A 57,671-nucleotide genomic window follows, 5' to 3' on the forward strand; every position below is an offset into this window, starting at 1 on the left:
TGATTACCATAGCATGGCCGGTTGTATCATTATGAACCCAGGTCGTGATTTTAAGCTGATGGTAGATGTCAATGGCGACGGTAACCTGGTGGAGTCGGTTATTCCTAACAGCTATATGAAATTGCCAGAGTATGACCGTACTTACAATGCACTGGAATTCAGCGTCAGCCGTGATAAACAAGATGGCTGGTATCTGAACGCTTCTTATACCTTAGCGAAAAGTGAAGGTAACATTGAAGGTTACGTCAACTCGACGCTGGAACAAAATGATGCTGGTTTAACTCAGGACTTCGACCACGAGCGGTTCCAGACCAATACTGATGGTTATCTGCCAAACGATCGTCGCCATACCCTGAAAATTTACGGTGGTTATGATGTGACGGATGAAATTATGGTATCGGCCAACCTGAATATCGCTTCAGGCCGTCCGGTGAACTGTAACGGTTATGTACCATTAAGTGGTTTGGGGGTCGATGCGGCGGGCTTGAACAACTATGGTCCTTCCGCATTTTATTGCATGAATGCCCAAGGCGTCAGCCAACCGACCACCCGTGGTCAGGAAGGCCGTACACCATGGACCAAAGACGTTGGTATGTCGGTTAGCTACATCCCGGAATGGGCTGATAATAAGCTGACGTTACAAGCCACTGTCTACAACTTGTTTAATACGCAGGAAGTGGTGAAATACAATGAAACAGGTGATTACGATCGTGCCGTTACTCGTCAGAACCTGAACTTCAAAACACCAACCGACTTCCAAACACCACGCAGTGTGGATTTGACAGTTCGTTACAACTTCTAAGCAGCCTTGGTTAAAACCAACAATGATTAGAATCTAAGCCCTCTTCGGAGGGCTTTTTCATCTTAATGCAGCAGGAAGCAAGGGGTATTGCAGTCATGTGAGCGACAGCGGCTGTCGACTGCGATGGTAAAAATTACTTCACACCAATTCCGGTCTGATACTCTTCTGCGGTAAGGGTACAATGCCGGTTTCTGCCGGCCTGCTTTGCCGCATATAAAGCCTGATCTGCCATTTTTACCACCTGCACCGGTTCGATCTGATTGACTGGGATCATCGATGCAATACCAATCGATACTGTGACCACAGCGCCGCTGGTCGGTGTGACGTGTTGAATGGTTAAAGCTTCAACACCTAACCTGATTTTTTCGGCCAGAAAACAAGCGCCATCCAGTGCGGTGTTTGGCAACACCAGACAAAACTCTTCCCCGCCATACCGGGCGGCCAGATCGCCAGGCCTGGTACTACTGTGCTGAATGACTTTCGCCACTTTTTGCAGCGCCCAGTCACCTTCAACATGACCAAAAGTATCATTAAAGACTTTAAAAAAGTCGACATCGATCATCAGCAGCGACAGTGGCAACTGATCTCTGATGGCTTTTTTCCATTCAATTTCCAGATGTTCATCAAAATGGCGCCGGTTTGATAAACCTGTCAGGCTGTCGGAGCGCATCAATCGTTCCAGCGCCAGATTACTGGCCTGCAACTGTTGTTGACTGTTTCTGAGCGCCCGGTTGATTTCATCCCGTTGGCGCAGGGCGATATAAGCTTTGGAGTGATATTTGATCCGCGCGACCAATTCCAGTGCATCCGGTAATTTCACCAGATAGTCATTGGCGCCCATTTCAAACGCCATACTTTTGACTTTGGCGTCGTCTTTGGCCGACAACACAATAATCGGGATCTCGCGCAAGCTGTCATGTGCACGATACTGTTTTACCAAATCCAGACCATCCACGCCTGGCATAATCAGATCCTGCAAAATCACTGTTGGCTTGATGGTCAGTGCTGCGTCCAGTGCCTTGTCCGGATCGGAACAAAAGTGAAAATCGATGCCTTCTTCCGGCAGCAAGATCCGGCGAATAACTTCGCCGACCAACGCCTGATCATCAATTAACAGGACCATGGCATTCTGGCTATAGTCGAGAAAAGAGGGTGGGGATAAGTGATCCGTTGGCAAAATTGAATCCTTCTTAAGTTAATCAAATATCAGCACAATTTGATCAGTCGCTCAGCGATGCGATCAAGGGGTAATACTTCAGTCACCGCATTTAAATGCACGGCCGCTTTGGGCATCCCATAAACAGCGCTGCTGGCCTGGTCTTGCGCAATGGTAAACCAGCCTTTATCTTTCATTTTTTTTAAGCCGGTGGCGCCATCAAATCCCATGCCGGTTAACAAAATGCCGATGGCAGTGCCAGACCAGTTGCACACCAGACTCTCAAAGAACACGTCAATTGAAGGTTTAAACAGGCTAGGTGATGGCGTGTCGGAATAGTAAAACTCGCCTTGTGCTGATAAATGCAGATGTTGATCGGCAGCTGCCAGATAAACAGTGCCGGATTTCAGCAGTTCGCCGGCGGTTGCTAACTGTACCTTCATTGATGCCTCTTGCCCGAGCCAGCTGGCCATCCCTGAGCTGAACTTACCATCCAAGTGCTGAACTATCACTATAGCTGCTGGAAAATCCGCTGGCAGGGCTTTGATCAATTCATTGAGGGACGCCGGACCGCCGGTTGAAGCGCCAATCGCGACGACGGTGAGCTGCTTGTCAGCGGCTACCTGGCGGATTTTTGGGGTGGTTGCCGGTTTCAGCAGTAGCAGTTGCTGCTGAATTTTACGTAACAGCAGTTCGGCGGTGGTTTGTTCATTCAGGGCGATGTAATCATTGGCACCCAAGCCAAAAGCTTTAAATACCAGTTGGGTATGGTCGGTGCCATCGGTGGAAAACAGCACCAGTGGGCAATGAAAACTCTGGCGCAGCAGCACAATGGATTCGGTTAAAAACAGCGGTTGTATTTCAACCAGCAGCAAATCGACCGGCATTTTTTTTTGCTGTAACAAGGCTTGCGCCGGATCGGCAACCACCCAGCAGAGCTGATGTTTTGTTTGCAGCGCCTTGAGCAAGGCGGTCGATTCAACGGCGCCGATAATGCCAAGCTTCATAAACCGGATGCTCCTATTAGTCTGTGCACGGCTTCATATAATGATTCGTCATGAAAGCTTGATTTTGCCAGATAATAATCTGCCCCGGCATCCAAGCCCAATTGTTGATCCTCGGCCCGATCTTTGTAGGAGACAATAATCACCGGCAGGTTATACAGCCTGGCGTCGGCCCGCACCAATTTGACCAATTCAATGCCATTCATCCGTGGCATATCGATGTCAGTCACCAATAAATCAAAGGCGCCTGAGCGCAGCATTGACCAGCCTTCCAGGCCATCAACGGCAACGGTGACCTGATAACCTTTACCGGTCAGCAGCTTACGTTCAAGCTCCCGCACTGTTAACGAGTCATCCACCACCAGCACTTTTTTAACCGCAACGGCCGAGCTATGGTCTGTCAGGTGACCAATCTGGCCTTGTTTGAGTAAAGTATGAGCCGTGGTTAACAAGTCATCGGTATCCAGAATGAGCACCGGGGTGCCGTCAGACAAAATTGCGCCAGCAGCCACTGCTGATAAATGACCCAATCTGGAGTCCATCGGCAGCACCACCAGACTTTGCTCGCCGATGAACCGTTCAATCGACAATGCTATTTTTTGGTCTCGATCCTGAAACAGCATCACGCCCATCCCCAGTGGATCCGGTTGACCTTCTTTCAGGCCAAGCAACTGGGATAACAATAAAATACTGATGGCGTCACCATTCCACCAGAAATGCGGCCGACCTTCGACAATCACCAGCTGCTCTTTTGGCAGGCGCAGCATCTGTTCAATCCGGTGTAATGGCATGGCGTACATTTCGGTGCCGACTTCGAAAATGACACAACGCACGACCGAGACCGTGACCGGTAGTTTTAACTGAAAGGTACAACCTTGCCCAGGTCGGTTTTTTAGCGCAATCTGGCCGCCGAGTTGCGTGATCTCGTGCTGCACCACATCTAAACCAACTCCGCGGCCGGAAAGGGCACTGACTTGTCGCGCCAGACTAAAATCAGGTAAAAACAAAAAGGCCAGCAGCTCTTGTTCATCCATGGTGCGGACGGCTTCGGCGGTCGACAGCTGTTTCGCCAGAATGCGGTTTTTGATGTTTTCGAGATCAATGCCATTACCGTCATCACTCAGTTCAATCTGCAAAAAGCCGGCGGCATGGCGGGCCGTCAGTTGCAATGTAGCTGGTGCCGGTTTACCCGCCTGTAGGCGTTGCGCTGTGGACTCGATGCCATGGTCCACTGCATTGCGCAGCAAATGCACGAGCGGCGCTTCCAGTCGTTCCAGAATATTCCGATCCACTGCTGTGTGGTGACCTTCAACCAAAAATTGCACTTGTTTATCCAGTTGTGTGGCGAGTTCATAAACCAGCCTGGCTTTACCGGTCAGTAAGTCAGCAAAAGGCCGCATCCGGCAGGACAAGGCGGTGTCATACATTTGCTGGTTCAGTAACATGGCATCCCAGCTCATGTGTTCATATTGCTGAATACTATGCTGAATTTGGTTTTGGGTCGTTTGCAGTACTTTGGTGAGCTCGGTCAGATTGTGAAATACATGGTCAGGTAGCTGATATTCCATCAGCATTTCACGTAATGACTCCAGCAGTTTTCGACCATGGAGCTGGGTCTTTTTGACTCTGATCAGATCAGTCGAGAACTTCTGCGAATTTTTACTAACCACCAATGCACGGCTGGCTAAATCCAGCAATAAATCTAAGCGCTCGGCATTCACCCGCAAGGTGTGATTGCGATGTTCGGTGCTTTCCTTGTCGGAATGCGGCAAAGGCGGCGCTGCGACTGGTGTTGGCGGCAAAGCGGCGCTGGCTGGCTGCGGTTGTGGCGGTGAAGCCATTTCAGCTGCCGGTGCCTTTGATGCCGTTGACGCCGTTGCTGCTGTTGACAATAAAGGCTGCCCGACAGCGTATTGCCGGGCTATTGCCGCCACCAGTTCAGCAAGTTCCGGTACCGGCTGGCCATTGGCGATCGCTAATAACATGGCCGAAGCTTGCATCAACAATTGGATATGCAGTGGCAATAATTGACGCTGGCCGCGCATTGCTTCAACCAGCAGTTCTTCCATCACATGGGCAAGATCAACGGCCTGGTGGACGCCTACCAGCCGGGCAGCGCCTTTTAATGAGTGCGCGGCCCGCATGCAGGCTTCAAGTTGCTGCTTATCCTCCGGCTGTTGCAGTAGCTGAATTAACCCCAGATCCAGCGCCTGGGTTTGTGACTGCGCTTCCAGTAAAAATAATTCGAGCAGTGAGGCGTTCTGCAATTGGTCTTCGGTCATTTCAGTTCCTTTAACAGCGCCTGATGTAACAGATCCGCATCCAGCAACGTCAGATTGAACCCTTGCCACTGGACGACCGTCAAAGTTATTTTTCCTAAAGTAGAACCAGATTTAAGCTGTACCGGCTCAGTGGGTGGCTGGGGCAGCCGGACCAAGCCATGGATCTGATCAACCGGTAACACCAAAGCCGCCGATTTATGCTGCACGATCAACATGCGCGGCCAGCTGGTGTTTTGCGCAGCGGTGATGCCCAACAGCCGGTGCAACGAAATACAGGGCACCAGCAAACCACGTACATTGCAGACCCCCAACAAAGCTTTATTTAATCGATGTGGCACAGCGCGGACTTTTTGCGGCTGGGTAATTTCTTGTAACACGGCACTGGCAATGCCAAACCATTGTTGATTAAGCCGGAACAGCAACCATTGTTGAGTTGCCGTGGTCTCTGTTTGCGCCTCGTTTGTTGCGCTCAAGGCCGTGGTATCGCTCAACAAGGCGGTGCTGTCGGTAGGCGCAAATTGATCGCGCAGCTGTGATGCCGCATCGGCATAGACATCACAATTGCGGCAATGCACAACGGTCGCCAGTTTTTCGCAACTGCGATCGCCAAAAATACCAACCGACTTCCAGCAGGTGATCAAGGGTTCCTGGGGCAAATTTGTCGGGCTGTCAGGGGCCATGGTTAACCTCCACTCGTTGCCAGACGTTGTTCAATTAAGGCTGCCGCCGCCACGTCACCTTTGGCTTTGAGCAATCTGCTGAGCTGGGCGATGGTTCTGCTGTGCAACGGATCATAATACAGCGACTTGCGGTAATATTTTTCGGCGTTCGCGCTGTCGCGGTTGCTGTCATAGATCAATCCCCACCAATAAAACAACTCCGCAGAAGGCCCGGCTTGCTCGTAACCGGCGGCGCAACATTGCAATGCTTCGGCTAAAAATCCTTGATTGGCCAGTTGTTCTATTGTTGCCAGCATATTTGCAGCATTTGTAACCTTTGCTTGCTGGTTGTCGACTGTTTTGGTCGGGTCGTTGATTTTTACCGCTGGTCGTTGGCTTTTTCCTGCGATGGCTTGCCTTGGTAGTGTTGACCCCGCTGCCGTTTTTACCGATCCCGGCATATTTTTACTGGCTACATTTTTGCTGGCTAAATTATTGCTGCCCAAGGTGCTGCCCAAGGGTTTGTTGTTAAGCAAAGTACTTTTTTTAGCGATGCTGGCTGGCGCTGGCGGCAGCTGGGTATTGGCATAAGCAAAACACTCAGCTTTGGCCAAAGATTGCATGCCAGCCCGGCTAAATACGCCTGCTTCTGCCGGGCCGGAAAATAAATAGCCGGTCGATTTCAGCACCTGGCGTAATAAAGAGACAGCTTTAATTTGGGTGGCAGTATCAAAGTAAATCAACAGGTTGCGGCAAAAAATAAGGTCGTAGCTGGTGTTGCCTAATGCGCCGGCAGCAAACAAATTGCCATAGTTAAAGCGAACGAGGGCGCGAACCCCGGGTTTTAACTGATAACAACCTTTAGCGCTGCTGTCGAAATACCGGTCGCGCAAACCAGTGTCAGTCTCCCGGAATGAATTCTCCCGATACAGTCCAATTGCAGCTTGTTCCAGCACCTGCCGATTAATATCGATGGCATCAATCACAAATTGTTGGGGCGCAACACCGGCGTTCAGCAAGTAGATCGCAATTGAATACGCTTCTTCCCCCGATGAACAGGGCAGGCTGAGGATCCGGATTGGGGTTGCCGGATCTGCGGATTTCAGTTGCTCTTTTAGCAGTTCAGCGACCAGTTCAGCCATCAGCGCAAATGATTTCGGGTAGCGGTAAAACCAGGTTTCCGGCACCATCATCGCTTCAACCAGCGACAGCCACAGATCCGTCGACTGTTGTACGCCTTGCAGATACTGCTCGGCGCTACATTGAAATTTCTGCATCTGCTGCTGCACCACGCGGTCCAGCATACTGCTGCCAACCGACTGAATATCGAAGCCGATCCTCTGATACAACAGCTGACTGATCAATTCATTCATCCGGCTGCGCCTGCGTTTTTTGTAACAACAGCCGGACGTCGTCTGGTAATAACGCAGCCAGTTGGATCCGTTGGATCAATCCGGACGAATGTTGCTGAACTTCGGCCAGATAATGATGATCAGCGACCTGGACATTGGCTGAGGTCCAGGCCGCTGTCGGCAGCCGCACAAATCGGTTTACTTTCTCCAGCAGTAAACCAAGGATTTGCTGATGCTGATGCTGATGCTGAACCTTGACCAGCACCAGTCTGGTACTGGCTTTGTGGACTGCAGGCCTGCCTAACAAACGCTGGTACAGATCGATCACCGGCACCACCTGACCTTGGTAATACAATAACCCACAGAGCCAGTCCGGTGTGGCCGGTAACTGTTTTAACGGCTGGACACTCAGCACCGTATCCACCTGCACCGCCTGGATGGCATAAAAATCAGCAGCAATCTGAAACAGCAAATACAAATCACTGGTGGCGCTTTTGGCGTGAAGCTGGTTATGTTGTGGCATAAGTTACACTTGAAACCTGTTGACCCCAAGTCGCAGTCCGTTGGCAACTTCATTCATATTGTCGATAGCGCTCGAGGTTTGCACCAGCGATTGCACGGTTTGCGACGATGCATCACTGAGTTGACTCAGTGCCTGATCAATTTGTTCCGCATTGATCGCCTGAGTTTGCATTCCTTCATTCACCAACTGAATTCTTGGTGCTAAATCTTGAACATGTTCAATGATTTGCGATAACTGTTCACTAACCTGGATCATATCGGCCGAGCCACGGCGAACTTCTTCGGCAAACTTATCGATGCCCATCACACCGGCTGCAACCGCAGACTGAATTTCCCTGACCATCTGTTCAATGTCAAAAGTTGCGATGGCCGTTTGATCCGCCAACCGTCTGATTTCATTGGCGACCACGGCAAAACCTTTGCCATATTCGCCGGCTTTTTCTGCTTCAATCGCGGCATTGAGCGACAGCAGGTTGGTTTGATCCGCCACTTTCACAATGGTAATGGTCACCTGATTAATGCCACTGGCTCTTTCACTTAATAACGCCAGTTTGTTACTGACCAGCTCCGCTGCAGCGGACAGATGACGCATCACTTCGTCCATCCCTTTGACTGAGCTTTGGCTGGCTTCGGCCAGGCTGGCGGTATATTCAGCGGTATCGGTCACTTCACTGACGGTGCTGACCAATTCTTTTGACGTGCTGACGATTTGTTTGGTGGTGGCGCCAATTTCGGTGGTGGTGGCGGCAGTTTCAGTCACGGTGGCTTGTTGCTGTTTTGACGTCGCGGCAATTTCGGTAATCGCTGTGACCAATTGCACTGCGGAACTCTGTGTCTGATACACCAAATCGCGCAATGAGGTGGTCATTTGATTAAATCCTTGCAGGATCAAGCCAAATTCGTCGTTGTGCTGTTGTTTCAACTGGATGGATAAATTGCCTTCGCCAATTTTTTGCATCGCCGCCAGAATGGTGTTCACCGGCGTCAGGATGGATCGACGCAATAGCGCGCCACAAGCGGTTGCCAGCAACACTGACAGCAGAATACACACAATGACGGTCGTTTTGTTCTGACTGATATTTTTATGTAGTTGCAGCACCGCACGCTGAAAATTCCCGGTATTGAGTTGGACCATTTGGTCCAAAGTGGCGCGGCTTGTTATCCAGACTTTTTGTTGTCCATCGAGGATAGATTGCAGATCCGCGGGCTGGTTGCTGCTGATCCCCTTCAGAAAGGATTGACTGGCACTAAAATAGTCGTTGAGCTGTTGTTGCAAGATCCGGTATTGGTTCTGGTCTTCATCCAGTGTAATGGTCGCCTGATAGCCGGTATAAAGCTCTTTGATGTGCTGTTCCAGCCGGATGATTTCCTGCACCTTCGCTTGTTCCGCATTGGACTGAGCGGCGGCTGCCACTTGTCGTTCGTGCATCACATCGATGGTGTGAAGCCAGTGATCGGTGATGGATATTCTTAATTCTCTGGCCAAATTACTGCCAGCAATATCGTATTTTTCGATGTTGGTGATGTTCTCTTCATTGTCGTTGCCATTTTGAAAAAACAGCGCACCTGAAATCACAATAATCAACACAATCAGCGCAAAACTCAGATTTATACGCTGGCTTATCGTTAATCCTTTCATCCTCACCTCGGTATTGTCCGGTTTCTTTTTCGAAGATAAATGTGCTGCAATGGCACGGGCAAAAGCATCGTGAATTTACCGAATGTATGATTGCCGTTGTCAAACAGAGCACAGCAACCTTGCCATTCAACCATAGCCGATTTCGGAACTTATGGCAGGGCAGATTGAGTGAAAGCTGCTGGGCGATCAAAAATGCAGGGTTGTGTCAAAGGTGCTTGTGAGGACGATTCGAGAAGCGTTGACAAGCAACCAACAATTCAGGGGGTTGCAGTAACACAAGCTGCCACTGGCGGTAACTGCAGACGATTCAGCGTGATGAGCTGCTTGTCGGAAAACACCAGCTGATAAATGATGCCGTATTCGGTTTCCGCCATCGCTGCAATTTGCTGACCTGATAACAACGCTGCCAACGCTGGCGTGGTGTTGCTATGGCCAACCACCACTGCCGACTGCTGGTTTTGTTGGAGCTGTGCTGCGAATTGCGCTAGTTGGGCGGGATCATAAGGCTGGAGTTTACGATCTTGTTGGGACAAGGCTTTGGCGGTCATCATCGTTCGTTGGTAGGGCGTATGAAAAAGCTGCGGCAGTGCAACGTCTTTTAACAAGGCTGCCAGCGCCGCGGCTTGCTGTTGGCCACAAGCTGACAACTCTGGATCTGGCTTGGTGGCGGCTTTTTCGGCGTGGCGCACCAGAAACAACTGATAAGAGGTTGCCATAGCGCTGCTGCAAAACAGCAAACTGGTGATGCAGCCAGTCTGCAACAGCTGTTTAAAACTCGATGTCATGTAATGAATTCCTTAATCTAACTTATTGAGAATGAGCGATTCATGATGCCATTACCTTAAAGCGCCTTCCTCCGGCCTGCAATCACAAATGTCAGCAGGTGAAAAACTGCGATCCTATTTTTATAAAAATTTTTACCCCTTTTTTCCTGCCCGGACGTCAAAGGTCAGACTCTTACTTGAAAGAAAGGATCGGTACTATGACAACTGCAAGCAACGTCCTGAATATGTTTCAACCCCGTTTTACAGCAGCGGCTGGCGCTGCGATGCTGATAACTTTGGCCCTGTTTCAATTGATGACAGCTTTAGTGACATCCGGATCCTACCAAACTGCCGCGACCAGCACCGTCATTGATATTGGCTGGACTGAACCACGAGCAGAGCGGCCGGTCGAGACCAAACCAAAATTGCAGCCGCCACCGATGGTCACAGTGGCGCCAAAAATATCAGTGCAGTCTGAACCTGTGTCCGGAGAATTGTTTCCAACCGGCGGGCCGACACCAGAAATCCAGATCAACACCAGCGCTGCGTTACCGGGGCTGCAGCAACCTGCCGACCGCGAACCATCACCGATAGTGCGGATCAATCCTAAATATCCGGTAAATGCCGCCAGAGAGGGCATCGAAGGTTGGGTGCAGCTGCGGTTTAGTGTTGACGCCACCGGCAGTGTGACTGATATTGAAGTGATTGCAGCCCAGCCACAGCGGGTATTTGAGCAAGAAGCAATCCGGGCATTAAAACGCTGGAAATATCAGCCATCAACGCTGGATGGTGCCGCAGCGGCGCGCAGTGGCTTGCAAGTGCAACTGGATTTTAATCTGGATGCTTCAGAGTAATGATGTGTCAGTGTGATGAATAGAAACACAAAGCGATGTGACTGATTGTATCTTTTGTACAAGCGGTGCCGGAGGTGTCGATGGGATGGAAACAAATCAGTGGCCGGTTGGGCTTGACCAAAGCAGACAGCCAGCAGTGGATGACCGACTATCAGCAAACCGGTGATCAGGTGCTGTTAGCAAAACTGTTTACGTTGCATGCAGATGCGCTGTATTTCTTTTTACTGCGGCAAAGTAACGCCGAACTCGCGGCAGATATCAGTCAACAAAGCTGGCTGAAATTGCTGGAGCAACGCGACCAGTTTCAAGGCGGCTGCAGTTTTAAAACCTGGCTGTTTACCCTGGCACGTAACGCGCTGCTGGACGAATTTCGCCAGCAGCAGCGTTGGGGCTTGACGGAAATAACGGAAATAACGGAAACCACACTGTTTCCAGCGACGGACGCCAATCCGGCCGAGCAACAATTAGCAGCGCAGCAGCAACAGCAGCAACTTGATTTGGCGATCCAACAACTGCCGCTGTTGCAGCAAGAAGCGTTGTTGTTACAGCTGGAAGGTTTTTCATTGGCTGAAATCGCGCTGATTGCCAACAGTAACGCTGAAACCGTCAAAAGCCGGTTGCGCCATGCCAGAACCATGTTGGCCAGTTTAATGGAGGAAAAACCATGAAACGTTCGGAAGAAGAACTGGAACAACAGCTGCAACAATGGTATCAGCAGTCGCGGCAGCAAAACGCGATGCCGGAGGCGGTTAAAAAACAGCTGACTGCGCAGATTGCCGCAACTTCCCAGCCAATATCAGGCTGGCAGCGGTTGATACCATGGATGTTGCAGCTGTTGAGCTGGCGGAATATTCAGGCGCTTACCGCCGTGGTGGCGCTTGGTGTCGGTTGGCAGTTATTACATCAGCAGCATACCTATTATCAAATCAGCCAAACACTTGATGTGTATCCGGTGCAGGTGCATCAGCTGACCACGCAAGAAGCTGCCGGATTGCCGACAGCAGTCACGGCAGCAACCGTCCAGCGTCAGGCGTTGTTTCAGCAGAAATATCAGGACTACCTGCAGGCGAGCGCTAACCATAAGACCCAACGGCAGCTGATTGTGTCGCGCCAGTTCAGTGATGAGGACGGCTGGCATTTGGATATTTGTCAGCAAATGCAGTTACAACTGACCAGCGAATGGCTGGCCGAATTTAAACTGCAGCGCCAGTGGACGGAGCCGCAGTGGCAACAACTACAAGCAAGTGAATGGCTGCAGGTGACGACGGGCGCAGAAGGGCAAATTCTGGCACTGCAGCGCAGCGAACAACCGCCCAACTGTGCACCGTAAAATCAGTAATACGGTTGTATTGCTGTTGTGAGGAGGCGGATAGCGGTAAACTAGGCGCTGATTTATATCCCAGCCTGGAATTCCGCTCCGCCATGCAAGAATTGATTTACCTGCGTTCGTACCCCGACTCAATCCAGCACCAAGTTGCGCAGTTATTGCTCCAGGGCAAACTGGGCAGCACCCTGCAAAAACGCTATCCAGAGCAGCAACATGCTATTCAGACCGATAAGGCGTTGTACGAGTTGACGCTGAATTTGAAACAGCAGTTTATGAAAAGCAGCGACCCGATCAGCAAAGTGCAGTTTGATCCGAAAATTCATGTCATCAACAATGCACTGGGAACGCACACCCAGGTCAGCCGGGTGCAGGGCTGCAAACTGAAAAGTAAAAGTGAAATCCGTGTCGCCAGCTTGTTAAAACAACTGCCGTTGCCAATACTGCAGATGGTGGTGGTGCATGAACTGGCGCATTTGCGGGAAAAAGATCACAACAAAGCGTTTTATCAATTGTGCCAGTACATGGAACCCCAGTATCATCAACTGGAACTGGATTTGCGACTGTTTCTGACTTGGCGCGACAGTGCTGAAGGAGTTTGATATGGCCGAACCAACTGCACCAACGCATATTTTTGTCTACGGTTTATTGACCTTCCCTGAGATTGTCAGCGCCATTACCGGCCAGAATTTTACAATGGTGCCTGCGGTCTTAACGGGGTATCGGCGGTTTGGTTTATCCAAAAGCCCGTTGGATACACCGGTGCCAGTGTTACTGGAAGATGCTGGTTATCGTCAGACTGGCCAGTTGTTGTTAGATGTTGATGCGGCTTCGGTGGCAAAATTAGATTTTTTTGAAGATCTGGACTCCGGGCATTATGTCAAAACGCGGGTGCGGGTCGAAGCAAAAGGCCAGTGGTTTCAGGCTTTTTGTTATAGCGCAGGCCCGGCATTACAACCTTATGCCACGGGTGACTGGCAGCCGGAATTGGTTTCGGCGGCGGCAAAAGCCGATTTAATTAATAGATTGATCCCACAGATGTTAGTGGCAATCGCTGATCCGGTGACATGACACAACACCGGTCCAGCTTCCAACGTCGATTTAGCAGGCTTGTGCTGCACTATTCGAAGACGTTGCCACCCATGCTGGGATCCCAGAAGGTTATATGCTCAGATTAACAATGCTGGCGAGTCTGTTGTGGTGGTCGGTTTCGGCTGCCGCTGCGCCATCCATCAATGAATTTGCCAACGAATTCCATCAGGAATTCAGCCGGAAGATGGCAAAAAATAAAATCCCCGGTGGCGTCTACGTCATTGTCAAAGATGACAAAATTGTCCGGGTCGGCGCTTATGGGGTACGTTCCCGCAATGCGAAAGCCAAAATTGACGCCAATACCGTATTCCGGCTGGCATCGGTGTCAAAAACCTTTGCTGGCGGATTGGCCGCGCAAGTGGCGCATGAAGGCCGTTTCAGCATGCAGGACAAAGTCACCAAATACGTGCCGGGCTTTAAATTTCGCAGCCCCAATATGACCGCTCAGTTAAAAATTGAACATCTGCTGGCGCAAAATGCCGGCGTCAGCCCGAATGCGTTTGATGATTTGATTGAAGCCAATATGACGCAGGCGCAAATATTACCCAGATTCGCTAAGATCAACCCCCGTTGTCAGCCGGGCAAATGTTATGGCTATCAAAATGTGTTGTTCAGCCTGATTGAAACTGTGCTGCTCAAAACCACCAATACGCCGTACGAGCGGCTGATTGAACAACGTATTTTTAAACCGCTGCAAATGCACAACGCATCTGTGGGTTATTCAGCATTCCTCGCCAGTAAAAACCGTGCCATGCCACATGTGAAAATTCGCAGTGGTTGGGGCGAAGCCAAGGTAGTTCCGACTTATTATCGGGTGAACCCGGCGGCTGGGGTCAATGCCAGCGCGATGGATATGGGCAAGTGGCTGATCGCTAAACTTGGTCATCAGCCAAGGGTGCAATCACCGGCCGTGCTTTTGGATATTCAGAAACCACGGGTGAAAACGTCCGATAATTTGTCCGGCCGCACTTTTGGCCCTTATGTGACGACGGCGCATTATGGTCTGGGAACCCGCATTTATCAGTTTGGTAAACATAAATTGTATTACCACGGTGGTTTGGTGCGGGGTTATCGCACCGATTTGTCTTATTCCAGCGAAAAAGGCCTGGGGTTAGTGGTGTTATTGAATGCACAAAGTAACCTGGTGGCAGAGCTTTCCAGTTATTTCTGGGCAACCATGCTCGATACCCAGCCCCAAGTCACACCACCGGCTAAACGCAAAAAGAAAGTACGCAAAGTAGCGCAGCAGCTGGAACCGCTGTTTTCGCCGGATGAGTTGGATGAAACCGCGCCTTGGTTTGTACCGATGCAGTTACCAGAATTGGAAGACAGCCAGTTGGCGTTGTGGTCGGCTGAGGATTGGGAGCAACCAGCGCCTTAAGGCTGGCTGCACTGCTGCTTTGCGTCTGCTGATACTTATTGGCGCTGATATAGATCCAGATAAAAATCCAGCGTGACGGCGGGCAGTTCGTGCATCAGATGCTGCCGCACCTCCGCGGTGAGCCGATAGCCCAACGGGATCATTTGCAGCAGTTGCTCGAGCTGAGTCGGCGATTGAGGTTGCCAGTGCCAGCTTAACTGCTGGCGCTGCTGATGACTAAAACCTGCTTCTTCAGCGATTTCTGCGCTGTGTAACCGTGGTTCCTGATAGATTTTCTGTTTTAATTCAATTAAATGCTGCGGGGCAGGGGTGACGGTGCACAGCCAGCCACTGGCTTTACAGACTCTTGCAAGCTCACTGCTTTGTGACGGCGCGTAAATGCGTAATAACGCGCTAAAGCTTTGATCAGCAAAGGGTAAGTGGTAGCTGCTTGCCACCGCAAACTGCAGTTGCCGGTATTTTTTAGCAGCGGCTTTAATCGCCGCTTTGGAAATATCGATGCCGCATAAAGTGACGGCTGGTGCCGGATCTGTAGTGGGCAAAGCGGCAAGCTGTTGCTGTTGGATGAAATGCTGTAAACGGTTGCTGTAATAACCTTCACCACAGCCAATATCCAGTATGCTGGGCGCCGTTTGCTGTTGCAGCACACTGGCCAGCATTTTATTCACCGCGTCCGATAACGGCTGATAAAAACCTGCTTCCAGGAAACTGCGTCTGGCCTGGATCATCTCCGCGCTATCACCCGGATCCAACGACTTTTTTTGCTGCACCGGCAACAAATTGACATAACCTTCTTTGGCGCGGTCAAACTGATGGCGGTTGGGGCATTGGTAGCCTGATGGCGAGCTTTGAAGCGACAGTTGACAAAGTGGGCAGCGGTACATAATGAATCCGTGGCGTGTAAAGTTTGGCGATTATAACCTGAACTTTGTGAATGGCTAATCCAGACTGTTGGCACCACCACTACGATTGAGCTCCGCCGACAATCCGACCAAAACATTGGTCCAGCCTTCGATGATCCTTTGCTGATGTGGTTGCCACTGCGCGCACATTTGATGGCGTAACGTCAGTTCGCAGCCAAAGGGCATCGGCGTGATGACAATTCGTACCAGATCAGGCTCAGGTGAATCGCTGTCGGAGCTGAAACTAAATAACAGTTGCTGGGGACGGTCGATGACATGGTATTCACCGGTCCGAAGTACATCAACGCCATTGCGGTGTTCAATCAAGCGATAACGACCGCCGACTCTGGCATCGATATCAATATGCTGCAACTTACCGGTCGGGGTGGCGAACATCCAGCGGCCGGCGCGGTGTTCGTCTAGCCAACAATCAAACACAATACCGGCGTCAAATTCAAAACAGTGGCTGACTTCCAATAATATGGTTTGATGTAGCATTGCAGATCCCTTCTGACTGTGTGTAAAGGCGCGGAGTAAAAACGCGGAAAATGTCGTGTTTTTTGCTGGCAAAACCACCAGCCGCCGTTCAAGTGTAGGCAATTTCACGACAAAGTGATGTCAGTATGGGTATTGTTTGTGAAGATTGTGTGATTAGGTTCGCTGCAGCAGATCCCATTTATTGCCATACAAATCCTGAAAAACCACCACAGTGGCGTAACTTTCGACGCGTGGTTGCTCCAGAAATTGTACTCCGCCGTCCAGCATCCGCTGATAATCGCTCCAGAAATCATCGGTTTGTAAAAATAACCAAACCCGACCAGCGCCCTGGCCGCCGATAAGAGCTTGCTGCTCTGGTTTACTGGCTTTGGCGAGTAAAATGGCACTTTCATGACTGCCTGGCGGTGCCACGACCACCCAACGTTTGTCACCTTGTGGTGTATCTTCTTTGAGGTCAAACCCAAGTTTTCGGGTATAAAATTGAATTGCCTGATCGTAATCGTCGACCAGGATGCTAACCAGACTAAGGTGTTGTGGCATGGTTGGTTCCATTAGAAATTAATATCATTCAGTGATCAATACACCGGCAGCAACAGTGCAACGATTTTGCCGGATTAACCCAGCAAACCTAAGTCGATGGCTTTTAACACTGCTTTGGTCCGATCCCGCACCCCAAGCTTGGCTAAAATCGCCGACACCTGGTTTTTCACCGTGCCTTCGGATTTAAATACCGCGGCGGCAATTTCGCGATTGCTAAAGCCGGTGGCGAGTAACCGCAGAATTTCCAGCTCTTTGCCGGATAAGGCTTCGGCGTGTTGATCTTCGGCTGAAGGCTCATCAGTTTTGCGTTGTAAAAAAGATGCCAGAATTTTATCGGTAATGGCCGGTTGTAACAAGCTGCCGCCACGATGCACGGTATGAATGGCATCGACCAGTAGTTCCAGCGCCACGTCTTTGAGTAAATAACCGCGGGCACCGGCTTGCATCGCCTGCAACACGCGGTCGTTATCATCAAAAGTGGTCAGAATAATTACCGGCACTTTGCTTTGCGCCTGATTGAGTAAATGCAGCGCGTCGATACCGCTGACTTGCGGCATCTGAATATCCATCAGCACCACATCGACCTGATGTTGTTGGATCAGTTCAACAATACCGGCGCCATTGGCCGCTTGCGCCACCACGGTTAAATCGGCGGCCAGGCTGAGCAAGCTGACAATGCCCTGCCGTACCAGCGTTTGATCGTCAATCACGGCGATGCGGATCATGCTACGGCCTCCGTTAATTCGACGTCAATCTGTAGCGAGTGCTGTGGGCGGCTGAGCAATAACTTGCCACTGGCTTCTTCAATCCGTTCGCGCATCCCTTGCAGACCGTTGCCTTCTTGTAATGGCCACATTGGACATTGGCCATTGTCCAGATAGCGTAAATGTATGGTTGCACGATGCCGCCATACTTCAACGGTGGCTTCGCTGGCGTCGGCATGACGAATACTATTGGTCAGTGCTTCCTGACAAACCCGAAACAGCAGCGCGGTCGACAAAGGATCCAACACCAGATCGGCGCTGATTTGGCATTGCAGTTTTAACTGCGGGAAATTCTGCGCCAAGGCACGACACTGGCTGGCCAGATGTGGTTTTTGCGGTTCACGTAGTTGCGACACACTGTGCCGGATATCCTGCAACAGCTGTTTTGCCAACTGGTGGCAGTGTTGTAACTGCGGTTGATGGGCTTGATCGGCCTGATATTCAGCGACCTGCAGCTGGATCACCAACGCAGTCAGGTGGTGGCCTAAGCTATCATGTAAATCGCGGGCGATACGTAATCTTTCGGTATCAGCCGCTTGTTCGGCCAGTTTGCCCTGGGCGTCCAACAACTGCTGATGTGTCAATGCCAGTGCTTCACGCGCCAATGATTCTGAGCGGGCTTTACTCATCGCAAAAATCGCAAAAAACTGAAAGGTGCCGCAGGTCAGCAGCATCAGAAAATCGCCGATCCCCGGGTCGTCCAGTAAGGACACTAGTGCATGCGGTGCCAACGCCGGAATCACCATCCAGTACAACCAACGTTCCGGCACAAACCAGGGCAGTAGCGCCACCCACAGCACCGCCAGGCCGGGGGTAAAACCATGGCTGACCAAGGCTGCATTCAGTGCCAGCACCAGCCACATCGAGCCTAGTTGTAACCATTGCTGGCTGCGTGTTAAGTCAGACTGTGACTTTAAAAACAGTACAATAAACAGCAGCATACTCAGCGCAATCACTGCCGTTTGCCAGCTCGCCAGACCATCACTTCGGATCACGGCGGTAATTTGAATATAACTGAAAGCGGCCCAGGTAATGATGGCGGCCCAGTTTTCCTTGGCAAACCAGGTACGGCGTGCCGGAGCCTGGGCTCTGCCCTGGTGTTTTAACGCGATTTCCATTCTGGCGAAGACCCTCTGACAGCTAAAGTTCTGCGAAGTATGCCGTCTCACTCCACGCGCGGCAATAGGGCATAAGTCATGACGAAGATGATCGCTGGAGACCCAACCGCAGTTATTGTTATACTGCGGTTTTCCTTCAGCCATGAGGCTTTTATGTCACTTGACGCAGCAGGCGATTCGCCAACGCAATTATCTGAATTAGAACTGTGGACCCTGGACGAATTATGCGACCACGCTTTTAGCATCTTTGAAGAACTGGCATCCGAGAATTTATCGGCCGAAGATTATCAGCTATATCAACAACATTATGAAAGCCGCGCTTATGTTGACCTGGTGCCACCTGCCGCCGATTGGGTCGACCTGATCCAGGCCGAACTGGAACCAGAACTGCATTTTGAAGCCTTAATCGGCTTAAGTGGTGAGAATGGCGCCGCCGACATGGTGCTGGCCCGAATTCTGCTGAGCCTCGAAAAACATGACTCGTTATGCCATGCCCAATGGCGTGGACAATAGTGGCGTGGTCAATAGCGGCGTGGACAGTAACCAGGTGAATAGTTGCAGCGTGGACAGCAACCAGGTGAATAGTCGCGGCGTGGACAGTAACCAGGTGAATAGTCGTGGCGTGGCAGCAAAAATCATCCCGGCCGCGACGATGCCGGTCAGCAAATGGGCGGGCGGTGAAACCCGGCAACTGGCGATTTTTCCGGTGAACGCAACTGTTGCAGCGCAGGATTTCCAGTGGCGTTTTAGCTCGGCGACGGTGCTGCAAGACGGCGCTTTTACTCAATTTCCTAAACATCAACGGCTATTAGCGCTACGCCAGGGCGCTGGCTTTACCTTGCAGGTGGATGCGCATCAGCAGCAAGTCCACTCGCAGCAGCAGGTGTTACGCTTTGCCGGTTGTGCCCATAGTCACGCCAGCTTAATTGCTGGGGCTATTGTTGATATTAACTTGATGGTTGATGCCTCTTTGCAGGCCAACCTTTGGTCCGCTAACTGTACAACCGAGTTTCAGCCCTGGCCAAGCCCGCTACTCACGGGCGCTACGCTGCTAATCTATGCCGATCAAGCGCCGCTAGAGATTTGCCTTGAGCCGGGCACACCGTTACTGCAATTGGCGGTCGGTGAAGTATTGCAACTACAGTCGCCACAGCAGCCTTGTTTAGTTCGCGCGGCAAATGCGCCTTGTACTGCAGTGTTTGCCTGGTTGGCACCTTGATGAGGCGTTGGCGCTTTTCATTGAACTTAGGCTTGATCGGCGTGCTGGGGTTCGCGACTGTACCCATCGCGGCCGAGCAACCAGCGCCATTCTGGCCAACTGAGCTGGAAGCTTTAACGCCGCAAACCAGCAAAAACCAAAAAAACGATTTTAGCCAATGGCAGCAACAACAGCGCCAACAGCTGCGCCAGTCTTATCTGTGGCCAGAGCCGCTGCCGCAAATCAAAGCCGAGCGCCTTAGCCAGAGCGACCAAGGTACTTATTGGCGCGAGCACTGGCAGCTGCAGCTGTTAACCCCGGTGTGGCAGCAGGTTTGGTTGTTAATCCCCAAAACGGCAACTCCAGCCCAGCCAAAACCAGCGATTCTACTGTTGCATGATCATGGCGCCGAATTTCGGCTTGGCAAAGACAAATGGATCCGGCCTTTAGATCAAACCAAGCTGCCGTTAGCACAGCAATGGGCTGATAAGTATTTTTCCGGCAACTTTGTCGGTGAACAGCTGGCAGCACAAGGTTTTGTGGTATTAGCTGCGGACACCTTAGGTTTTGGCGACCGTGGCCCGATAGCTTATGCCCAGCAACAACAATTAGCGGCGAATTTTCTGGCGCGCGGCCGCTCCCTTGCTGGTTTTGCCGCGCTTGAAGATCAGCAGCTGGCGGCTTTTTTAGCAGCGCAGCCAGTGGTTAAAAAAGGCCAGATTAGCGCTTTGGGTTTTTCGATGGGCGCGTATCGGGTGTGGCAATTAGCGGCGTTATCCGAACATATCAACGCAGCGGTCGGCATTGGCTGGTTTAATCAATTTGCCAAGCTCACTGTTGCGGATGGCAACTTCAGTAAAGGCCAAAGTTCGTTTTATCTACTGCATCCTGGGGTGATGGCGCAGCTGGATTTACCGGATATCGCAGCGCTGGCGGCGCCTAAACCTTTGTTATTGGTGATGGGCGGCAAAGATCCACTGATGCCGACTGCGGGCGTGCAGCAGGGTTTTGCCAAACTGCAGCAATGGTATCGTCAGTGTAGTGTTGATGCAGCGACCGGGTTACAACTGAAATTTTGGCCCGATAAAGGCCATCAGTTTGATGCCCAGATGCAGCAGCAGGTGTGGCAGTGGTTGCAACGTCAGCCAGTCGCCGCGATATGTGACCAGCCCACAGCAACCATCAAACACGCCAAAAACTAACGGGCGTCCGTCTTTAGATGCAGTTCCAATAATGCAGCCAGCCTTACGGCCGCTTGTTGCAAACGTCGTTCGGCAATAGCACCATCCCGTTGAATTGCCTTGTCATCCAGCAACATGCCCGGACGGTAGCGCTGATAAATGTGGATGGTTTCCGCCAGTGATTCATTGGCCCAGCTCAGCGCATCACCCTGACGCCACAGCTGTTTGTTCGCAGCCGTCACTTTAGCCAGTTTTTCCGCCAACAATTGAGCGTTTTGCTCATACCCCAATTCGGTTAATAAAGCCCGATCCCAGACGCCATGTAAATTCGATGGTTGTTTTAAAAAATACAGCGCGGTTTTATTACCACCCTGGTCATCGGCATAACTGACATGCAGCGGTTGGTGTAAGTCGGCAATAAAATGACTGAAAAACAACAACGATTGGCGTTTTTGCTCGTTCACTGGCAACTTTTTCAATAAAGCGCCATGGTGCTTAATGGCCGACAATAAACAGCCAACAGTGGCGCAATCGCGTGCTTTTACTTCGCGGGCAGCGCGCGCCACATTGATAAAATGATGCGGCGCCGTATAGCGATAAGCGGCTTCGCCACGCGCTTCGTCGGGCCAGACACAACCCTCGGCAAAGCTTTGATTGGGCTGCAACGCCAGCAATGCATCGAGCTGTTGCTGCGTGTCTTTGGACAGTAACTGATAAGCCGCCTGACAAATTTGCTGATGGCCGGTGCGGCTAAAAGCACTGGCCTGCGATGCGCCAAATAAGCAGCACAACAGCAATATCGATGTAACAGAACTGAACTTCATCATCCAAAAAACCTTATTCGCCAACCAACTGCGTTACTTGCCACTGTGCCGTGCCATCGGCCAATAACGGTGATAATTCCTGAAGCGCCTCGGTCATCTCAGTGGCCAGGGTATAAGGTGGATTAATTACCAGCATGCCAGAGCCCGTCATGCCAAAACCTTCGCTGTCGGCTTTCGGGCTGTATTCAATCCGCAGTTGATTGCGAATGCCGGTATCCACAATCGCCTGGATCACCGCTTCAATACTGGCCCGTTCAATCACTGGATACCAGATGGCGTAGACGGCTTGCGGAAAACGCTGATAGGCCTGTTGCAAACCTTTCACCAGATCCTGATATTCGGTTTTCAGTTCATAAGGTGGGTCAATCAACACCAAACCCCGTTTCGACAGCGGCGGCAACATAGCGCGAAAACCGGCATAAGCGTCCATTTGTTCGATGCGGCAATGACGACGATTCAGAAATTGCGCTTGTAACAGTGGAAAATCACTGGGGTGTAATTCGGTTGCCTGAATACTGTCGTCGCGGCGCAGCAGCATTTTGGCGATGGCAGGGGAGCCTGGGTAAAACTGCAGCTGGCCGTTTGGGTTTAACTCACGGATTAATTCCAGGTACGCGGCCAGCGCTGCGCTTTGTGGCTGATGCTGCATTAAGCGACCAATGCCGCTGCCAAATTCGCCGGTTTTGAGCGCTTGTTCGGAATTCAGACTATACAAGCCAGCACCGGCGTGGCTGTCGTGATAGCAAAAAGGTTTATCTTTTTTCTTCAGATACAACAGGATCGCAACTTCCACCAGATGTTTAATCACATCAGCGTGATTGCCGGCATGATAACTATGACGATAACTCAGCATAAATCTGTTCTCCGCGCCAACCCGCGCCTGTAGGGGATCAAAAGAAAAAGTACCAAAAATTGCGCGCCAGCATACTGCGCACGCTGACAAACTCAAGTCTAATCTTCGCCGGGCGCGGCAATTAGGTTAGAATAACTGATTATTGATGCCTGTGATGCAGGCGTAGCCCCAAAGGAAACCTTCGTGTCCGCAGATGCCAAACCCCGCCGCCCGCACGGCAAACCATCGACTACAACCCAAACGCCGCGTCCGCCACGTAAATCCGCTGAGGAAAATAGTGGCCGTGGTGCTGATGCGTTGCAAAAGCCATGGGCCAAAGCCGGGTATAAAGCTGCGGTAAAAACCAGTCCGTTTCAAGGTAAAAAACCAGCGGCAGATCCAAAAGATCCTATGCACAAACCGGCAGCCAAAGTCAGCGCCGCCACTTTAAAACAACACCGGCTGGAAGAAACCAAAGTGCAGGGCGAAAACGCTTGCCGGGTTTGTTTCACTAAGCGGCCACAATCGGTGGTGAAAATGTACCTTGAAGCCAGTATGGCCAGCAAATTTGCCGATGTGATGAAATATCTGGCGGCGAATAAACATGCTTATCATATTGTTGACAGCAGCGAACTGGAAAAAGTCGCTGGCAGTCAGCATCACGGCGGGGTGGTGTTGATTGTCAAACGCAAGCCTGATTTGTCGCTGGCGGCTTATCTGGCAGCGAATAAACATTTAAAACAAGATTGTTTATTGGCGTTGGACGGCGTGGGTAATCCGCATAACCTCGGCGCTATTGTGCGTAGCTGTGCCCATTTCGGCATCAAAGGCGTCATTATGACGCAGCCTTATTTGCTGCAATCCGGCGCCGCCGCCCGCACGGCCGAAGGTGGAGTAGAGTTTGTCGAAGGCTTAAGCTGCGAGCATTTACCGCTGGCACTGCAACTGTGTAAACAAGCCGGTTATAGTTTGGTGACCACCTCTAGCCATGCTGGGGTGTCGTTGTACCAAAGCCAGCTTGGTAGCAAAGTGGTGGTGGTGTTTGGCGAAGAAATGGACGGTGTGTCAACACAGGTCGCCAATAGCACCGATGTTGCACTGCAAATTCCAGGTTCGGGCCAGGTTGAATCGCTGAATGTCAGCGTCGCGGCCAGCCTGATTTTGGGGGAGTGGTATCGTCAGCAGCAGCGTTAACTACGCTGATGTCTGAATTTTATGAGATCATTGATCAAACAAAGGAGTTGTTATGCTCGACCAGACCGGCTTATTGCTGCTGATCAAATCATTCAAAGACGGACAAATCAACGCTGAGCAGTTTTATCGGCAACTAACTGAAACTATTACCATTCAACTGAAATGCAGCCGCGCCAGCCTGTGGTTGTATTCCGACACTTTACTCAGTGAAATTGTCGCCATCGATTTATACGATTCGCTGCAAAACGAACATTATCAGGGCATTGCGCTACATGAAGATGATTTCGCGCCCTATTTTGCCGCGATGCGGGATGAAGGTGGCATCGATGCGCCTGTGGCGGCCGAACATCCGGCAACTTCATGTTTTAACGAACTTTATTTTGAGCCAAATGACATTTATTCGCTGCTCGATGTGGGCATTGTCTATAACGGCCAATTAGTCGGGGTGTTTTGTTGTGAGCAGGTTGGCAATGTGATGCAATGGAATAGCTCACAAAAAGCCTTCCTGGAGCAAGCCGGTAAACTGATCACCTTTGCCTTAAAACCTTATTTACAGCAGAAATTTGCGGCGTTGTTTTAGCGCTGCAACTCCGAAGCATTTTTTACAGTGCGATAGCTTTTACCCTGCTGATAAGTGGTCATTATTTGACCCTGTGCTAGGCTCAGAATAACTGACAATTTTCTGTTCCACGGATGGGCACTGCTTTATGCGGATCAAAACCACCAGTAATCTGATCGCAGCTGTGATGGTGGTGCTGATTGCGATGACCATGCTGAGCGTGATGATTGCAACCTATTACAGCACGCAGCGGCGGCTGGTTCAGGATCATCTGTTGCAGTCGCAGCAAATGCTAACGCTGTTTCGCAAAGGCGCCGACAATATGACCTTCGCGGTGCGTGCTTATGCCGCCACCGCCGACAGTAAATTCCTCTCTGAATACAACACCGAACTGAATATTACCCAGTCCAGACAACGTGCTTTGGCGGGTCTTGCCGGATTGCCGCTACAAAACAACGAACGCGCGCTGATTGAACAAGCGCAAACCTTATCCGACAACGCGGTATTGTTAGAGCAGCAAGCCTTTGATACCGCCACCCAACAAAACACCCAAGCTGCCGTTAACCTGGTGTATGGCACTCAGTATTCCGGGGTAAAACGGGCTATTAATAGCCGGTTGAATACGGTAACGGCAGATATCGAAAAACGGCTGGCGCAGGAAAGCGCCGGTTATACCCGCGCTGCGCAGTGGGCCGACACTTTACTTTTGCTGTTGCTCACCCTGGACGCTGCTTTGATTTTACTGATCTTTATTGGGTTTGTCCGGTTGCGGCTGGTGCGGCCCATTGCCCGCTTGACTCAACAAACGCAGCAGTTAGCGGCGGGTGAACCTGTCAGTAGTTTTGGTTATCAGGAGGATGCTTCGGAGCTTGGCGAGCTGGCGCGGGCTTTGGATAGTTACCGGCTGGCCAGTCAGGAAATTGATTTACAGCGGATCAGTAAGGGCTTAATCACGCAGCTGTCCGATTCACTGCAATCCTGCCAGACCTACGCCCAATTCGGGCAGACTTGTTTGCAATTGCTGGCGACTGAGCTTGGGTTTCAGCATGGTCTGTTTTACTGGTTTGACGCGCAACTGGCGCAGCTCGAATTGATGGCGACTTATGCCTGTCATCAACCGGATAGTATCCCAAAAACGCTGGCGCTCGGTGAAGGGTTAGCCGGACAGGTGGTATTGCAGCAAAAAGCCTTGATCCTGACCGATTTACCGGCGGACTATTTTAAAATTGGCTCCGGCCTGGGTGGCGCAGCTCCCGGCTGTATCCGGCTGTTACCGCTGCAAAGTCATGGCACCTTGCTGGGCGTGCTGGAACTTGCCAGTTTACGGGGTGACGATCCTTCGCAGCAGCGGTTGTTAGAAGCGGTATTGCCGGCCATCATGACCGCGATGACGTTGCTGCAACGCCAGCTCGACAGCAAAGAATTACTGGCTTCGACCAAACGCCAGGCGCAGAAAATGCAGGATCAGGCGCTGATGCTGGCGGAACAAACCGCCACACTGGAAGCGCAGCAACTGGCACTGCGCAGCACTGAAGCCTGGTACAAAGCCATCATTCAATCGGCGCCGGAAGGCATGCTGGTGGTGGCTGAAGATCATCAGATCATTCTGTGTAATCCGCAATTGACCGCGATGTTTGGTTATCAGGAAGCGGCGTTATTACAACAATCACTGCAACTGATTTTGCCGCAGTGCAAAAACTTGTTGGCGGATGTGCTGGCGGGGCAGCACCAAAACGTTGCGGCGATTGAACAGGCGGCGGTGCAACAAAATGGCGCCAGAATTCCGGTTGAAGTGCAGCTGTCGTTATTGCCGCCGGTGGGCGATCGCGGCCCTTGTGTCTGTATTTCGGTGCGCGATATCCGCGAGCGCAAAGCATCGCAGCAGAAGTTGTTGGATCAATTTAGTTTTCAGCGTGCCTTGATTGACACTATTCCTTATCCGGTGTTTTACAAAGGCCCGGATGCGCGGTTTGAAGGGGTGAATCTGGCGTATGAGCGTACTTTTTCCGTCGATCGACAGCAGTTAATTGGCAAAACCGTGTTGGATTTGGACTACCTGCCACTGGAAATGCGCCAGACCTACCAACAGGAAGACGAACACGCCATCGCCACCGGCGGCTCAGTGCAACATGAAATCAGCATGCAATTTGCCGATGGCCGCGCACACGAAACTTTGTATTTTATTGCCGGTTTTAAAAAATCCGATGGCGCGCCGGGCGGACTGGTGGGCACCTTTGTCGACATTTCCGAGCAAAAAGCTGCCGAGCGCGCCATTTCCAAAGCCAAAGAGCTGGCCGAGCAAGCCACCAAAATGAAATCAGATTTTCTGGCCAATATGAGCCACGAAATCCGCACGCCAATGAATGCCATTATTGGCATGTCACATCTGGCGTTAAAAACCAATCTCAGCCATCAGCAACGCGATTACCTGCAAAAAGTTCAGTCCGCCGGTAAACATCTGCTCGGCATTATCAACGATATTCTGGATATTTCGAAAATTGAGGCCGGCAAGCTGGAACTGGAGCAGGTCAATTTTAATCTGGAGCGGATGCTCGACAACGTGGCGGCGCTCATTAGTGAAAAAGCCGCCGCGAAAGGACTGGAGCTGATTATTGATATTGCGTCTGATGTGCCACAAGCGCTGATCGGCGATCCGTTACGACTCGGACAGATTTTAATTAATTACGCCAACAATGCAGTGAAATTCACCGAACGTGGAGAAATTTGCATTCAAATCAGGCTGTTAGAAACGTTGCAAGATCAGGTGACGTTACATTGTTCAGTGCGTGATACCGGTATTGGTTTAACCGCCGAGCAAACCAGCAGATTGTTTCAGAGTTTTCAGCAAGCCGACAATTCCACCACCCGCAAATACGGCGGTACTGGTCTTGGGTTGTCGATCAGCAAAAAGCTGGCTGAATTAATGGCTGGCGACGTTGGCGTTGACAGTGAACCTGGTCGCGGTAGTTGTTTCTGGTTTACCGCGACCTTAAAACTGGACCCGACCCCAGCCCGAAAATTATTGCCACGCCATGATTTACGCCAGCAACGGGTGCTGGTGGTGGATGATAATCAAAGTGCGCTGGTGGTGCTGCGTGAATTACTTGAGTCGATGACTTTTTTGGTGACGACCTGCAGTGATGGTGCGACAGCGCTGCAACTCATCGCAGAGCAAGATCTACAGGGCCAATCCTTCCAGCTGATCCTGCTTGACTGGCAAATGCCCGGTATGGATGGATTGGCGGTAGCTAACAACATCGGCAAGCTGCAGCTAAACCAGCTGCCAAAACTGGTGATGGTCACGGCTTATGGGCGGGAAGAGTTACTTAGCCAGGCACAACATGCCGGGATTGAAGCGGTGCTGATCAAGCCGGTCAATGCGTCGATGTTATTTGATACCGCGATGAATGTGTTAAGTGCTGATTTACCGCAGCTTGTTGAGCATGAGCAACAGACGCAACATAGCGATCCCGATCAGGTGATGATCGCGATACAGCGTTATGCCGGGCGGCGGATTATGTTAGTTGAGGATAATGATTTAAATCAGCAGGTTGGCATGGAGTTGCTGCAAAGTGCCGGTTTTAGCGTGACGCTGGCCGAAGATGGCTTACAGGCACTAACGCTGGCGCAGCAAGAGCCGTTTGACCTGATCCTGATGGACATGCAAATGCCGGTGATGGACGGCGAAACGGCAACCCGCGCTATCCACAACATGGCCGGTCTGGCACATATTCCGATTATTGCGATGACGGCCAATGTGTTAGCGCAGGATAAAGCGCGTTGTCTCGAGGCTGGCATGGTCGATTTTATTGCCAAGCCGATTGCGCCAGAGCAGCTGTTCGCGACGTTGCTACGCTGGTTGTCGACGGCATCGACGCCGGCAGCTCAGGACACACCGGCGCCTGCTCCGGAAAAACCAGCGCTTGCGACCAAATTAAGCCAAACCCTTGATTTAACGGTGCTTGATCAGTGCAGCATGCTGCACTGGCGCGAAGCTTGTCGTCGGTTGCAAAAAAATCATTCGTTGTATCTGTCGTTATTAAGTCGATGCGTTGAGGCAAAAGGTGTTGAGGCGCAAGGTGTGGCGGCGCAAAAACCGTTGGTGCTGCAACTACTGCAAGCCGCTGCCAATCAGCACTGGGTTGACGCTGAGCGCCATGCCCATAGCCTGAAAAGTGTCGCCGCCACTGTTGGTTTAACCGCCCTTGCCAGCGAAGCAACCCAGCTGGAACTGCTCTGTCAGCAGCTCGTGGCTGGTGCTACTTCCACCGATCACAACATCGAGCTGGCAGGCGCATTACAACGGATTCAACAACAATGGCAACAGGTGCAAGCGGAAGTGGCGCCCTTGTTGCCATCGCTCAATGCCGCAGTTTCGACGGCCAAGGCGACAGCGTCGGTCAGTGCACCAGCTGCCGATCCACAACAAATCAACGTAGCCAATCAGCTGTGCCTGTTACTTGCAGATGCCGATGGTGATGCTATTGGTTGTTTTGCAGCGCAGCAAAGTTATTGGCGGCAATTGTATCCGCAGCAATTCTTGCAGCTACAGTCGTTGATTGAAAATTTTGAATTTGAACAGGCATTCAGTTTGATCCGGCAGCTGCAAGGCGAGCCGGACCTGGTGCCAGCTAAATAGCCGGTACGCCGGATCCACAATGAAGTTATGGAGCAATGTCAGATGGACAACCCAGTCAAGACAAAACCGACCGTTCTGGTGGTGGACGACACGACCGATAACCTGATGTTAATGAACGCTTTATTAAAAGATTTGTATCGGGTAAAGGTCGCCAATAGCGGCCAAAAAGCATTGCAGATTGTCGCTGCTGTTGATAAACCAGATTTGATTTTGCTGGATATTATGATGCCGGAGCTGGACGGCTTTGAAGTCTGTCGCCGGTTAAAAGCCGATCCACAACTGGCCACCATTCCGGTGATTTTCCTGACCGCCAAAGTGGCGGTCGAAGACGAAGAGCTAGGTTTTTCGCTCGGCGCCGTCGATTTTATCAGCAAACCGATCAGCCCACCGGTGTTGTTGGCGCGGGTGAAAACCCAGTTAGCGATGAAAAGCCACGTCGATTTTTTGCGCGACAACAATGCGTTTTTACAGGCCGAAGTGGAAAAACGCACCCAGGACGTGTTGGCGATCCAGGATGTGACTATTTTGGCGATGGCGTCGCTGGCAGAAACCCGGGATTCCGACACTGGCAATCATATTCGCCGTACCCAATATTATGTCAAAGTGCTAGCGCAGCAGTTGCGCCACCATCCGAAGTACGCGGCGGTACTGAATGACGAAACCATTAGTTTGCTTTATAAATCAGCACCTTTGCATGATATTGGTAAAGTCGGGATCCCAGACAGTATTTTATTAAAACCCGGCCGTTTTGTTGGGAACGAGTTCGAAATTATGAAAACTCATACCACGTTAGGCTGGAATGCCATTGAATATGCAGAAAAAGCTTTGGGCGCGCCGGTGGCATTTTTGCGACTGGCCAAAGAAATTGCTTTGTATCACCAGGAAAAATGGGACGGCAGCGGCTACCCGGAAGGGTTGGCCGGTGAAGCCATTCCGCTGTCGGCGCGGTTAATGGCGCTGGCCGATGTGTATGATGCGTTGATCAGCCGCCGGGTTTACAAAGACGGCATGCCCCATGAAAAGGCCCGGCTGATTATTCTTGATGGCCGTGGCAGCCATTTTGATCCCGATATTGTTGATGCCTACATTGCGGTGGAAGATCAATTTGTTGAGATTGCATTGCGTTACGCCGACACCGATGAAGAGTTGCAGGTTAAAGCGGCACAAATTAGCCGCTTGGGTTAGCCTGTCTCAGCTAGGGGCACAGCTGCGATTAGACCTGCGGTTCAACCGGCGTGGCAGTTTTCTTCTGCCACAGGTTGCCGGTCACCGCCCAGACAATACAACCACCCCAGGCAATAAACGACATGCCAGCCGGGACGTTGGCAATGGCGATATACTTCAACTGCTTACGATTAAAAAACGCCGCCAGAATAGTGGGTAAAAACCAAATCACCAGCATCAAGGGTAAAAACCATAACCAAAATCCAAGTCCTTGTTGTTGCAATGTGTTGATGATGTCTTGCATAGCGGTGGTCCTTTTTGTGTGTTTGAAGGGGCTTGCTGTTGGGATCAGATTAAGGCTATGCGCGGCTTTACCAGCTAAAAAAGTGATGTTTGGTGAAAATAGGGGTTAAACGGTTGGTTTTGCCACAAAAACGTGTGACGGCAGCAACGGTTGGTTGCTTAAGGCAGATATACGCACCCCACAGTAGGGCGTCACTCACCGCGACAGCGGTAGTGCGCCGGCTTGTTGATACGAATTTCCGTGTGGGATCCGACATCCGGCGGACTAGCCTTCGGCTGAGTCGCGCACTACAGGTGGTTACTCAAGTCGTCATCTACACCCATCAAAATGTCCCAAAAGTCTGTTTCAAACTCTGCATTTGCCGGCGGCTGACTTCTATTTCGGCGCCGTCTTTGAGGATGGCGAGCATGGTGCCGCTGCCGATGCCGGGTTCGAGTTGTTTGATGGCGTCGAGGCGGACGATATCGGCGCGGCTGGCTTTGAAGAAAAATTGTGGATCGAGCCGGCTTTCGATTTTTGACAGCGAGCTGTGCAGGTAAGTTTTGCCAAAGCTGGTGTAGACGGCGGTGTGGTTGCCGATGCTTTCAAAACGGCTGATTTCGTTCAGACGCACGATCCGGTTCAGTTCGCCGAATTTTAGTAACAGGCCATGTTGATCGGGTAAATAATTCTCCGGGATCGCAGCAGACTGAGTAGGCGCGGAAGCCTGTTGTAGCTGGTTTTGTTCAGGTAATTCCAGCGGCCGGTAACGCTGTAAGGTTTTAGCCAACCGCGCCGGATCTAAAGGTTTCACCAGATAATCCAGCGCATTCAGTGCAAAAGCGTCCAGAGCGAAACTGTTAAAAGCAGTGCAAAACACAAACTGTAGCGAGCTATGCAAGCTAGCTGCGAGTTCCAGGCCAGACACTTCCGGCATCTGAATATCCAGAAACACTAAGTCGACGTCCAGTTTATCCAGCAGCTCGCGAGCCTCTGCCGCACTGGCTGCTTCGCCAACAATTTCAATAGTTGGGTGAACACTGAGCAGCCGTTTTAATTCGGCGCGCGCCAGTCGTTCGTCATCCACGATCAGAGTTTTAATCATACTGCAGCTCCAGCGTCACCAAAAACTGACCTAAACCTTGTTTTGGTTCGGTGATATTGGTGGTTAAGGTATTTTCGCCAGGCATCAAAACCAGGCGTTGGCGTAAATTCGCAAGGCCAGTCTGAGTGCCGGCTTGCTGGCTTTGATGGCGGTAGCTGTTTTGCACTTCCAACCGCCAGCGGCTGGCGGATAGTTGCAAACTACTGATCCGCAGCACCCCGGGTTGTTGATTCGGACTGATGCCATGTTTAACCGCATTTTCCACCAGCGTTAACAAACTTAAAGTTGGAATTTGTTGTTGCCACAGTTGCTCGGCAAAATCGAGCTGCACTTGTAGCCGTTGTTCTAACCGCACTTGTTCAATCGCCAGATAACGCTGGGCGATTTGCCATTCTTCCGCCAGGCTCGACAGCGGCCGCAAATGGGCTTGTAGGTGAGTGCGGAACAATTCGGACAGCTGAGTGACGGTTTCGGCGGCTTTATCACGGTCTTCGTAAATCAAAGCGCGGATGCTGTTAAAGGCATTAAATAAAAAGTGCGGGCTTAGTTGATTGGTCAGCTGCTGCAACTGGGTTTGTTGCATCTGAATTTGCATTTGTTTTTTACTTTTAATACTTTGCCACATCACATAAGCCATTGCCCAGGTGGCAAAGACCACGGCCTGGTTAAAGCCGCCAATCAGCAACGTCGTGCCGGTGTCGAGTCGCATCTGATGTTCACCTTCGGCCGACGTAAACACCATACTGCTAAAATCGGTCAGTTTCAGCAGCGGAATTTTGCCATAACCGTACGAAAGCAGCATGCTCAGCACACCCAACACATAAAGCCAGACGACAAGCTGTACCAGTTCCCAGCCAAACCGGCCTTGTGGAATAAAGGTCAGCTTGAGGTAGGGCCGTAGCAAAAAATGACAACACAGAATTAACGTGGTGGTATCAAGCACTCCACGCAGCAATACCGCCAGTTGGGTACGAAAACTGCTGTCGACAAACATCGCCTGCATTACACTGTAATACACCGCGAAGGCCAGTACGAAGGTCACCAAAGTCACCATTTTGTATTCGCGGCTGGCCTGCAGACTCACCTGCCAGAACGGCCGGAACTGCTGCCAGAGGCTGACTTTCTGCGCTGCATTGTTATTCATAACGTAAGGCATCTATCGGTTGTAATCGGGCCGCTTTGACCGCCGGAGCTAAGCCAAATACCAATCCAATCAAGCTGGTAAAGCCAAACGATAACCCAATTGCCCATAGTGGCACCAGTGCGCCCGGCATCGAAGGCAGCGAAAAAGCGATGATTGCGGCAAATAAATAACCCAGCATCAACCCGAGCACCCCACCAAACAACGACAACACCAGTGCTTCGACCAAAAACTGCAGCAGAATAAACTGCGGCGTCGCGCCCAGTGCTTTGACAATACCAATTTCACGGGTACGTTCGGTTACGGACACCAACATGATATTCATCACACCAATGCCACCGACTAACAAGCTGATACTGACCACACCGGCGGCGACGGCGGTAATTGAATTAAACACCGTATCCAGCTGTTGTTTGGTTTTTTCGGCACTGACAAATTCAAAATGATCCGGCGCCTCGCTGGCCAATTTTGCGCGGTGGCGAAGTAATTGGCGAATTTGCTGTTCGATTAGCTTGGGATCAGCATCGGCTTTGGGGCGGTAGCTGATTTCCACCATTAAATTATCTGGGCCATTCAGCGCTTTGGCGGTACTGAAAGGGGTGATGATGTAATTATCCTGATCAAAGCCAAACAGGCTGCCACGCTTTTCCGCCATGCCAATCACCCGGAACCAGTCGCCGGATAAATTGATGTATTGGCCAATCGGATTGGCCGGCATTTGTAGCTTTTTCGCCACAGTCGCGCCGATAAAAGCCACCCGGCGGCGTTTGTTATCGTCTTGTTCTGATAAAAACCGGCCTTGCTGCGGATACACCCGCACCACATTCTGATAGCTGCTGTCGGCGCCAATCAGCTGGGTTTGGGTGCTGTTGCGGCCATAACCGACACTCAGCCCCATACTAAAGGCTGGCATCGTTGCCGTAATGTCTTCGATATTTTTCACTCTGGACTTTAACAGCAGATAATCTTCATCGCGCAGCTTGTTGCGAAAACCGAGCAGTTCCTGCTCTGGGGTGGTGTAAGCGCGGATAGTCACCATGTCGCTGCCTAAATCATCGAGCTGACCGCGGATACTGGAACTTAAACCGTTCATCACCGCGACCACGGTAATCACTGATGCCACCCCAATGATAATGCCGAGCGTGGTGAGTGAACTGCGCAGCGCATGGGCGCGAATTGACTGCAATGCGGCGCGGCTACCTTCAAGTAAAGCGTGCAAAAAGTGCTGCATATCAAACCCTTAACTTATCAGGATGCGGACTGTTGCGACTATCCGCTGCCAGTTTGCCATCAATCAGTCGGATCACCCGCTGACAATGATCGGCAATGTCCTGCTCGTGCGTTACCAAAATGATAGTGTGGCCCTGGGCATGTAAATCATCAAATAACTGCATGATATCGCTGGTGGTTTTGCTGTCTAAATTGCCGGTCGGTTCATCGCCGAGCAAAATTGCTGGCTCGGTCACCAAAGCGCGGGCAATCGCCACCCGCTGCCGCTGGCCGCCGGATAATTGATTCGGCAGATGACCGGCTTTGTCGCTCAGACCCACTTTGGCCAGCGCCGCTTTGGCTTTCGCTTCACGTTCACGCCACGGCATCAACCGGTACACCAGCGGCTGCATCACGTTTTGCAGTGCAGTCATTCTTGGTAATAAGTTAAAGCTCTGAAAAATAAAGCCCACCTGATGATTTCTAAGGATCGCAAGCTGCGTTTCATCCAGCTCTGCGACTTTGTGGCCAGCCAGTTGATAATGGCCCTGACTTGGCATATCCAGGCAGCCCAGCACATTCAGTAACGTCGATTTACCCGAGCCGCTGGGGCCAATAATCGCCACATATTCGTTTTGCCGGATCTGCAGGCTCAGTTCACGCAAGGCGTAAAAAGTTTCATCCGCCATCTGATAACTTTTGCCGATATCGCAAAGGTCAATTACCACCGGCTGCTCATTTGCTGCGATGGCCATCATAAGGTCAGCTCCGTGACTTTGACTTTGCTGCCATCGGTCAGGCCGCTGATGACGCGGGCAGGGCCGGTGACGACTTCCTGGCCTTCGGCTAAACCGTCGATAATGGCTTGGGCGGTGTCGGTGGCCAGGCCAGTTTTGACCGTCGTTTTGTGAGCAACCCCATCTTTAACCGTCCAGACAAAATTGTTGTTGTCTTTTTTCTGCACCGCAGCCAGCGGCACCGACAAGGTGTTTTCAAGGCGGGCAGTCAGTAATTCTGCACGGCAACTAATCCCTGGGTGCAAACCGGCGATGGTTTGATCCAAAAGTACTTTCACCCGAAACGACAAGGCCTGACTTTGCCCAAGCAATCGCGCTGAGCTACCAATCGCAATCACTTTGCCGCTAATCGCTTGGTCGGTATTGGATGCTGCAAAAACAGTGGCGGTTTGGCCGATGCTAATAGCGTTGATATCGGCTTCGTCAACCCGCAGTTCGGCCAGAATGGCGCTGGGGTCGGCTAACGTCATTAAATCCGAGCCAATAATATTGGTAGTGCCCGGGATCACGGTTTCACCCGGTTTCACATCAACCGACACCAGCAACCCGGCAATCGGCGCCCGGAATTCGGTTTTTTTCAGCGCATCTTCGGCCATCAATAAACTTGCAACACTTTGGGTGAGTTGCGATTTGGCGGCGGTAATGGCGATTTGGGCAATCTTCACTTCGCTTTTCAGTAAATCGACCGTTTCCACCTGCACCAGTTTTTTGCGCAGCAATTGCTGCTGCCGATCCAATTGTCGCTGCAAGTTAGCGAGCGCCGCTTCCGTGCTTTGAATTTCGATGTTGGAGCGATTGACCATCGCCTGCGCTTTGGTCACTTCTGCCTGATAAGCGGTCGGATCAAGGCGCAATAACAGCTGATCTTTTTCGACTTGCTGACCTTCTTCGACCAGCACTTCGGCTACCCGGCCGGTCAGTTCCGAGCGAATTTGAATTTGGGTGTTGTACACCAGATTGCCGGACGCCAGGATACTGTCGTCCAACTGGCCGATGCTGGCTTTGGCGATGTTCACTTCCAGCTGTTGTTTGCCGGCGCGGTATTGTGAAAAGGCAATCAGGCCGGCTAAACCTGCCACAATCAGGCCAATTTTAATGAATTTATGCATAACGCCAATCCTTGTACAAATCTGGGCGGAGTGTGTTTGGTGATTTCGAAAACAAAGCCCGGCGCGTTAAAGCTACCGGGCTGGCGTTGTTGATTACACCAACAGCGCCCAAATTCCGAAGATTAAAACTGTGGGCAGCGCAGCAAAGAGGGCCGCTTTCACGGTGCTGAAGTTACACCACTGTTTTAAGCCGACGGCCGTCACGGCAATTTGCCACAACATAAACAGGCTAAAGGCTTCGGCCCAGGTGTAAAATGGCGCGCCAATCGGTAATTGCAGCAGTAACTGATTCAGCGATGCATAGTTGGCAGTGGCCAGTGGTAAGTTTGGGCTATCGGCGAATAACACCAATAAAATCAGTGCAATGGCATTTAATTGCATTGGCATTTGGCTCCAGACACTAAAGCCAAACCAATCCTGATAGCGAAAATCGCCACTCATCTTGCTGATTAAATGCAGGTAACCGGCCAGGATGGCATTCATCAGCAGGAGCATTAACGGCCCGCTGACCGCAGCAATGATCGCGGTGTAAGGAGCCGTTTGCGCCATCACAGCCCGGGTTTGTTCGATTTCGGCCGGCGTTAAATCACCAGCCTGCAGCAGTTGTTGTTCCACCAGCCATTCTGGCGACATGCCCTGATAAAACAGGTAAAACGCCAACGCGGTTAACAGCATCTGGCCGATCAGCAACAGCAGATTGCCGCCGCTACCCCGTAAATTGGCAAAGGCCTGGCTTGGCGCGATAAAAATGTCGAGTAGCGAAGTGCGGATTGCAGAAGTTGTCATCGATATGTCCTTATTCAGTGTTAGCGGTATTGAGGGTTAGCGGTTGCTGGCAAACACTGTAAATAACGGGTAACGTTGACGGGGAATAAAAGTGAATAACGGTAAAAAAAGCGGATAAATGGTTGGAATGGCGGATGTACTGAATTCTTTTATTAAAGGTCTTCGCAGTGAGTGGCAACGGATGACGCTTGCTGCGAAGACCAAATTTAGGTTGGCGCGGCGTTTTAATCTTTGGCAATCGACACCGGACCATTGATTTGGTCAAGATCCAAATCGCCGGAGCCGGCATCGGTGATGGTCAGGCCGGCGGTGCGCACGACGCTGATATCACCTGAGCCGTCGTTGATGCTGACGATGCCGCCAATCTGGTCAATCTCCAAATCACCAGAGCCATCTTCGACGCTCACAGCTCCAGCAATATTTCGGACAAACACATCGCCAGAGCCATCATCGAGTCGCAGCGAATTGCCACCGTTAATGCGAAGTTCGCCAGAGCCATCGGTGACGTGCAATGCGCCGGTTAAGCCTTCAATCACCGTGTCACCAGAGCCATCGTCCAGTACCAGACCAAAATTGGTCGGCACTTTTACAATCAGATCGATATAAGGGCTGTTGCCGTTGACAAAACTACTGGGCAAACTTGCATGCAACTGGGCGTTGTTGCCTTGTGCCTGCAAACTGATATCGGCGTTCATGCCGTCGTAGCTATGAATTTCAGCAACCACTTCGATGGTTGTTCTGCCGGCTTCGCCTTGAATGAGCAAAGAACCGGCACCGGTTGAAGCGACCAGTTGCGTCAGCGCTGATGCTTCCAGTTCAAAACGTTTGGTACTGTGTTGGTCAGGGCTGTTGCCGCCGCCGCCAACGTGGATCACGCAACCGCTTAAGATGGCTGCAGTACAAAAAGCTAATAAAGTCGTTTTCATCGAAGAAGTCCTGAAATAGGTAAATGCTGAATTGCAGTCAATCTTGGCAATAATAGTGCCATAAAAATTATTTATATAATTCAGTTGTTTACATTTTAATGTTGGCTATCAGCTGGTCGTTGCAGCCAAAAAGTTGGTCGATTTGACCAACAATTAACTGACTGATAAACCACGCTTTCCACATCAACCCCGGTGTTGTGTGGTGGTTGCCAGTACACTGCGATACCGTTGCAGCAGAATTTGCACCCGTTTGACATAGGCTTTGGTTTCGGCGTAAGGCGGAATACCGGCGTACTTACTGACAGTGCCAGGCCCGGCGTTATAAGCGGCACTCGCCAAAGCGATATCACCTTGATAACTTTGCAGTAATTTCGCTAAATAGGCACTGCCGCCGAGAATATTGGCGTGACTGTCAAAACTGTTTTTTACGCCTAAGTCTTTGGCGGTCTTGGGCATCAGCTGCATCAGGCCCCGTGCGCCTTGTCTGGATAAGGCATCGGCTTTAAAGCCTGATTCGGCGTGGATCACCGCCCGGATCAATGCCGGCTCCAGCTGATGTGCCGCTGCCGCCTCGCTGATACTATGCTGATATTCCGCCAGAAATAATCGGGTATTCGACCAGTTGACGGTCGATGTCGGATTACAGGCGTAACAATCAAATTTTACTAAGCGGTAAGGGCGGTTCAGCGGTTGTCGATCCGAAAACGCCACCACGCCGTTGGTCTGGGTGTATTGATAGACTTTGTCTGCCGCCATTGCAGGCGCCGCACCCGTTAACACTAGCACGACAAGAGTGACAACAGAGGGTACCCAAGGTGTGAGTGAAAAAAAGTGACGGCTCATAACAGATTTTCAGCCAATAACCTGATGTTTTAACATTGAAGGTAGCGGATCCGCCAAATAAAAACAGGAACCGCTAAGGGTTCCTGTTGGTCCGTCAGCAGGATTAACCACCTGGCCGGAAAATAGAACGGAAACCACCACCGCCGCCACTGCGACGTTCGGCACGACGACGGCGCATCCACAGGAACAGTTCCTGTTTTTTCGTTTCCAGCCAGTCAGCTTTGCTTGGGCTGGTTTCTGCGCCACGGCGAGCAATTTCAGCAGCACGGAATTTGCAAAATTCGTCATAAGCCTGAATATCATCAGCCAGCGATTGAGCCACTAACTCAATCATGATGGCGTCATCGAGAAAACCCAGCACCGGCACATGGTCAGAAATCAGGTCTTCTGGTTTGGCAAAATAGGCCAGCGCACTCAGCACTTCGGCCGTTTCTTCGTCCGTCAGATCCCATTCTTTGTCTTCAACCAGCGCGACCAGTTGCTGTAATTTCAGGATCCGGCTGGCCATAAATTCTGGCACTTTACCATCTACATCCTGTGCCAGCTTTTTAGAGGCCGCTAAAATCTGTTGTTGATTTAAGCTGGATACCGCACCTTGGGTTTTGGCCATGATTTGACGGAAATAATCTAAATCCGGTTCTTGTAATTCAAAAGTGATAGACAGTGACATGTTGGTGTTCCCTTTTTTCCTGGAATAAATAATTATTAGCGTCTGAGTATAAGTAAATTTATCAAAGGCAAACAAGTGCTAAATGCTTGACTTTTTTAACACCGAATTCGCTTTCCAGCCGAAAAAAACGCCGGTCGGCGCTGAATAGGCGACTGTGCGGGGAAGGATGTATTGCTGATGGCTAGTCGTTGGCATTACCTTTACCACAACAATTTGAAATAAAACCAGATTTAGGGATCCAATCATGGAAGTAATCAGCAATTATCCAGCGCCAGAACAAGTGGGACCGGCCTTTTCAGTCGACTTCATGCGTGTGGCGCAACATCATTCCTGGGCTGTGTTGTCGCAAATCGCTGCGGCGATCAAACCTGGGATGACCGAAGCCATCGCCAGGCAGCTTGCCAAAGATTTGTTACAACAATCCGGTGTCGAGCGGTTATGGCACCCGGTGATTATCCGTTTTGGGCAGAATACCTGCAAAATTTACAGTGAGCCTTCGGAAAAAGACACGGTTCTGCAAGAAAACGATATTTTTTTCATTGATTTAGGTCCGGTTTATGGTGGGCATGAAGGCGATGTTGGCGCTACTTTTGTGGTCGGAAATAACACTGAGCAGCAACAATGCGCCACCGCAGCACAGCAGTTATTTGAGCGGGTTCGGCGGCACTGGCTGGTTGCGCAATGTTCCGGTAGCGAATTGTATCAGTTTGCTGAACAACAAGCGGCGGCACTCGGATATGAGCTGAATCTGGCAATTAAAGGCCACCGGCTCTGTGATTATCCGCACAAGCTTTATGCTGGTGGTAATTTGGGGGATTTTGACGGTACCCCAAGGCCGGGCGTCTGGGTGCTGGAAATTCAGATTAAGCACCCAACCTTGCCGATTGGCGCCTTTTATGAAGATGTTTTACTTCAGGAAAGCGTTTTACTGGATGAGGTTGATTTACTTGATAAATCTGTGTCGCCTGCTGTTATACAGAGCTAAAGTTGCGTTGCTGGCAGAGTAATGCCGCGGAATTTACGCAGGCCTAATTGGCGCATCAGCAGGTGGAGCTGTTGCAGATAGTCCGGCTGATCCGGCGCCATTTTTGCCGCGGCCTGATACATTTTGGCGGCCAGTTTAAAATCCTGTTGCTGCTGATGTCGTTGTGCCATGGTGGCATAGGCAGCAGCGCGATGTTGTGGTGAAATAATGAAATCAAAAGCATGCCGGTGTAAACAGCCGGCAAACACTCTGGCACTGTTGTCCAGCATCTGATCAAAGACTTTATTGGCTTCAAACAAAAAGTCAAAAGCGCGTTCTGGTTGCTCTAATCCGGCATAGACGACTGCCGCATGGCACAACATCGACACCGACATCTCCGGTACCTGCAGTTGCTGTTGTTGTTGCAATAAATAGAGCTGCGCGCTGTCGACGCCTTGTTCAAATTTCATCAAGTGGGTTCTGATCAGTAACACAGCTGCGGCGATTTGAGTGACATCTTTATCGTCTTCGATTTGTTGCAACAGTTGTTTCAGTTGGATCAGCAGCACTGGTTTTTTCAGTGGATCCTGATTTAACGTCAGCAATAACAATAATGACCGCGCCTGGGCGATCGACAACTGCAAAAATAGCAATCCTTTACCGGCAAGGCGGCGTTTTCGTTCAATAAATTCAATAGCTTGTTCAGTTTTTCCGGCCAGGATCAACACCATATGAACCAACCGCACCATTTTCATTGACATGCCGACATTGGGTATTTTGACCGCGACCTGGAGTGCTTTGTCATAATCCAATTGCTGAATGGCCAGATAAATTTGCCAGATTTCACGCCGCTCAGCGTACTTGGCCAGCTCTTCTGATCCATCCTGTAAAAAGGCTTCACAAGCGGCAATATCACCCCGTTCATAGCGAATTCGAAACAACGCCCACAAGGCCCAACCTTGCATCTCGGCAACCGGCGTTTTTAACAACGGCACTACGGTTTCATGTTTGTCCATGTCCAGCAGCAACTGAATTTTCAGTTTCAGCAGTAATTGTTGCAGATCGTCCGAAATAGGTTGTTGTCGGGTATGCAGCAATAACTTCAGTGCGTCGTTGTAGCGGCCGAGTCCGGCCAGGCTCAGAATGGGCTTTAACCAAACGCCGGACATCACATGCTGCTTCAGTTCGGCATCTAATTGTTTGATATTAAACGGGCGTGATAGGTATTCAATCTGATGATAGGGGTATTCAATGGCGTGCCGGGCCCGGTCGTTTTCCGCCGCTAACAACACCAATCGGGTGCGGTTGGGCAAAATACCGGCCATGATCAGTGCTTCGACAATTTCGGCGCCACTGCGCTGTTCTTCAATTTGATAATCCAGAAAAATGACGTCATAGCTGAGTTTTTCTTTGCTATTGAGCAATTCTTCGACATTGGATTTGCTGGTCAGCTTTTTAATGCCCAGACTGTGCAACATCTGTTTGATCAGGTGCAGCAGATCCTGGTCTGATTCAATCACCAGCACCTGTAAATCAAACAGTTTTGCCAAATCTAACTTCAGCTGAGTCAAGCCATATCCCCAAATTAGAAAAACCGGCAGTCTGTCAAAAATAGCTACCAAATTCAGTGAGTAATTGTAAGCTAGCTTAGAACTAAATCCAAAACAGTGCAAAATGCGCTGGTGATCTGCAGGCTTCAACCTTTATGATTGGCGCGCGAAGCAGGGTAGAGCAGTAGCATGCCCCATGCTTTGGTTAGAAATTGACTTTTTAATTCATTTTATCGATTAATGGCATTGATTTTATTCGTTATGACGAATTGTCATGCTCGGCTACTATGCTTTCAACGCAACGGCTTTTGTATTGAAGCCCCTTATTCAACACAACATGGAGAAGACAAATGTCTATCATCAACAGCAAAGTAAAACCTTTTAACGCTCAGGCTTTCCATCAGGGTAAATTTGTTTCTGTATCTGACAAAGATTTAATCGGCAAATGGTCAGTGGTTGTGTTCTACCCAGCTGACTTCACTTTTGTGTGCCCAACTGAATTAGGCGACCTGGCTGACTTCTATCCTAAGTTCCAGGAAATCGGCGTTGAAGTGTACTCAGTCTCTACTGACACCCATTTCACTCACAAAGCGTGGCACGATGCTTCTGAAACTATCAAAAAAATCAACTACCCAATGGTTGCTGACCCAACGGGCACCATCACTCGTAACTTCGACGTGATGATTGAAGAAGAAGGTTTGGCGCTGCGTGGTACTTTCGTGATTAACCCGGAAGGCGAAATCAAAGTTGCTGAAATCCATGACCTGGGTATTGGCCGTTCAGCTTCTGAACTGTTCCGTAAAGTTCAGGCTGCTCAGTACGTTGCAAACCACGACGGCGAAGTTTGCCCGGCTAAATGGACTCCAGGTGAAAAAACTCTGGCGCCATCACTGGATCTGGTTGGTAAAATCTAAGCTGCTGCCGCAGGCTTTGAATCAAGTGTGTTGAAGCAATAGTTTTAAATACTAGTGTTAAATGCGACGGTTTCGAAGCAAAACGCATCAATTGAAAAGGTCGGACATGGTCCGGCCTTTTTGCATTTAACAAAGGTCCTTTATTAGGGTTTAATCGAATATATTGATTGGTTATATTTGTTTTATTCGTTATTTATGTTTGATTGTTTTGGTTATGATGGCTTTATCGAATTCAGAAAAAATTAACACCCAAATTTAGAGGAATCACCCATGTTAGATGCCAACCTGAAAAACACTTTGCGTAGCTACCTGCAGAATTTAAAAACGCCGGTCGAGCTGTCGTTAGCCGTTGATCAAAGCGAAAAAGGTCAGGAATTGAAGGCATTAGCGCTGGATATCGCGACTTTATCGGATCTGATCCTGGCGACCGATAACCCAACCGCCAAACGGGTCCCTTCGATGCTGGTGCGCTCGCAAGCTAAAGGCACCGAAATTACCTTCGCCGGTGTGCCGATGGGTCATGAATTTACCTCTTTAGTGCTGGCCTTGTTGCACTCCGGCGGTCACCCAATCAAAGAAGACGCGGCGGTGCTGCAGCAAATTGCGCAGCTGGAAGGTGAATTCCAATTTGATATGTACATCTCACTAAGCTGCCAAACCTGTCCGGAAGTGGTGCAGGCGCTGAACATGATGGCGGCGGTGAATCCAAACATTAAAACCAACATGATTGATGGCGCGGTGTTTGGCAATGAAGTCGCAGCGCGCAACATTATGGCGGTGCCAACGGTATTTTTAAACGGTGAGCAATTCTCGCAAGGCGCCATCACGCTGACCAACATTCTGAACAAAGTCGATAGCTCTGCCGCCAGTCGTCAGGCCGAAGCGCTGGCGAAAAAAGACAATTTTGATGTGTTAGTGATTGGCGGCGGCCCAGCTGGCGCAGCAGCAGCCATTTATTCAGCGCGTAAAGGCTTAAATACCGGCGTATTGGCTGAACGTTTTGGTGGCCAGGTAGCGGATACGGTGGGGATTGAGAACTTTATTTCAGTCAAAGAAACCGAAGGTCCAAAGCTGGTCGCGAATTTAGAAGCCCATGTGCGGCAGTATGAAGTCGACATTATGAATAGCCAGAAAGCGGTGAAACTGTCGCAACATGAACTGTTTGAAGTGGAACTTGCCAATGGTGCGGTACTGAAATCAAAAACTGTCATTCTTTCAACCGGCGCCCGCTGGAGAGAAATGAATGTGCCGGGTGAAAAAGAATACCGTGGCCGTGGCGTGGCATATTGCCCACACTGTGATGGCCCGTTATTTAAAGGCAAACGGGTAGCGGTGATTGGTGGTGGTAACTCGGGTATTGAAGCGGCCATCGACTTAGCCGGTATCGTTGAGCACGTCACAGTACTTGAATTTGATAGCAAATTACGCGCTGACGCGGTACTGGTGAAAAAAGCCAATTCAATGGGCAATATTGACATCATTCTGAACGCGCAAAGCACTGAAGTTTTAGGCGATGGCAATAAAGTGACCGGTATTAACTTCACGGACCGCGTCAGCGGTGAAGCGAAACATGTCGCACTGGCAGGTATTTTTGTGCAAATCGGTTTGGTGCCAAACACTGAATGGTTGCGTGGAGTGGTGGAATTAACGCCACGCGGTGAAATTATCGTCGACGGTCATGGTCAGACATCGCTCAAAGGTGTGTTTGCAGCTGGGGATGCCACCAACACGCCATTTAAACAAATCATTATTGCGATGGGTTCAGGCGCAACGGCATCACTCGGTGCTTTTGATTACCTGATCCGGAACTAAGTTTAGAAAATTCAACCAAGGCTGGACATAAAGTTCAGCCTTGGATTGTTATCACAATAGCGTGGGTGGTGCTAGTCGCCGATAGCCTGTAGCTGATAGCCTTTGGCCAATAGTTTAATGCTCGGCAACAATCGCTGGTTTGAAATGCAGCATCGTCGCGGCAATCATGCTGTGTGCCAATTCATCTTCCCCTAAAAACACTTGCCCCAATTGTTCTTTTTCGAGCAGCGCCACTTCATCTTCGTTGTGCGTGCGCAGGATCACCTGAATCGCCGGATTCACCAATCGGGCGCTATGAACGGTTTTACGCACATCAATGGTTTCCGGCGTGGCAATCACCAACACCGCCGCATGCAGAATATGCGCCTGGATCAACACATCAACGTCGGTGGCATCGCCGAATACGGCCGGTACGCCCGTTTGCCGCAGTTGTTCTACCCGGTCGTGATTTTTATCGGCAACGACAAAAGGAATACCCTGCTTGGTTAAACCTGCAGCTATCCGGCGACCGACCCTGCCATACCCGACCAATACCACCTGATTTTCCAGATACTTACGATCGGTATCCATCGGTAATTCACTGAACGGATCGGCGCGGCTGTCCAGACGACGTGCTAATTGCGAACGTTTTAACACCCACTTATTTAACGGCGATACCATTGCAAACACCAATGGATTCAGCGCAATCGACAATAAGGCGCCTGCCAGGATCAAACTCATGCCCTGTGCCGGTAGTAAACCGAGTGTCATGCCAAGCCCCGCCAGAATAAATGAAAATTCGCCAATCTGGGCCAGGCTGGCTGCAACCGTCAGCGCTGAATTCAGCGGATAACGGAACAACAGCACCAACACAAGAGCGGCCAGAAACTTACCCAGCACGATGATCGCAAGCACGATCAGCACATGCAGCGGTTGTTCAATTAACACCGCAGGCTCGAATAACATGCCAACGGCGGCGAAAAACAACACCGAAAATGCATCCCGCAGCGGCAATGACTCTTCTGCTGCACGGTGGCTGAATTCTGATTCGCGGATCACCATGCCCGCAAAAAATGCCCCAAGTGCAAAAGACACGTGGAACAATACCGACGCGCCGTAAGCGATACTGATGGCACCGGCGATAACGGCCAAGGTAAAGAGTTCCCGCGAACCGGTGCTGGCGACTTGCCACAATAACCAGGGAAATACTTTGCGACCGACCACCAACATCAGCACCACAAAAGCCACCACCTGCAGCAGCGTCTGAGTGATGGTCCACCACAACGGACCTGCGTCAGCACCGGTCGGCGCAGTGCCTCCCAATAAAGTTGCCAAAGGTGGCAGCAATACCAGCACCAATACGGTGGCTAAATCTTCAACCACCAGCCAGCCAACGGCGATCTGACCGTTCCGGCTTGCCAGAATGCCCTTCGCTTCCAGTGCCTTTAACAACACTACGGTGCTGGCGCAGGATAAACACAAACCAAAAACCAGCGCCTCGCCAAAACTCCAATCCCAGCTGCGGGCGACAAAAAAGCCAAGTAAGGTCGCCAGGCTCATTTGCACCACCGCGCCAGGGATGGCGATATTCTTCACTGACATCAAGTCTTTGACAGAAAAATGCAGGCCAACCCCAAACATCAGCAACATCACGCCAATTTCCGATAACTGGGATGCGATATGCATGTCAGCGACATAACCAGGAGTCGCCGGGCCGATGATAATACCGGCCAGCAGATAGCCAACCAGAGCGGGCAGTTTCAGGCGTACTGCAATCAGGCCCAGAATAAGTGACAGGCCAAAAGCGGCGGCAATAGTGGTGATCAGGGAGACGTTATGTTCCATGCAGAGTCCTCAGGGTATACGCCTGTTACAGGGACCTGAAACTATAAAATCACCTGTGTATCCATGGGGTTGTATACACAGTGACTGCATTCACAGCAACTCAGGTTTGGTGAGACTTGAGTGGTAAGAAATAGTTCTGCGTCCAGCGAGTGGCTGGAGTAGCGCAGAAATTACGGCGAAATTTTATTCTGCCAGTCAACTCTTTAATAGTCAATAGTTATGAAAAACGATTTCATTATTCCATAAAGGGATTAAAAACGGCCGATATCGACCGGCAATCAACTGACCGCGGTTGCTTACACTGCTATTTTTTGACTTGATACAGCGCCAAAAACATCGCTACGTTACTGTCGATAATCTGTTGTTGCTGCGCATCATAACTACCAAGCTGAAACACTTTGGGCCAAAACGAAAAGGTTTTAAATAGCCCCCAGAATTGCGATGCGGCCAGTTTTAAATCGGGGATCTGGAGCATACCGGCGCCAATCGCTGCTTTGAGCCAGCTTTCCAGGCCACCTTCTTGCTGTTCCAGTTGCGTCATCGCCGCCACGGCGCGCTCCGGTTGGCGGATATATTCGGCCATCACCACCCGGGCTAGTTCAATAAAATCGTCCTGCTGATAATAAGCCCAACTTTGGCGGGCAATTTGCGCCAGTTGATCGGCGAGTGGCCGCTTGGCATCAAAGGGCACTGTCGCTGCGGATTTGCTGCGTGACCACAACAAAACTGTGGCCTGCTCAAACAAAATTTCTTTACTGGCGAAGTGGTTGTATACAGTGCGCTTAGATACCTGCGCCAACTCCGCGATGGCGTCCATACTGGCGCCGCCAAAACCACAACGCTGAAATTCCGCCACTGCCGCATCGAGCACTGCCTGACGTTTTTGTTCAGAACGACTTTGTGTCACAACAACTTGCACCATGATGTCCCCGGTCTATTTGATCAATGCGAATGAGCACACTGAATAAGCACTTGGAAAATTGTACACTAACGAGTTTACTTTTGCATTTTCATGTGTAAACTACACTGTGTAGTTTACTTTTGTTTGTGGAATTCCACCGTGCAAAAAAGCAAGTTTAAAACTTTTTTCATCAACAAATCAAAGCTGTGGTTCTGGCTCGGATTAAGCCTTGGAGGCGCAATCATGTTCAAATCTGTGTGTTGGCAACAAAATGCTGAAATGGCGCAGCCGGTGCGTGGGCCATTTAAAAACCAGGCCGCCAAAGTCGACAGCGGCGATGGCAAAATTGGTGCGATTTTGTGGCGTTATCTAACCGAAACCGTGGCCGATAAAACACCGGCACAGGTGCTACCCGTGCAACGGATGCAATTACCGGCGCAAGCGGGTGCAGACGATCGGCTATATAAAATCAGCCACTCCACCGTATTGCTGCAGCTGAATAGTCATTATTGGCTGCTGGATCCGGTGTTCTCCAAACGGGCATCACCCAGCCAGTTGGTGGGACCAGCGCGGTTTCATTCGTTACCGCTTGAACTTGCAGAAGTACCTGAACTCGCTGGCATTATCATTTCGCACGACCACTACGATCATCTGGACAAAGCCAGTATTCAGGCACTCGAAGCGCGAACCGCCTTGTTTATCGTGCCGCTGGGTGTTGATCAGCATCTGCGCGACTGGGGCGTCCCGGCTGCGAAAATTGTTGCGCTGGATTGGTGGCAGCAGCATCAAAGCAAAGGCGTCACTTTTACCGCCACACCCACCCAGCATTTTTCTGGCCGTGGTTTGTTTGATAAAAACCAAACCTTGTGGGCATCCTGGGCGATTAAAACCGACCAGCTGAATTTATATTTCAGCGGCGATTCTGGTTATTTCTCGGGTTTTGCCGAAATTGGCCGAAGATTAGGGCCTTTTGATCTGACATTGATTGAAACCGGTGCTTATGACGATATGTGGTCTGATATCCATATGCAGCCAGAGCAATCGCTGCGCGCGCATCTGGATTTACGCGGCAAGGTGATGATCCCGGTGCATAACAGCAGTTTTGATTTGGCGATGCACCCCTGGTACGAGCCGCTGCTGCGCTTGAGTGTGGCGGCGTCGGCCTATCAGGTGCCGTTATTAACACCGATGTTTGGTCAGCCGGTGTTGTTGTCGGAGTCTGCCAAGATTAACCAGGCCGAGCCTGTGACGGAGCAGTGGTGGCGGCAGTTATTGCCGGCTGAAGTCACCGCAGCCGACGAGATCCTATTGCCACAAAGCTTGTAACAGCCGTTGTTTTGAACCGCACTGAGGCAGAATGCTGCTCTGGTGCGGTTGATGACTGCGGGATCACCGATCGATGGTGGAGGAATTTCGTACACTAACTATCCTCACATCTTCAATACAGGTTGGTCTGGCTTGACTAGAAGATCGGCAGTTGTCGCGACATTCCGCTGGCTGCAGCAACGGTTTTTGCCGTGGCTGTGTTTGTTATGGTGCAGTGTGGCAGCAGCTTCCAGCAGCGGCTGGGTGCAAAGTACCCACTTAAAAGCCGAGCTGGTCAGCGAATATCGTCAGTTGCAACCGGGCCAGACCGTAACGCTGGCGCTAAATACTCAACATGAACCGCATTGGCATAGTTACTGGTTAAACCCAGGCGATTCCGGGCTTGCCACCACCATTAACTGGCAATTGCCGGAAGGTGTCAGCGCTGGTGCTATCCAGTGGCCAACACCGAAACTCATCAAAGTTCCGCCGCTGGTGAATTATGGTTACGAAGATCAAAGTATTTTACTGACCGATCTTCAGATCCCAGCTGATTTTACTGGCGAAAGTCTGGTTATTGTCGCCACCGTCGATTGGTTGGTGTGTCAGGAAATTTGTATTCCGGCGACCGCCAGCTTCAGTCTGACACTGCCAGTCGCAGCCAATGCAGAAGTTTCTACTGCCGCCAGCGCTTTGTTTGTAACAGCAAGGCAAGCGTTGCCACAGGCGTTGACGGTGGTGGGGCGATATCAAATGCAGGATCAGTCGTTTTCTGCGGTGATTGAGCTGCCACAAGACCTTCAAGTCAACGCATTTTTTGTGGGCAGCGGTGAAATTGTTGACCACGCCGCCAATCAACAAATGCACTACCAGCCAGGGCGCGGCGAACCAGGTCAGCTGACGCTACGACAACCGCAAAATACTTATTTTAGTCAGGCTCCGACGGAGTTGCCGCTGGTACTGATCACCGCCAGCGGTGCCAAACAGCTGCTGTTGCACCATCAAACGGCGACATCACCGGCCATTGCTGCGAAGAGCACCCATACCTCACCGCCTCAAACATTCGCTCTGACCGAATTTGCGTTGATGTTGCTGTTTGCACTCGTGGGCGGGTTGATCCTGAATCTGATGCCCTGTGTGTTTCCGGTATTGTCGCTCAAAGCGCTCAGCTTATCGCGCGCCGGACAACAACTGGCCGCACAGCGCGCCGAAGCTTTGTGGTACAGCTTGGGCGTGGTGGTCAGTTTTGTAGCCCTGGCGGCGCTGCTGTTGTTGCTGCGCGCTGGTGGCGAAAGTTTAGGTTGGGGTTTTCAGTTGCAAAACCCGTTGTTGGTGGCGTTGCTGGCATTTTTATTGTTTGCGCTGGGTTTAAGTTTGTCTGGTTTGCTGCAGTTTGGGCTAGGGCTGATGAATAGCGGTCAACAGTTAACGCAACAAAGCGGCCATCGTGGTTCGTTTTTTACCGGTGTGCTGGCGGTGGTGGTGGCAAGCCCGTGCACTGCGCCAATGATGGGCACGGCATTGGGTTATGCCGCCACGCAATCGGCGCCGGTCGCCTTGTTGGTGTTTACTGCACTGGGTTTGGGTATGGCGCTACCGTTTTTATTGCTGGCAATGTGGCCGCAACTGTCGGCGAAACTGCCCAAACCCGGCTCCTGGATGGAGCAGCTAAAGCATTGGCTGGCGATACCCTTGTATCTGAGTGCGGTCTGGTTGCTTTGGGTGTATGGCCGGCAAACCAGTATTGATGCTTTGGCGCTGGCGTTATTGGGTTTGGTTGCTTTAGCTGTGGCGTGTTGGCAATGGGGTTTGGTGCAAGTAGCCAAGCAGCAAGGCAACAAAACATTGCTAAAGCAGGTGATTGCGTTAATCGCGTTGCTGTTGGCGCTGCTCAGTATCAGTCAACCTGAACTGCCGGCAACATCGGCGCAATCGAAAGACGGATCTGCAGTGTCGCAATCAAATTCAGAGCAGGGGGCGGCAGAAGCCTGGTCAGCAGTGCGGCTACAGGAGTTACGTGCCCAGGGCAAACCAGTACTGGTGAATATGACTGCAGATTGGTGCATTACTTGTCTGGTGAATGAACGGGTGGCGCTTAATACCGAGCAGAGTAAAGATGCGATGCAGCAGTATCAGCTGAGTTATCTCAAAGGCGACTGGACCAAACAAGATCCGGCCATTAGCGCCTATTTAAAACAATATGGCCGGGATGGGGTGCCGCTCTATGTGTTGTATTTTCCTGGGCAGGACGGCCAGGTGTTGCCGCAAATTCTGACACCCAACACACTTTCGGAAGTACTTGCTGCGGGGCCGCAGCAGTCCGGGCTTTCGCATTGACCGGCGATAGTTTTTCTCGATGATTTTTAACAGTGTTTTTTAATCAGGAGCTCAACAGATGATGAATCAGCTGAAAATACAACAATTTCAAGCAACAAGCCGTTTGATGTCCAAAGCAATTTTGGTTGCTGGTCTGAGTTTAAGCAGTACTTTGACCTTGGCGATGCCACAAGTCGGCCAGCCGGCGCCGGATTTCACCGTCGTCGATAGCCAGGGCAAGCAACATCAACTCAAAGATTTTGCCGGTAAAACGCTGGTGCTGGAATGGACCAATGACCAATGTCCGTTTGTAGTGAAACACTACAGCGGCAATATGCAGGCGCTGCAAGCTGAATTTACTGCCAAGCCCGATCAGGTGTGGCTGAGCGTGATTTCTTCAGCACCAGGTAAACAAGGCCATGTCAGCGCGGAAAAAGCCGATGAACTAACCAAGACCCGCAACGCCAAACCCACAGCAGTGGTATTCGACGAAACAGGCGCAGCCGGTAAAGCCTATGATGCCAAAACAACTCCGCATATGTACGTGATTGATAAAAATGGCATTTTGCAATATATGGGTGGCATTGACAGCATCCCGACCGCCAAAGTAGCAGATATCGCCAAAGCCACGCCACATTTTGCCAATGCTATGCGCGCGGTATTGGTGGGACAGGTGGTCAATCCGGCGGTAACCAAACCATATGGCTGCAGCGTGAAGTATTAAACTAAAGGTTTGGCCTACATCTGGAACTTGAGCAAACCACAGCTGGCCTGGGTTTGCTCACACTTGCTGATTTCGCAAAGCTGCCTATCAGTCACACGACTGAATACCCAATACCCTCAATCTAATACCATCAATCCGAAACCCAGCACCACTCAGCCGCCGCGTTTTTTCAGACGCCGTGGTCAGCTTGAATAAAGCTGCTACTTTTCTGTACAAAATCAAAGCTATGTTTATAGTTAAATCGGAACATTGAATTTAGTCAGTCAACGGAGTGAAACTATGTTTGGGTTAACCTCAAATTCGGACAATATCGTCAACGCAATTCACAAAACTCAAGCCGTTATTCAGTTTTCTTTGGATGGACGGATTGAACATGCCAATCAAAACTTTTTGAATTTAATGGGTTATCAGCTCAAAGAAGTGGTGGGCCAACATCACAGTATTTTTCTGGAACCCGGCACCGCCAGTACCACGTCCTACCAGCAATTTTGGGCGGACTTGCGCAGTGGCAAATCGCAAACTGCCGAATTTAAACGTCTGACGAAATCCGGCAAAGTGGTTTGGATCCAGGCTTCATACACGCCGATCCTGAAAAATGGCCGGGTGCATAACGTAATCAAATTTGCTTCTGATGTCACAGCTCAGGTGCTCAATCAGGCGAATTTTGAATCGCAATTGCAGGCTATTCATCGGGCGCAGGCGGTGATCGAGTTTGATTTGGAAGGTAAAATCCTGTTTGCCAATCCAAATTTTCTAAATTTAATGGGCTACAGCCTCAATGAGGTGGTGGGTCAGCATCACCGGATCTTTGTTGATCCAAAAGAAGCGGCGCTTACCAGTTACAGCGATTTTTGGCGCAAATTGCGTGAAGGGCAATACCAAACGGCCGAATATAAAAGATTCACCAAAAGCGGTAAGGAAGTGTGGATCCACGCCACTTACAATCCAATTAAAGACCCTGACGGGAAGGTCTTGAAAATCGTCAAATTTGCCAATGATATCAGCCATGATATCGCGCAGAAAAAAGACTTTCGTTTGTTATCGATGGTTGCCAATGAAACTGACAATGCCGTGCTGATTTCCAACTCGGAACGGCAAATTCAGTACGTCAATAAAGGTTTTACCCAGATGACCGGATTTTCGCATCAGGAAGTACTGGGGCATGTCGCGCGGGAGTTTTTGGTCGGGCCGAAAACAGACGTAGCCACCCGGGAGCGGATTGACGCTGAATTGTCGGCACCACGGGCGTTTTATGATGAAATTGAAATTCATCGCAAAGACGGTTCGTCGTTGTGGATTTCGGTGACCAGCAACCCGGTTTATGATGATGCCGGTCACCACAGCCATTACATCGCCATTCTGGCAGACATTAGCAAGGTCAAATCGGCCGCGCTGGAGTACCAAACGAGGTTTCAGGCCATTAGTCAGTCGAACTTAATGGTCGAGTGGAACAAGGCCGGACAGTTGGTCGAGCTGAACGATTATCCGCAGCGGCAGTTTAAGCTGAACAATGAAAACTTCAGTCGCGCCGTGGCCGACTGGCGCAGTTTTTTAAATCAGGATCAGGCGGCCAAAGTGCTGGCAGGACAAAGTATTGCTGCCGATATTCATGTGCAGGTTGGTACCACCAAACTTGGCATCGCTGCTACTTTTTGCGCGGTGCGGGATACTTACGGCGATCTGCAGAAAATCATTATGTTTGGCACGGACATTTCCGAGCGCTTGTTGGTGGTGCAGACCAGTGATCTGGTGATGTCGGAATTGGTCAGCTCCGGCCAGAGTATCAACAATATGGTGTCGTCGATTAACTCAATTGCTGATCAAACCAACTTATTGGCGCTCAACGCAGCCATCGAAGCGGCGCGGGCAGGAGAAGCCGGGCGTGGCTTTTCAGTGGTGGCTGATGAAGTGCGTCATCTGGCCTCTAAAGCCAGTGCTTCGGCCAGTGAAATTAATACCGTGGTAGGGAAAAATCAGTCGTTACTCAATAGTTTATCAGCGACTTTGAACAAACTAAATAAGCGGGAATGACTGGCGGCCTGCCGCCAGAATTTGGTAGTTCTTCCGCATTCAGCGCGGCTATAATCGCATTTTTCTAAGCGATTGGAGTGAATGTGTCTGCTGAACTAACAATTGAAGATTTGATCGTCGGCGATGGCAAAGCGGCGGTGCGTGGTGCGCTAATCACCACGCACTATCGCGGTTTTCTGGCTGATGGTACCGAGTTTGATTCCTCCTATCGCCGGGACGAACCCTTTCAATGTATTTTGAGCAACAACCGGGTCATTCAGGGCTGGATCTTGGGGCTACAAGGGATGAAAACCGGCGGTAAACGCCGGCTTTGGGTACCGGCAGCATTGGCTTATGGCGAACGGCAGATTGGTACGATGATCCCACCAAATTCTGATTTGACCTTCGAGATTGAACTCTTAGAAGTACTGACGCGCGATGATTAAATCCCACGTCAGCAGCACAGCCGGCTACTGATGCCGGCTTTTTAACACCTCAATCACATCATTCAGTTGCAGATCCTGACTACGCAGCAATACCAGCAAGTGGAAGATTAAATCGGCGGCTTCATTTTTCAGCTCTTCGCGATCACCGGCCATCGCCGCTAATGCCGATTCCACACCTTCTTCACCGACTTTTTGCGCGATGCGTTTGACGCCACGGGCGAATAACGATGCGGTGTAGCTTGATTTGGGGTCAGCGTGCTGACGCGCGGCGATCACTGCCTCCAGATCGGTTAAAAAGCTTAAACTCGGGCTATTGGCATTGTTATCGTGCCAGCAGGTTTCGGTGCCGACGTGGCAGGTGGGGCCTTCGGGTAGGGCAAGCGCCAATAAACTGTCCGCATCACAATCCGTTGCTAACGATTGCACTTTGAGAAAGTGGCCCGAGCTTTCGCCTTTGGTCCAGAGCCGTTGTTTGCTGCGACTAAAAAAAGTGACATGGCCTGTGCTCAATGTCTGGCGCAGCGCGTCGCTATTGGCATACCCCTGCATCAACACTTTACCGGAAATGGCGTGCTGGACTATTAATGGCAACAAACCGTCGGCCGGCCATTTCAGCATTTCAATGCTGTCGTTATCAAAAATGCTACTCATGGCCGGATCTCCACCTTGGCAGCTAATAAAAACTGCTTTAAATCACTGATTTGAATAATGCCTTTGTGAAACACACTGGCCGCTAAAGCACCGTCAACATCGGCCTGTAAAAACACGTCCTGAAAGTGGCTCATCTCGCCAGCGCCACCTGAGGCTATCAGCGGCACCTTGCACGCGTCGCGCACCAACTTTAACTGCGCTAAATCATAACCCTGGCGCACACCATCCTGATTCATACAGTTCAATACAATTTCGCCAGCGCCCAGGCGTTGTACTTCTTTGACCCAATCAACGGTTTGCCAGCGGGTTTTGGCGGTGCGGGACTCGTCACCGGTAAACTGATACACCTGATATAAACCAGTGTCTTTATCGAAAAAGCTGTCGATGCCGACCACCACACATTGCTGGCCATAAGCGCGATTCAGTTCCTGGATGAGTTCAGGGCGTGCTAAGGCCGGGCTATTAACCGAAATTTTATCAGCGCCGAGTTCCAGAATACGGCCAGCGTCTTCCACCGATTTAATACCACCAGCGACACAAAATGGAATATCAATCACTTCGGCGATGCGCCGTACCCAGCTTTTATCGACCACGCGGCCATCACTGGAAGCGGTGATATCGTAAAACACCAGCTCGTCTGCACCTTCTTCGGCGTAGCGTCTGGCCAGTGGCACAATGTCGCCAATCACTTCATGATTGCGAAATTGCACGCCTTTGACCACCATGCCATCGCGCACATCCAGACAAGGAATTAACCGTTTTGCCAGCATGTAATGGCCTCCTCAATGCTAAATTTACCTTCGAGCAAAGCGCGGCCTAAAATCACTCCGGCGACACCGCTACCGCGTAAACTGCGGATATGTTCAAGGTTGCCAACACCACCAGAAGCTTGCCACTGAATTTGCGGGTATGCTGCCGCGAGTTCTTGATAAAGTTCGACATTCGGACCTTGTAAGGTACCGTCACGGCTGATGTCGGTGCAAAGCACATGTTTTGCGCCAGCGGCTATAAAGCCGTCCAGTACTTGCTCTAAAGTGATATTGGAGGCTTCAATCCAACCGTGGCTAGGCAAGGTTTTTTCGCCTTGGGCGTTAATCGACACATCCAGCGCCAGTACAATGCGATCGCCGCCGTAAATTCGTAACCACTTTTGCACCAGTTCCGGCTCGCGAATGGCCAGGCTGCCAATCACCACCCGGGAAGCACCGGCGGCAAGTAAATCAATCACATCTTGTTCGCTGCGCACACCACCACCGACCTGAATGGGCAAGGTGGCGTCGAGAATCAGTTGTTTTAATAACGTCAGCTGGCGTTTACTGGCATCTTTAGCGCCACTTAAATCAACCAGATGCAACACGCCGGAACCGGCTTTGGCGTATAAATCACGCAGTTCAAACGGAGTTTGCGTGTAGTGGGTGGTTTGGTCATAACTGCCCTGGTACAGGCGGACCGTTTGACCGTCGATCAAATCAATAGCCGGGATAATCAAAATTGGATCCTTTTTAAAACCGGGTTACGCAAAAGTGCATGATGCGGTTAATTGCCCGCTAAATCTGTGGCACTCAGCGTTATAAAATTCTGTAATAACTTACGGCCAACACTGCTTGAGCGCTCCGGATGGAACTGCATGCCAAGGTAATTACCTTTGCCAATAATCGCTGCAAACTGGCTGCCGTAATCGCAGCTTGCCAGCATAAATTCGGACGGCGCCACCGCAAAACTATGCACAAAATAGACATAGTCTGTTGCAGTTAAGCCATGTAGCAGCGGATGATTGACCGTTTTAGCAAGCGTATTCCAGCCCATATGCGGCAGGCGCAAACCTTTGGCTTCTAACGGCAACACCTGGCCCGGAATTAACCCTAAACAAGCGACATCGCCTTCAGCGCTGTAGTCGGTCATCAGCTGCATGCCCAAGCAAATGCCAAGCGTAGGTTGCGTCAGGTTTTGTAGCACTTCGACCAAATTTTTCGCCGAAATATTCGCCATCGCCTGCGCTGCGGTGCCAACACCGGGGATAATCACTTTATCGGCGCTTTGAATCACTGCTGCATCGCTACTGATCGCCACACGACAGCCCAAGCGCTCAATAGCACAATACACCGAAGTGATATTGGCGCAGCCGGTGTCGACAATCACTAATGAAGTTTGCGAATTTTTAGCTAGCAAATCCGTCATTTACAACACGCCTTTACTGCTTGGCAGCTCATCGCCGGTTTTTAAAATCGCCTGGCCCAAAGCGCGGCCAAAGGCTTTAAACAAACCTTCTACCATATGGTGTTTATTGCCAGGCGTGACCGATAGGTGCAATGTCATCAGCATGGCATCGCTTAAGCTTCTGAAAAAGTGCGGTACCATTTCCAGATTCAGCTCGCCAACCAATCCTGAGCCTAATTCCGCATCAAATTTCAACAAAGGCCTGCCGGACAAATCTAAGGTGCACTCGGCGCGACATTCGTCCATCGGCAGTACAAAGCCAAAGCGGTTAATGCCGCGTTTGTTGCCAATCGCCAGTTTCAGCGCTTGACCGAGCGCTAAAGCGGTGTCTTCAACGCTATGGTGATCATCAATATGTAAATCGCCTTTCACCGACACTTGCAGCGAAAAACCGCCGTGGGTGGCAATTTGATCCAGCATATGGTCGAAAAAGCCCACGCCGGTGCTGATGTTGTTGCCGCCTTTGCGGTCTAAATCGACACTGACCCGGATATCAGTTTCGCGGGTGGTGCGCACTACGGTGGCGGTGCGGCCTTTGCTTAAAATTTGTTTGGTGATCTCGCTCCAACCCAGACTTTCGCGGTCATAACGAAAACTCGGCAAGCCCATATTTTCCGCCAGCTGCACATCGGTTAACCGATCGCCAATCACAAACGAATTGGTAAAGTCGATACGACCTTGTTGCAGATAGTCTTTCACCAGTCCCAATTTAGGTTTGCGACAGCTACAGTTATCCGCATCAAAGTGCGGGCAAATTAAGGTGTCGGCAAAACGAATGCCTTGTGAATTGAGTAACTGCATCATCTTGTTGTGCGGCGCATCAAAGGTGTTGCGCGGAAAACTAGCGGTACCAAGGCCATCCTGATTGGTGACCATCACCAGCTGATAACCGGCGTCCTGCAGCTTGAGTAATGCCGGCACCAG

54 protein-coding genes and 2 pseudogenes (2 of these 56 running past the window's edge) are annotated in these 57,671 nt (G+C 50.7%); 23 read left to right on the plus strand and 33 right to left on the minus strand.

Features of this window, described 5'->3' with window-relative positions; genetic code table 11:
- On the plus strand, window positions 1-802 hold the end of the coding sequence (locus tag EOE67_RS05890; protein WP_127698110.1) for a TonB-dependent receptor. 2,177 nt of this gene lie to the left of the window's left edge; only the last 802 of its 2,979 coding nucleotides appear in the window; its start codon lies off the left edge, out of view; its stop codon occupies window positions 800-802.
- A 133-nt stretch (window positions 803-935) separates the two neighbouring features.
- Here EOE67_RS05890 and EOE67_RS05895 read toward each other — a convergent pair whose 3' ends face one another.
- The 8 genes from EOE67_RS05895 to EOE67_RS05930 all read right to left on the minus strand — a co-directional run bounded on the left by EOE67_RS05895 (window position 936) and on the right by EOE67_RS05930 (window position 10,201).
- Complete coding sequence (locus EOE67_RS05895; protein ID WP_127698111.1) at window positions 936-1,925, minus strand: diguanylate cyclase; 990 nt, start codon at window positions 1,923-1,925, stop codon at window positions 936-938.
- Window positions 1,926-2,008: 83 nt separating this feature from the next.
- A complete protein-coding gene (locus tag EOE67_RS05900) occupies window positions 2,009-2,965 on the minus strand; it encodes a chemotaxis protein CheB (RefSeq protein ID WP_127698112.1) in 957 nt (318 codons plus the stop codon).
- Complete coding sequence (locus tag EOE67_RS05905) at window positions 2,962-5,244, minus strand: hybrid sensor histidine kinase/response regulator (RefSeq protein WP_127698113.1); 2,283 nt, start codon at window positions 5,242-5,244, stop codon at window positions 2,962-2,964. The genes EOE67_RS05900 and EOE67_RS05905 overlap by 4 nt, the downstream gene beginning before the upstream one ends.
- Complete coding sequence (locus EOE67_RS05910) at window positions 5,241-5,924, minus strand: chemotaxis protein CheW (protein ID WP_127698114.1); 684 nt, start codon at window positions 5,922-5,924, stop codon at window positions 5,241-5,243. Before EOE67_RS05910 ends, EOE67_RS05905 begins: the two co-directional genes overlap by 4 nt.
- A gap of 2 nt (window positions 5,925-5,926) precedes the next feature.
- The gene (locus EOE67_RS05915) at window positions 5,927-7,276 is read right to left on the minus strand and encodes a CheR family methyltransferase (protein ID WP_127698115.1); all 1,350 of its coding nucleotides are present in this window, start codon (window positions 7,274-7,276) and stop codon (window positions 5,927-5,929) included.
- Window positions 7,269-7,778 (minus strand): chemotaxis protein CheW, encoded by a 510-nt coding sequence (locus EOE67_RS05920; protein WP_127698116.1) that lies wholly within the window; start codon window positions 7,776-7,778, stop codon window positions 7,269-7,271. The genes EOE67_RS05915 and EOE67_RS05920 overlap by 8 nt, the downstream gene beginning before the upstream one ends.
- A 3-nt stretch (window positions 7,779-7,781) precedes the next feature.
- Window positions 7,782-9,416: a methyl-accepting chemotaxis protein gene (locus EOE67_RS05925; RefSeq protein WP_127698117.1), complete on the minus strand. Its 1,635-nt coding sequence runs from the start codon at window positions 9,414-9,416 to the stop codon at window positions 7,782-7,784.
- Window positions 9,417-9,673: 257 nt separating this feature from the next.
- Window positions 9,674-10,201, minus strand: coding sequence for a histidine phosphatase family protein (locus EOE67_RS05930; RefSeq protein WP_127698118.1), 528 nt, complete (start codon window positions 10,199-10,201; stop codon window positions 9,674-9,676).
- A 197-nt stretch (window positions 10,202-10,398) separates the two neighbouring features.
- Between EOE67_RS05930 and EOE67_RS05935 the strand changes: the two genes are divergently transcribed.
- From EOE67_RS05935 to EOE67_RS05960, 6 genes are all read left to right on the plus strand, one after another.
- Window positions 10,399-11,034 (plus strand): energy transducer TonB, encoded by a 636-nt coding sequence (locus EOE67_RS05935; RefSeq protein WP_206099457.1) that lies wholly within the window; start codon window positions 10,399-10,401, stop codon window positions 11,032-11,034.
- 80 nt (window positions 11,035-11,114) lie between these two features.
- A complete protein-coding gene (locus EOE67_RS05940) occupies window positions 11,115-11,702 on the plus strand; it encodes an RNA polymerase sigma factor (protein WP_127698119.1) in 588 nt (195 codons plus the stop codon).
- Window positions 11,699-12,364 carry a hypothetical protein gene (locus tag EOE67_RS05945; protein WP_127698120.1) on the plus strand — a complete coding sequence of 222 codons (666 nt, stop codon included), beginning with the start codon at window positions 11,699-11,701 and terminating at the stop codon, window positions 12,362-12,364. The genes EOE67_RS05940 and EOE67_RS05945 overlap by 4 nt, the downstream gene beginning before the upstream one ends.
- 92 nt (window positions 12,365-12,456) lie before the next feature.
- A complete protein-coding gene (locus EOE67_RS05950; RefSeq protein ID WP_127698121.1) occupies window positions 12,457-12,960 on the plus strand; it encodes a YgjP-like metallopeptidase domain-containing protein in 504 nt (167 codons plus the stop codon).
- A 1-nt stretch (window position 12,961) separates the two neighbouring features.
- A complete protein-coding gene (locus tag EOE67_RS05955) occupies window positions 12,962-13,429 on the plus strand; it encodes a gamma-glutamylcyclotransferase family protein (RefSeq protein WP_127698122.1) in 468 nt (155 codons plus the stop codon).
- 94 nt (window positions 13,430-13,523) lie between these two features.
- On the plus strand, window positions 13,524-14,831 hold the full coding sequence (locus EOE67_RS05960; protein WP_127698123.1) for a serine hydrolase domain-containing protein: 1,308 nt from the start codon (window positions 13,524-13,526) through the stop codon (window positions 14,829-14,831).
- Between the two features lie 35 nt (window positions 14,832-14,866).
- Here the strand turns inward: EOE67_RS05960 and rlmA are convergent, their stop codons facing one another.
- The 5 genes from rlmA to EOE67_RS05985 all read right to left on the minus strand — a co-directional run bounded on the left by rlmA (window position 14,867) and on the right by EOE67_RS05985 (window position 18,653).
- Entirely contained in the window at window positions 14,867-15,715 is an 849-nt protein-coding gene (gene rlmA / locus EOE67_RS05965) for a 23S rRNA (guanine(745)-N(1))-methyltransferase (RefSeq protein WP_127698124.1), read from the minus strand.
- A 54-nt stretch (window positions 15,716-15,769) separates the two neighbouring features.
- Entirely contained in the window at window positions 15,770-16,231 is a 462-nt protein-coding gene (locus EOE67_RS05970) for an SRPBCC family protein (protein ID WP_127698125.1), read from the minus strand.
- Between the two features lie 153 nt (window positions 16,232-16,384).
- The gene (locus EOE67_RS05975) at window positions 16,385-16,771 is read right to left on the minus strand and encodes a VOC family protein (protein WP_127698126.1); all 387 of its coding nucleotides are present in this window, start codon (window positions 16,769-16,771) and stop codon (window positions 16,385-16,387) included.
- Between the two features lie 74 nt (window positions 16,772-16,845).
- Complete coding sequence (locus EOE67_RS05980; RefSeq protein WP_127698127.1) at window positions 16,846-17,496, minus strand: response regulator; 651 nt, start codon at window positions 17,494-17,496, stop codon at window positions 16,846-16,848.
- Window positions 17,493-18,653: a sensor histidine kinase gene (locus EOE67_RS05985; protein WP_164852230.1), complete on the minus strand. Its 1,161-nt coding sequence runs from the start codon at window positions 18,651-18,653 to the stop codon at window positions 17,493-17,495. Before EOE67_RS05985 ends, EOE67_RS05980 begins: the two co-directional genes overlap by 4 nt.
- 153 nt (window positions 18,654-18,806) lie before the next feature.
- On the opposite strand from EOE67_RS05985, the gene EOE67_RS05990 reads away from it, so the two are divergent.
- Genes EOE67_RS05990 through EOE67_RS06000 form a run of 3 tightly spaced genes read left to right on the plus strand, consistent with a single transcriptional unit; the run spans window position 18,807 to window position 21,053 of the window.
- On the plus strand, window positions 18,807-19,166 hold the full coding sequence (locus EOE67_RS05990; protein WP_127698129.1) for a DUF440 family protein: 360 nt from the start codon (window positions 18,807-18,809) through the stop codon (window positions 19,164-19,166).
- The gene (locus tag EOE67_RS05995; protein ID WP_127698130.1) at window positions 19,129-19,872 is read left to right on the plus strand and encodes a HutD/Ves family protein; all 744 of its coding nucleotides are present in this window, start codon (window positions 19,129-19,131) and stop codon (window positions 19,870-19,872) included. The genes EOE67_RS05990 and EOE67_RS05995 overlap by 38 nt, the downstream gene beginning before the upstream one ends.
- A gap of 20 nt (window positions 19,873-19,892) precedes the next feature.
- Entirely contained in the window at window positions 19,893-21,053 is a 1,161-nt protein-coding gene (locus tag EOE67_RS06000) for a dienelactone hydrolase family protein (protein WP_164852231.1), read from the plus strand.
- Here the strand turns inward: EOE67_RS06000 and EOE67_RS06005 are convergent.
- On the minus strand, window positions 21,050-21,859 hold the full coding sequence (locus EOE67_RS06005; RefSeq protein WP_127698132.1) for a S1/P1 nuclease: 810 nt from the start codon (window positions 21,857-21,859) through the stop codon (window positions 21,050-21,052). The genes EOE67_RS06000 and EOE67_RS06005 overlap by 4 nt on opposite strands.
- A 10-nt stretch (window positions 21,860-21,869) precedes the next feature.
- Window positions 21,870-22,709, minus strand: coding sequence for a 23S rRNA (adenine(2030)-N(6))-methyltransferase RlmJ (locus EOE67_RS06010; protein WP_127698133.1), 840 nt, complete (start codon window positions 22,707-22,709; stop codon window positions 21,870-21,872).
- 183 nt (window positions 22,710-22,892) lie between these two features.
- Between EOE67_RS06010 and EOE67_RS06015 the strand changes: the two genes are divergently transcribed.
- The 4 genes from EOE67_RS06015 (at window position 22,893) to EOE67_RS06030 (ending at window position 30,265) form a co-directional block, all read left to right on the plus strand.
- Window positions 22,893-23,882: a tRNA/rRNA methyltransferase gene (locus EOE67_RS06015; protein ID WP_127698134.1), complete on the plus strand. Its 990-nt coding sequence runs from the start codon at window positions 22,893-22,895 to the stop codon at window positions 23,880-23,882.
- A gap of 52 nt (window positions 23,883-23,934) precedes the next feature.
- Window positions 23,935-24,462: a GAF domain-containing protein gene (locus EOE67_RS06020; RefSeq protein ID WP_127698135.1), complete on the plus strand. Its 528-nt coding sequence runs from the start codon at window positions 23,935-23,937 to the stop codon at window positions 24,460-24,462.
- A 127-nt stretch (window positions 24,463-24,589) separates the two neighbouring features.
- Entirely contained in the window at window positions 24,590-29,080 is a 4,491-nt protein-coding gene (locus tag EOE67_RS06025) for a response regulator (protein WP_127698136.1), read from the plus strand.
- 42 nt (window positions 29,081-29,122) lie between these two features.
- Complete coding sequence (locus tag EOE67_RS06030; RefSeq protein WP_127698137.1) at window positions 29,123-30,265, plus strand: response regulator; 1,143 nt, start codon at window positions 29,123-29,125, stop codon at window positions 30,263-30,265.
- A 28-nt stretch (window positions 30,266-30,293) separates the two neighbouring features.
- Here EOE67_RS06030 and EOE67_RS06035 read toward each other — a convergent pair whose 3' ends face one another.
- From EOE67_RS06035 to EOE67_RS06080, 10 genes are all read right to left on the minus strand, one after another.
- Window positions 30,294-30,548 carry a superinfection immunity protein gene (locus EOE67_RS06035; RefSeq protein WP_127698138.1) on the minus strand — a complete coding sequence of 85 codons (255 nt, stop codon included), beginning with the start codon at window positions 30,546-30,548 and terminating at the stop codon, window positions 30,294-30,296.
- Window positions 30,549-30,870: 322 nt separating this feature from the next.
- Window positions 30,871-31,632, minus strand: coding sequence for a LytR/AlgR family response regulator transcription factor (locus EOE67_RS06040; protein WP_127698139.1), 762 nt, complete (start codon window positions 31,630-31,632; stop codon window positions 30,871-30,873).
- Window positions 31,625-32,776, minus strand: a complete 1,152-nt coding sequence (locus tag EOE67_RS06045; protein WP_164852232.1) for a sensor histidine kinase — start codon at window positions 32,774-32,776, stop codon at window positions 31,625-31,627. The genes EOE67_RS06040 and EOE67_RS06045 overlap by 8 nt, the downstream gene beginning before the upstream one ends.
- The gene (locus EOE67_RS06050) at window positions 32,769-34,004 is read right to left on the minus strand and encodes an ABC transporter permease (protein WP_127698141.1); all 1,236 of its coding nucleotides are present in this window, start codon (window positions 34,002-34,004) and stop codon (window positions 32,769-32,771) included. Before EOE67_RS06050 ends, EOE67_RS06045 begins: the two co-directional genes overlap by 8 nt.
- A gap of 1 nt (window position 34,005) precedes the next feature.
- Complete coding sequence (locus EOE67_RS06055) at window positions 34,006-34,737, minus strand: ABC transporter ATP-binding protein (RefSeq protein ID WP_127698196.1); 732 nt, start codon at window positions 34,735-34,737, stop codon at window positions 34,006-34,008.
- Window positions 34,737-35,888 (minus strand): efflux RND transporter periplasmic adaptor subunit, encoded by a 1,152-nt coding sequence (locus EOE67_RS06060; RefSeq protein ID WP_127698142.1) that lies wholly within the window; start codon window positions 35,886-35,888, stop codon window positions 34,737-34,739. Before EOE67_RS06060 ends, EOE67_RS06055 begins: the two co-directional genes overlap by 1 nt.
- A gap of 93 nt (window positions 35,889-35,981) precedes the next feature.
- Entirely contained in the window at window positions 35,982-36,674 is a 693-nt protein-coding gene (locus EOE67_RS06065) for a YIP1 family protein (RefSeq protein ID WP_127698143.1), read from the minus strand.
- A 224-nt stretch (window positions 36,675-36,898) separates the two neighbouring features.
- On the minus strand, window positions 36,899-37,600 hold the full coding sequence (locus tag EOE67_RS06070; protein ID WP_127698144.1) for a DUF4097 family beta strand repeat-containing protein: 702 nt from the start codon (window positions 37,598-37,600) through the stop codon (window positions 36,899-36,901).
- Window positions 37,601-37,783: 183 nt separating this feature from the next.
- Window positions 37,784-38,356: a lytic transglycosylase domain-containing protein gene (locus EOE67_RS06075; RefSeq protein WP_240652726.1), complete on the minus strand. Its 573-nt coding sequence runs from the start codon at window positions 38,354-38,356 to the stop codon at window positions 37,784-37,786.
- A 190-nt stretch (window positions 38,357-38,546) separates the two neighbouring features.
- On the minus strand, window positions 38,547-39,113 hold the full coding sequence (locus tag EOE67_RS06080) for a YkvA family protein (RefSeq protein WP_127698146.1): 567 nt from the start codon (window positions 39,111-39,113) through the stop codon (window positions 38,547-38,549).
- 244 nt (window positions 39,114-39,357) lie between these two features.
- Here EOE67_RS06080 and EOE67_RS06085 point away from each other — a divergent pair, with 244 nt between their 5' ends.
- A complete protein-coding gene (locus tag EOE67_RS06085) occupies window positions 39,358-40,098 on the plus strand; it encodes a M24 family metallopeptidase (protein WP_127698147.1) in 741 nt (246 codons plus the stop codon).
- Here the strand turns inward: EOE67_RS06085 and EOE67_RS06090 are convergent.
- Entirely contained in the window at window positions 40,095-41,648 is a 1,554-nt protein-coding gene (locus tag EOE67_RS06090; protein ID WP_164852233.1) for a response regulator, read from the minus strand. The two genes, EOE67_RS06085 and EOE67_RS06090, sit on opposite strands and share 4 nt — an antisense overlap.
- 329 nt (window positions 41,649-41,977) lie before the next feature.
- Here EOE67_RS06090 and ahpC point away from each other — a divergent pair, with 329 nt between their 5' ends.
- Together ahpC and ahpF are read left to right on the plus strand one after the other, a co-directional pair.
- Window positions 41,978-42,541: an alkyl hydroperoxide reductase subunit C gene (gene ahpC / locus EOE67_RS06095; protein ID WP_127698149.1), complete on the plus strand. Its 564-nt coding sequence runs from the start codon at window positions 41,978-41,980 to the stop codon at window positions 42,539-42,541.
- Window positions 42,542-42,811: 270 nt separating this feature from the next.
- Entirely contained in the window at window positions 42,812-44,353 is a 1,542-nt protein-coding gene (gene ahpF / locus EOE67_RS06100; protein ID WP_127698150.1) for an alkyl hydroperoxide reductase subunit F, read from the plus strand.
- A gap of 114 nt (window positions 44,354-44,467) precedes the next feature.
- Here ahpF and EOE67_RS06105 read toward each other — a convergent pair whose 3' ends face one another.
- Both EOE67_RS06105 and EOE67_RS06110 read right to left on the minus strand, forming a co-directional pair.
- A complete protein-coding gene (locus EOE67_RS06105; protein WP_127698151.1) occupies window positions 44,468-46,177 on the minus strand; it encodes a cation:proton antiporter domain-containing protein in 1,710 nt (569 codons plus the stop codon).
- 304 nt (window positions 46,178-46,481) lie between these two features.
- Window positions 46,482-47,099 carry a TetR/AcrR family transcriptional regulator gene (locus EOE67_RS06110; protein WP_127698152.1) on the minus strand — a complete coding sequence of 206 codons (618 nt, stop codon included), beginning with the start codon at window positions 47,097-47,099 and terminating at the stop codon, window positions 46,482-46,484.
- Window positions 47,100-47,321: 222 nt separating this feature from the next.
- On the opposite strand from EOE67_RS06110, the gene EOE67_RS06115 reads away from it, so the two are divergent.
- The 6 genes and pseudogenes from EOE67_RS06115 to EOE67_RS06135 all read left to right on the plus strand — a co-directional run bounded on the left by EOE67_RS06115 (window position 47,322) and on the right by EOE67_RS06135 (window position 53,879).
- The gene (locus EOE67_RS06115; protein ID WP_206099460.1) at window positions 47,322-48,404 is read left to right on the plus strand and encodes an MBL fold metallo-hydrolase; all 1,083 of its coding nucleotides are present in this window, start codon (window positions 47,322-47,324) and stop codon (window positions 48,402-48,404) included.
- Between the two features lie 132 nt (window positions 48,405-48,536).
- Entirely contained in the window at window positions 48,537-50,720 is a 2,184-nt protein-coding gene (locus tag EOE67_RS06120) for a protein-disulfide reductase DsbD family protein (protein ID WP_240652727.1), read from the plus strand.
- Between the two features lie 58 nt (window positions 50,721-50,778).
- On the plus strand, window positions 50,779-51,423 hold the full coding sequence (locus EOE67_RS06125; protein ID WP_338069028.1) for a redoxin family protein: 645 nt from the start codon (window positions 50,779-50,781) through the stop codon (window positions 51,421-51,423).
- Window positions 51,424-51,702: 279 nt separating this feature from the next.
- Window positions 51,703-52,803 (plus strand): annotated as a pseudogene (locus EOE67_RS21070) (PAS domain-containing protein); the annotation flags it as partial.
- Between the two features lie 423 nt (window positions 52,804-53,226).
- Window positions 53,227-53,454: pseudogene (locus EOE67_RS21075) on the plus strand (methyl-accepting chemotaxis protein); the annotation flags it as partial.
- Window positions 53,455-53,537: 83 nt separating this feature from the next.
- Window positions 53,538-53,879, plus strand: coding sequence for an FKBP-type peptidyl-prolyl cis-trans isomerase (locus EOE67_RS06135; protein ID WP_127698155.1), 342 nt, complete (start codon window positions 53,538-53,540; stop codon window positions 53,877-53,879).
- 24 nt (window positions 53,880-53,903) lie between these two features.
- Here the strand turns inward: EOE67_RS06135 and hisIE are convergent, their stop codons facing one another.
- The 5 genes in view from hisIE to hisB are tightly spaced (at most 47 nt apart) and all read right to left on the minus strand, a layout consistent with a single transcriptional unit that may run on beyond the window.
- The gene (gene hisIE / locus EOE67_RS06140; RefSeq protein ID WP_164852234.1) at window positions 53,904-54,530 is read right to left on the minus strand and encodes a bifunctional phosphoribosyl-AMP cyclohydrolase/phosphoribosyl-ATP diphosphatase HisIE; all 627 of its coding nucleotides are present in this window, start codon (window positions 54,528-54,530) and stop codon (window positions 53,904-53,906) included.
- Window positions 54,527-55,300 carry an imidazole glycerol phosphate synthase subunit HisF gene (hisF, locus tag EOE67_RS06145; protein ID WP_127698156.1) on the minus strand — a complete coding sequence of 258 codons (774 nt, stop codon included), beginning with the start codon at window positions 55,298-55,300 and terminating at the stop codon, window positions 54,527-54,529. Before hisF ends, hisIE begins: the two co-directional genes overlap by 4 nt.
- Window positions 55,282-56,019, minus strand: coding sequence for a 1-(5-phosphoribosyl)-5-[(5-phosphoribosylamino)methylideneamino]imidazole-4-carboxamide isomerase (gene hisA / locus EOE67_RS06150; RefSeq protein WP_127698157.1), 738 nt, complete (start codon window positions 56,017-56,019; stop codon window positions 55,282-55,284). Before hisA ends, hisF begins: the two co-directional genes overlap by 19 nt.
- A gap of 47 nt (window positions 56,020-56,066) precedes the next feature.
- Complete coding sequence (gene hisH / locus EOE67_RS06155; RefSeq protein ID WP_127698158.1) at window positions 56,067-56,708, minus strand: imidazole glycerol phosphate synthase subunit HisH; 642 nt, start codon at window positions 56,706-56,708, stop codon at window positions 56,067-56,069.
- A protein-coding gene (gene hisB, locus EOE67_RS06160) for a bifunctional histidinol-phosphatase/imidazoleglycerol-phosphate dehydratase HisB (RefSeq protein WP_127698159.1) crosses the window boundary here: on the minus strand, window positions 56,709-57,671 show its 3' portion. The gene runs 108 nt beyond the window's last position; 963 of the gene's 1,071 nt are visible here — the last part of the coding sequence; its start codon lies beyond the right edge, outside the window — the gene reads right to left on this strand; it ends in the stop codon at window positions 56,709-56,711.

Source organism: Rheinheimera riviphila (assembly GCF_004005945.1).
Taxonomy (GTDB): domain Bacteria; phylum Pseudomonadota; class Gammaproteobacteria; order Enterobacterales; family Alteromonadaceae; genus Pararheinheimera; species Pararheinheimera riviphila.

Bases quoted from the DNA above. Each gene is read 5' to 3' on its own strand.
- EOE67_RS05990 (WP_127698129.1), top strand. From the start codon at position 18,807: ATGTCACTTGACGCAGCAGGCGATTCGCCAACGCAATTATCTGAATTA.
- EOE67_RS06010 (WP_127698133.1), bottom strand. From the start codon at position 22,709: ATGCTGAGTTATCGTCATAGTTATCATGCCGGCAATCACGCTGATGTG.
- EOE67_RS05995 (WP_127698130.1), top strand. From the start codon at position 19,129: ATGACTCGTTATGCCATGCCCAATGGCGTGGACAATAGTGGCGTGGTC.
- EOE67_RS06070 (WP_127698144.1), bottom strand. From the start codon at position 37,600: ATGAAAACGACTTTATTAGCTTTTTGTACTGCAGCCATCTTAAGCGGT.
- EOE67_RS05925 (WP_127698117.1), bottom strand. From the start codon at position 9,416: ATGAAAGGATTAACGATAAGCCAGCGTATAAATCTGAGTTTTGCGCTG.
- EOE67_RS06035 (WP_127698138.1), bottom strand. From the start codon at position 30,548: ATGCAAGACATCATCAACACATTGCAACAACAAGGACTTGGATTTTGG.
- EOE67_RS06080 (WP_127698146.1), bottom strand. From the start codon at position 39,113: ATGTCACTGTCTATCACTTTTGAATTACAAGAACCGGATTTAGATTAT.
- EOE67_RS05985 (WP_164852230.1), bottom strand. From the start codon at position 18,653: ATGGAAATCGCGTTAAAACACCAGGGCAGAGCCCAGGCTCCGGCACGC.
- EOE67_RS05970 (WP_127698125.1), bottom strand. From the start codon at position 16,231: ATGCTACATCAAACCATATTATTGGAAGTCAGCCACTGTTTTGAATTT.
- EOE67_RS05960 (WP_127698123.1), top strand. From the start codon at position 13,524: ATGCTCAGATTAACAATGCTGGCGAGTCTGTTGTGGTGGTCGGTTTCG.
- EOE67_RS06085 (WP_127698147.1), top strand. From the start codon at position 39,358: ATGGAAGTAATCAGCAATTATCCAGCGCCAGAACAAGTGGGACCGGCC.
- EOE67_RS05915 (WP_127698115.1), bottom strand. From the start codon at position 7,276: ATGAATGAATTGATCAGTCAGCTGTTGTATCAGAGGATCGGCTTCGAT.
- EOE67_RS05940 (WP_127698119.1), top strand. From the start codon at position 11,115: ATGGGATGGAAACAAATCAGTGGCCGGTTGGGCTTGACCAAAGCAGAC.
- EOE67_RS05980 (WP_127698127.1), bottom strand. From the start codon at position 17,496: ATGATCCGCATCGCCGTGATTGACGATCAAACGCTGGTACGGCAGGGC.
- EOE67_RS05910 (WP_127698114.1), bottom strand. From the start codon at position 5,924: ATGGCCCCTGACAGCCCGACAAATTTGCCCCAGGAACCCTTGATCACC.
- EOE67_RS06125 (WP_338069028.1), top strand. From the start codon at position 50,779: ATGATGAATCAGCTGAAAATACAACAATTTCAAGCAACAAGCCGTTTG.
- EOE67_RS05895 (WP_127698111.1), bottom strand. From the start codon at position 1,925: ATGGTCCTGTTAATTGATGATCAGGCGTTGGTCGGCGAAGTTATTCGC.
- EOE67_RS06115 (WP_206099460.1), top strand. From the start codon at position 47,322: ATGTTCAAATCTGTGTGTTGGCAACAAAATGCTGAAATGGCGCAGCCG.
- EOE67_RS05900 (WP_127698112.1), bottom strand. From the start codon at position 2,965: ATGAAGCTTGGCATTATCGGCGCCGTTGAATCGACCGCCTTGCTCAAG.
- EOE67_RS06025 (WP_127698136.1), top strand. From the start codon at position 24,590: ATGCGGATCAAAACCACCAGTAATCTGATCGCAGCTGTGATGGTGGTG.
- EOE67_RS06045 (WP_164852232.1), bottom strand. From the start codon at position 32,776: ATGAATAACAATGCAGCGCAGAAAGTCAGCCTCTGGCAGCAGTTCCGG.
- rlmA (WP_127698124.1), bottom strand. From the start codon at position 15,715: ATGTACCGCTGCCCACTTTGTCAACTGTCGCTTCAAAGCTCGCCATCA.
- EOE67_RS05945 (WP_127698120.1), top strand. From the start codon at position 11,699: ATGAAACGTTCGGAAGAAGAACTGGAACAACAGCTGCAACAATGGTAT.
- EOE67_RS06055 (WP_127698196.1), bottom strand. From the start codon at position 34,737: ATGGCCATCGCAGCAAATGAGCAGCCGGTGGTAATTGACCTTTGCGAT.
- EOE67_RS05935 (WP_206099457.1), top strand. From the start codon at position 10,399: ATGACAACTGCAAGCAACGTCCTGAATATGTTTCAACCCCGTTTTACA.
- EOE67_RS05930 (WP_127698118.1), bottom strand. From the start codon at position 10,201: ATGACATCGAGTTTTAAACAGCTGTTGCAGACTGGCTGCATCACCAGT.
- EOE67_RS05905 (WP_127698113.1), bottom strand. From the start codon at position 5,244: ATGACCGAAGACCAATTGCAGAACGCCTCACTGCTCGAATTATTTTTA.
- EOE67_RS06075 (WP_240652726.1), bottom strand. From the start codon at position 38,356: ATGGCGGCAGACAAAGTCTATCAATACACCCAGACCAACGGCGTGGTG.
- EOE67_RS05975 (WP_127698126.1), bottom strand. From the start codon at position 16,771: ATGCCACAACACCTTAGTCTGGTTAGCATCCTGGTCGACGATTACGAT.
- EOE67_RS05950 (WP_127698121.1), top strand. From the start codon at position 12,457: ATGCAAGAATTGATTTACCTGCGTTCGTACCCCGACTCAATCCAGCAC.
- EOE67_RS06105 (WP_127698151.1), bottom strand. From the start codon at position 46,177: ATGGAACATAACGTCTCCCTGATCACCACTATTGCCGCCGCTTTTGGC.
- EOE67_RS06020 (WP_127698135.1), top strand. From the start codon at position 23,935: ATGCTCGACCAGACCGGCTTATTGCTGCTGATCAAATCATTCAAAGAC.
- ahpC (WP_127698149.1), top strand. From the start codon at position 41,978: ATGTCTATCATCAACAGCAAAGTAAAACCTTTTAACGCTCAGGCTTTC.
- EOE67_RS06005 (WP_127698132.1), bottom strand. From the start codon at position 21,859: ATGATGAAGTTCAGTTCTGTTACATCGATATTGCTGTTGTGCTGCTTA.
- ahpF (WP_127698150.1), top strand. From the start codon at position 42,812: ATGTTAGATGCCAACCTGAAAAACACTTTGCGTAGCTACCTGCAGAAT.
- hisIE (WP_164852234.1), bottom strand. From the start codon at position 54,530: ATGAGTAGCATTTTTGATAACGACAGCATTGAAATGCTGAAATGGCCG.
- EOE67_RS06030 (WP_127698137.1), top strand. From the start codon at position 29,123: ATGGACAACCCAGTCAAGACAAAACCGACCGTTCTGGTGGTGGACGAC.
- hisH (WP_127698158.1), bottom strand. From the start codon at position 56,708: ATGACGGATTTGCTAGCTAAAAATTCGCAAACTTCATTAGTGATTGTC.
- hisF (WP_127698156.1), bottom strand. From the start codon at position 55,300: ATGCTGGCAAAACGGTTAATTCCTTGTCTGGATGTGCGCGATGGCATG.
- EOE67_RS06050 (WP_127698141.1), bottom strand. From the start codon at position 34,004: ATGCAGCACTTTTTGCACGCTTTACTTGAAGGTAGCCGCGCCGCATTG.
- EOE67_RS05920 (WP_127698116.1), bottom strand. From the start codon at position 7,778: ATGCCACAACATAACCAGCTTCACGCCAAAAGCGCCACCAGTGATTTG.
- EOE67_RS06065 (WP_127698143.1), bottom strand. From the start codon at position 36,674: ATGACAACTTCTGCAATCCGCACTTCGCTACTCGACATTTTTATCGCG.
- EOE67_RS06060 (WP_127698142.1), bottom strand. From the start codon at position 35,888: ATGCATAAATTCATTAAAATTGGCCTGATTGTGGCAGGTTTAGCCGGC.
- EOE67_RS06110 (WP_127698152.1), bottom strand. From the start codon at position 47,099: ATGGTGCAAGTTGTTGTGACACAAAGTCGTTCTGAACAAAAACGTCAG.
- EOE67_RS05955 (WP_127698122.1), top strand. From the start codon at position 12,962: ATGGCCGAACCAACTGCACCAACGCATATTTTTGTCTACGGTTTATTG.
- EOE67_RS06040 (WP_127698139.1), bottom strand. From the start codon at position 31,632: ATGATTAAAACTCTGATCGTGGATGACGAACGACTGGCGCGCGCCGAA.